Origin of the sequence: Roseateles aquatilis (assembly GCF_002205645.1) — a bacterium.
Classification (GTDB): domain Bacteria; phylum Pseudomonadota; class Gammaproteobacteria; order Burkholderiales; family Burkholderiaceae_C; genus Roseateles; species Roseateles aquatilis.
Genome location: NZ_NIOF01000005.1, coordinates 227610 through 282853, shown reverse-complemented (window position 1 = coordinate 282853; position 55244 = coordinate 227610). Strand labels below are relative to the sequence as shown.

Here is a 55244-nt window from a genome sequence, read left to right as displayed (position 1 = left end):
AGGTCCGCGCGATGGCCGGCCTGCCGCTGCGCGAGCCGCGGCTGCACTCGCCGGTCGTGATGCTGAATCTGCTGGGCGACCTGTGGTTTGACGCGGACGGCCGCGAGCGCGCGCCCGACTGGGCCGGCGTGCTGGCGATCCCCGGCGCCGAACTGCACCTGTACGGCAAGACCGAGGCGCGCCATGGCCGCAAGATGGGCCATCTGAACGTGATCGGCGCCAGTGCCGACGAGGCCCGCGACAACGCGCGCCGCGCCTGCGCGCTGCTTGGCCTGCCGGCCACCTGGTGACGGGAGCCGACGCGATGGCGGACGTCAGGGACGAGTCGGTGCTCGACGGCCAGCGGCCCGAGGCGGTGCGCCGGGTCGCCCGCGCGCTCGCCGCCGGCGGACTGGCGGGCGTGCCGACCGAAACCGTCTACGGCCTGGCCGCGCGCGCCGACCAGGACGAGGCGGTGGCGAAGATCTTCGCCGCCAAGGGCCGCCCCGCCGACCATCCGCTGATCGTCCACGTGCTGGACGAGGCGGGCGCCCGCGTCTTCGCGCAGGACCTGCCCCCGATCGCCCATCGGCTCATCGCGGCTTTCTGGCCCGGCCCCCTGACGCTGATCGTGCGCCGCGTGCCCGGCATCGCCGCGGCGGCGGCGGGCGGCCAGGACACGGTCGGGTTGCGGTGCCCGTCGCATCCGGTCTTCCGGGCGCTGATGGCCGACTGCCGCGAGCTGGGCGTCGAGGGCCTGGCGGCGCCCAGCGCCAACCGCTTCGGCCGCGTCAGCCCGACGACCGCCCGCCACGTCGCCGACGAGTTCGAGCCCGGCCTGCCGGTGTTGGACGGCGGCCCCTGCGAGGTCGGCATCGAGTCCACCATCGTCGACGTCAGCCGCGGCGGCCTGGTGTTGCTGCGCCCCGGCGTGCTGACGCCGCAGCAGCTGGAAGCCGCGGCGGGCACGGCTTTACAAGCGCCCGACGCACGCGCGCCACGCGCCTCGGGCACACTGGCCGCCCATTACGCGCCGCGGGCGGTGGTCCGTCTGATGACGACGGATCATCTGCGCACGGCGCTGACCGGTGATCGGCCGGCGGGGCTGGCGGTATATTCGCGCTCGTCGTTCGGTCTGGAAGGGCTGGACGCCGTCGCGCGCCGGACCATGCCGGCACAGGCACGCGCGGCCGCGCGGCAGCTTTTCGCTGTCCTGCGCGAGCTGGACGCGGCCGGTGCGAGCGAGATCTGGATCGAGGCGCCTCCGGAAGAGGCCGCCTGGGATGGGGTGCGGGACCGCTTGTCCCGCGCAGCGGCGGCGTTCACGTCGCGCTGAGTTTTCGAGATTTGGAGAGTTCATGAAGAGTTTGAAGCGCCGCCTGGCTGTCCTGCTGGGCGCGACCGCGATGCTGGCGGCCTGCGGCGGCGGCGGTCAGCAGATCGACCCGTTCCATCCGACCCGGATCATCACGTTCGGCGACGAGACCAGCGCGATCCGCACCGACGGCACCAAGTACACGATCAACGGCACCGACACGACCACCGGCGCCGTGACCTGCACGCTGAACCCGGTCTGGACGCAGACGCTGGCCGCCTTCTTCGGCCTGGTCTTCGCCGAGTGCAACCCGGACAAGCTCGCCACCGCCAGCGGCAAGATGTACGCGACGCTGGGCGCCAAGGTCGCCGACGTGGCCGCGCAGGTGGACCGCCAGTTCGCGCTGGACGGCTTCAACAACAAGGACCTGGTCACCGTGCTGGCCGGCGCCAACGACGTGCTGGAGCTGTACGCGCAGTTTCCGGCGCAGGACGCGGGCACGCTGGGCAACGCCGCGCAGGCGCGCGGTGAAGCGCTGGCCGTGCAGGTCAACCGCATCGGCGCGGCCGGCGGCAAGGTGATCCTGTCGACCATGCAGGACATGGGCCTGACGCCGTTCGCGCTGAAGGAGAAGGCTTCACACGCCGACACCGACCGCGCCGCGCTGATCAGCGAGCTCTCGCGCCGCTTCAACACCGGCCTGCGCCTGAAGATCACCAACGACGGTCGCATGATTGGCCTGATCCTGACGGACGAGACGATGCAGTCGGTCGCCAAGTTCGCCTCGTTCTACGGGCTGGCGAACTCCACCGACGCGGCCTGCCTGTCGACCTCGCTGCCACCGGTGTGCACCGACAAGACGTTGGTCGCCAACGCCACCGCCAACACCTACATGTGGGCCAGCGACACGCTGCTGAGCCCGTCGGAGCAGGGGCGCATCGCCTCGCTGGCGCAGACCCGGGCCGCCAACAACCCGTTCTGACCTGCCCCCGGTCGATCCCGACCGGGCACGCAAGTCCTGTCCCCATCGAGCAGGGAGAGATCGCGAGGTCTCTCCCTGTTCGCATTTGCGCTCGACTGTTGCGGCGACGCCGCGCTCGTGGTCGCTTGTGCGTCCCGCAACACTCAGACCCTGGCATGCTGGTGCTTGTCAGGGTTTTCCTTTTGAGGGCGCCACTGGCCCTGCCCTTAAAGTGATCCCTGAGAAAAACGAACGACCGTTCGATTTAGTGCGGGTCCCGCGACATGCGATCGACCTGCGCAACGACGGAGACAACCCTGGAGAAGTCTGAATGAAGAGCCAATTCACCCTGGGCGGCCTGACCCTGGTCGCCGCGGCATTGCTGTCCGCCTGCGGCGGCGGCAGCAACCCCTCCACCGACGATGCACCGCCCGCGCGCGGCACGCTGCTGCTGGGCACGAAGGCCGGCGCCGCGACCAAGGCGCAGATCGATGCCGGCACCACCGCCAAGGGCGTGATCGCGCTGGCCGGCGCGGCCAAGTGCGACGTGGACGTGCGCTACGTCTACTACATGACGCGTGACCCGCAGGGCAACCCGGCCACGGCCTCGGCCGGCGTGCTGGTGCCGTCCGGCACGGACGCCGCCTGCACGGGCAACCGCCCGGTGCTGCTCTACGCGCACGGCACGACCACCGACAAGGCCTTCAACATGGCCGACGTCGTCAACAACGCCGAGGCCTCGCTGGTGATGGCGTTCTACGCCGCGCAAGGCTTCATCGTGGTGGCCCCGAACTACATGGGCTACGACCGCTCGGGCCTGCAGTACACGCCCTACCTGAACGCCGAATCGTCCGCCATCGACATGATCGACGGCCTGCGCGCCGCCAAGGCCCACCTGAACGCGGAAAGCCCGGTCAAGGCGTCGGCCAAGCTGCTGATCGCCGGTTACTCGCAGGGCGGCCACGTGGCGATGGCCACGCAGAAGGTCATCGAGCGCGACTACGCGTCCGAGTTCACCGTCACCGCCGCCGGCCCGATGTCCGGTCCGTACAACCTGGTCAAGCTGGGCGACGTCGTCACGTCGGGCACCATCAACGCCGGCGCGACGCTGTTCGTGCCGCTGATGCTGACCAGCTACCAGAAGGCCTACGGCAATCTGTACAACTCGCCGTCCGACGTGTACCAGGCGCCGTTCGACAAGACCGCGGAAACGCTGTTCCCGTCGACCGAGTCGGTCTCCCAGCTGATCGCCGAAGGCAAGCTGCCGGCGGACCCGACCTTCACCAAGCTGTTCGGCACGGGCGGCCTGCTGACGGACTCGTTCCGTGCCGGCTACGCGACCTCCAACTACCGCAAGGCGCTGCAGGCCAACACGCTGCTGGGCTGGACGCCGAAGGCACCGGTCGCCATGTGCGGCGGCGCCAACGACCCGACGGTGTTCTTCTTCAACACCACCGACGCGCAAGCCGACTTCGCCACGCGCGGCAAGCTCTTCCCGGCGTTCAACCTGGAATCGCGCGCCACGCTGCCGGCCGGCGCTACCGGAGACGTCGTCTACGGCGGCTTCCAGCAAGCCAAGGCGGCGGCGGGCGCCGGCGCCACCGCGGCCTACCACGGCACGCTGGTGCCTCCCTTCTGCAACGCCCTGGTGCGCGGCTACTTCCAGACGGTCCTGGCGGCCAACCCGTAATCCCAGGCGATCAGCACGGAGACACGATCCATGAACAAGAACATCTCTCTCATCCTCGCCGCCTCGCTGCTGGCCGCCGGCGGCGCCGCGCGCGCCGACGAGCCCGCGGTCGGCACCCACACGTTCTATCTGGGCCTGGCCCACATCGACGTGAACAGCAAGGCCCCGCCGCTTTCGGGCAGCAAGGCCTTCCCGGACCCGGGCGCGCAGATCCGCGTCGGCAACGCCACCACCACGGGCTTCGGCTACACCTACCGTTTCGCCGAGCGCTGGAGCGGTGAGCTGGTGCTGGGCATTCCGCCGTCGCACAAGATCTACGGCGCGGGCGTGCTGGCCAACGCCGGCCAGATCGCGGTCGTGCGTCAAATGCCGCCGACGGTGTTCGTCAACTACCACCTGGGCGAATGGATTCCGAAGTTCCATCCCTTCGTCGGCGTGGGCGTGAACTACACCTACTTCGAGAAGAAGCGCAGCACGCCCACCGGCGACGCGATCAGCGGCGGCCCGACCCGCATCACGCTGACCAACTCCTGGGGCGCGGCGGCGCACGTGGGCTTCACGGTGGCGTACACGAAGAACTGGTCGCTGACCGGCACGGCCGCATACGCGGACGTCCGCAGCAAGATGCGCGCTTACACGACGACCAAGGACGGCGTGGACGAGCTGAGCACCAAGATCAACTTCCGCCCGATGGTCTACACGCTGTCGCTGGGTTATTCCTTCTGATCCTACGGGTTGAGGAGGGTTCGCCCCGGGGACGGCGGTCCGGGACCACTACACTTGTCACATGAGCGTGTTGCTGGCCCTGGATAGCTCGACCGAACACATGGCTCTGGCCCTTTTGGGCCAGGGCCATGCTGCTTTTGTGGACGCCGATGGCGGGGCGCTGGCCTCCCAGCGGATGATTCCCGAGACGATGGCGCTGCTGCGGCAGGCCGGCATCGCGCTGTCCGACGTGGCGGCGATCGGCTTCGGCCGCGGTCCCGGCGCGTTCACCGGGCTGCGCACCGCCTGCTCGGTGGCGCAGGGGCTGGCGCTCGGTGCCGGCAAGCCCGTGCTGGCGCTGGACAGCCTGATGCTGGTGGCCGAGGACGCCCGCCAGCAGCTCGTCGCCGGAGGCGCCGATCCGGCCGCGCCGCTCGACCTCTGGGTCGCCATGGATGCGCGCATGAATCAGCTCTACGTCGGCCGCTACCGTTGGGACGGCGCGCGCTGGCAGGCCTCGACCGAGCCGGCCTTGACCGATCCCGGGCCGCTGCGCGCGCTGTGGCGCGACGAGGCACCCGCGGCCGTCGCCGGGTCCGCGCTGGAGGCCTTCGAGCTCGACACCGGCGCGGCACGGCGCTTCCCGCGGACCGCGTCTCGCGCCCGCGCGCTGGGCGCACTCGCGCTGCAGGCGTTCGAGGCCGGTCTTGCCGAGGACGCCGCGAACGCGCTGCCGCTGTACGTGCGCGACAAGATCGCGCTGACGACGGCGGAGCGCCAGGAGGCGGCCGAGGCCGCGCAGGCCGCCCACGCCGTGCAGTCCGCGCCATCCCCGCACGAGGTGTCTCACCGATGAGCGCCCAGCCCAAGGACCTGGTCTGGCCGCCGTCGCTGCAGGCCTTGCAGCCGCTGCGCACTGTGGACCTGGACGAGGTGATGGCCATCGAGTCGGTGGCCTACAGCCATCCGTGGACGCGTGGCAACTTCGTCGATTCGATGGCCGCCGGCTACGCGGGCTTCGTCATGCGCGACGCGCAGGCGCGGCTGTGCGGCTACTTCCTCGCGATGCAGGTGATCGACGAGATGCACCTGCTCAACATCACCGTGGTCCCCGAGCGCCAGGGCCAGGGTCTGGCGCGTCGCATGCTCGACGCGTTGTGCCTGCTGTCGCGCGCGCGGGGCTGCCACCAGGTCTGGCTGGAGGTCCGCGAGAGCAACGTCGCGGCCCGCCGCCTGTACGACCGCTATGGCTTCGCGCAGAGCGGCCTGCGCCGCGGTTACTACCCGGCCGACGGCGGCCGCGAGGACGCGATCCTGATGACGTTGCGCCTGACGGAGCCGGCCGCATGAGCACCCTGAGCCCCTGGACCGACCGCCAACGCGCGATGCTGGATGCGATGGGCCTCAAGCTGTGGACGCCGCCGGCCTCGGCCGAGGCCGCCGCGAGCGTGCCCACGCCGTCGAGGGCCGCCGCATCCGTGGCCGCGGTTGCCGTGACGCCGTCGCCTGTCGCCGCGCCGGTCGTGGCCGCGCGCGCGATGCCGGCCGAATCGGACGTCGCCGTCGCCGAGCCCCCGGCGCCGCGCCGCGTGGCCGAGGTGCTGTCGAAGGCGTTGCCGGCCGGCGCGCCCGCGATCGTCCCGACCCCCGACGCATCGACGGCGCGGGCCGAGGCCGCCCCCGGCCTGGGACGCTCCATCACCCGCGAGGCCATCGCGGCCCTGGACTGGCCCGCGTTGCGCGACGAGGTCGCGCAGTGCCGCGCCTGCACGCTGTGCGAGTCCCGCAAGAACACCGTCTTCGGCGTCGGCAACGAGCGGGCGCACTGGATGGTCGTCGGCGAGGCGCCCGGCGAGCAGGAGGACCTGCAGGGCGAGCCGTTCGTCGGTGCCGCCGGCAAGCTGCTGGACAGCATGCTGCGTGCGATCGGCCTGAGCCGTGGCGAGGGCCCGCCGGAGCGGCAGGTCTACATCGCCAACACGCTCAAGTGCCGCCCGCCGCGCAACCGCAATCCGGAGCCGACGGAGCTGGCCCAGTGCGAGCCCTTCCTGCAGCGCCAGATCGCGTTGATCCAGCCGCGCATCATCCTGGCGATGGGCCGTTTCGCGGTGCAGCAGCTGCTGCGCAGCCAGGAGCCGGTCGGCCGCCTGCGCGGTCGCGTGCACCAATACCAGGGCGTGCCGCTGGTGGTGACGTACCACCCGGCCTACCTGCTGCGCAATCTGCCCGACAAGGCCAGGGCCTGGGAAGACCTGTGCCTGGCGATGAAGACCCTGGACGAACAACCCGGGCAGGCCGGCTGAATGGTCGCCGCGGTCCCGCCCGTGCCCGGACGTCCGCTGCCGTCCGCCGAGGATCAGGCCGCGCAGTTCCGGCTGCTCGCCGACAACGTGCCGGTGCTGATCGCCGTCTTCGACGCGGTCGACCGCACCTGCCGATTCGCCAATCGCCAGTACGCGCGCAGCTTCGGGCTGGACGAGGCGCAGGTCATCGGCCGCACCTTCGCCGAGATCATCGGTGAGGAGGCCGCGCTGGAGATCGAGCCGCACATCGAGCGCGTGCTCAACGAGCGGGTCCACGTCAGCTATGAGCGACGGCTGGAGCGACGCGACGGCACGCCGCACTGGATCGAGGTCAACCTCATCCCCCACCTCGCCCCCGGCACGGGCCAGGTGCAGTCGACCTTCGTGCTGATCAGCGACATCACCCGCTTCCGCGAGGCGGAGCGCGCGGCGCGCGAGTCGGAGGACCGGCTGGCCAAGTTCATGGATGCGTCGATGGAGGGCATCGTCTTCCACCGCGACGGCATCATCACCGATGTCAATCCGACGTTGTGCGCGCTGGTCGGCTACTCGCTGGAGGAACTGGTCGGGCGCCCGGCGCTGTCGATGGTCGCGCCGGATCAGGTGGAGACGGTGCGCGCGGTGATGGAGGCGGGCAAGGAGACTCGTTACCAGACCGCGGTGCTGCATTGCGACGGTGACCGCATCGCGGTTGAATTCATCGTCCGGACGCTGTGGCGCAACGGCGAGCGGCTGCGCATGACGATCGTGCGCGACATGCGCGCCCACCTCGACGCGCTGGCGCGCATCCAGCACCTGGCGGAGCACGATCCGCTGACGGGGCTGCTGAACCGCGCCACCTTCATGGAGCAGTTGCGCGAGCGCCTCTCGCGGCCGCAGGCGACGCGCGCGGCGCTGCTCTTCATCGACCTGGACAACTTCAAGCGGGTCAACGATTCGCTCGGCCATCTGGAGGGCGACCAGGTGCTGCGCACCGTGTCCGAGCGGCTGCGCGGCGGCTTGCGGGCCAGCGATCTGGTGGCGCGTTTCGGCGGCGACGAGTTCGTCGTGCTGCTGGAGGACGTGCATCAGCGCAAGGACGTGCAGACGGTGCTGAACGCGCTGCTGAGCGTCGTCGAGGTGCCGGTGCAGGCGGAGGGCCTGGACCTGTCGGTGACGCCGTCGATCGGCGTGGCGATGTACCCCGAGCACGGCGACACGCCCGAGGAGCTGCTGCAGCACGCCGACACGGCGATGTACCTGGCCAAGACCGCCGGCCGCGCGACCTACCGCTTCTTCGAGCGCGCGATGGCGGAGAGCGCCTATGCCGACCTGGTGCTGGAAGGGGAGCTCGCGCAGGCGCTGACGGCCGACGAGTTCGTGCTCTTCTATCAGCCCCAGGTCGACGCGAAGTCCGGCGAGCTGGTCGGCGCCGAGGCGCTGCTGCGCTGGCGCCATCCGCAGCGCGGGCTGCTGGCGCCGGACGCCTTCATCGCCGTCGCCGAGCGCCATCGGCTGATGCTGCCGCTGGGCGAGTGGGTGATGTACGAGGCCGCCCGGCAGGCGCGCGATTGGCATGAGCGCGGCGTCGCGGCGGTGCCGATCGCGGTGAACCTGTCCAGCATGCAGTTCCGGTTGACCAGCTTCGCGAAGTCGGTCGCGCATGTGCTCAAGACCGCCGGCGTGCCGGGCGAATGGCTGGAGCTGGAGCTCACCGAGCGCATGCTGACCGATGAGATCGACCGCCTGCCCGAGTTGCTGCGCACGCTGCGCGCGCAGGGGCTGGCGATCTCGATCGACGATTTCGGCACCGGCTTCACCGCGCTGAATCAACTGACGCGGCTGCCGCTGGACAAGCTCAAGATCGACCAGAGCTTCGTCGCCGTGCTGCCCGAGGACGGCGGCGCCGCGGCGATCACGCGCGCGGTGGTGCAGATGGCCAAGGGCCTGGGCATGCGCGTCGGTGCCGAGGGCGTGCGCAACGAGCGCCAATGGCGGCTGCTGGCCGACTGGGGCTGCGATGAATTGCAAGGCGAGGTGATCGCCTCGGCGATGCCCGCCGCCGAATTCGAGGCGTGGCTGCTCGACCGCGACCGCCCGCTGTTTCCAAGCATCGACTCATGACTTCCACCTCTCCCGATCCCGCCCGCCTGAACGGCGCGGCGTCCGCGCCCATGGGACCGTCCGGCGGCGAGGCCGCGGACGACGCGATGCTCGCCCGGCTGCATGCCGCGATCGCCGAGGCGGGCGGCTGGCTGCCCTTCGACCGCTACATGAGCCTGGCGCTGTACGAGCCGGGCCTGGGGTACTACGCCAACTCGAGGCGCAAGTTCGGCACCATGCCGCAGCAGGGCTCGGACTTCGTGACGGCGCCGGAACTCTCGCCGTTGTTCGGCCGCGCGCTGGCGCGTCAGGTCGCGCAGGCGCTGAGCGTCACCGGCACCGACACGGTGATCGAGTTCGGCGCCGGCAGCGGCGCGCTGGCGGAGCAACTGCTGCAGTCGCTCGACGCGCTGGGGCAACCGGTGACCCGGTACTTCATCGTCGACCTGTCGGGCACGCTGCGCGAGCGCCAGGCCGAGCGGCTGGCGCGCTTCGCGCCGCGCGTCGAATGGCTGGACCGCTGGCCCGACGAGATCCACGGCGTGCTGGTGGCCAACGAGCTGCTGGATGCGATGCCGGTGGAGCTGCTGCGCTGGGACGGCGCGCAATGGCTGCAACGCGGCGTGGGCGTCGATGCGTCCGGCGGGCTGGTCTTCGACGACCGGCCCGGTACCGCGCACCCGCCGGTGCCCGAGGACGAGATCGGCGCCTTCATCCCCGGCACCGTCACCGAGATCCATCCGCAGGCCGAGGCCTTCGTCCGCACGCTGGCGCGGCACCTGAAGCGGGGCGCGGCATTCTTCATCGACTACGGTTTCCCTGAATCCGAGTACTACCACCCGCAGCGCACCGGCGGCACGCTGATGTGCCATCACCTGCACCGCGCGGATCCCGATCCGCTGGCGCTGCCGGGGCAGAAGGACATCACTGCCCACGTGAACTTCACCGGCATCGCGTTGGCGGGCCAGGAGGCGGGGCTGATGGTGCTGGGCTACACCAGCCAGGCCAACTTCCTGATCAACTGCGGTCTGGTCGACCTGCTGTGCGAGGCCGACCTGGCGCAACGCGGCATGGCGCACCGGCTGATCGCCGAGCACGAGATGGGCGAGCTGTTCAAGGTCATCGGCTTCGCCCCGGGCGAGGGATTCGACGCGCTGGGCTTCAGCGCGGGCGATCGGTCGCACATGCTGTGAACGCGGCGGCCCAGGGCCGCCCCCGGCCGCTGCCTGCTCAGGCCGGCTGGCTGGCGGCCGACGCCGCGCGCGGGGGGCCCAGGTGGGTGCGCAGGAACGCCAGCAACGCGCCGTAATAGCGACGCTGTTCCGACGGCCAGAACATGCCGTGGCCGGACCTGGACAGCGGCAGGTACTCGACGTCCTTGCCCAGCCGGCGCATGGCCTTGAACATGGTCTCGCTCTGCTCGGGCAGCACCCGCTTGTCCAGCTCGCCATGCGCCAGCAGCAGCGGCACCTGGATGCGCTGCGCATGGCGGATGGGGGAGACCGCGTCCAGTTGCGCGCGGGCCGTGCCCGGGTCGCCGACCAGTTGGCGACGACGCAGGCGCGTGGCGGCGGTGGTGTCGTCGTCCCAGTGATTGGTCAGGAAGTCGGCCAGATCGCTGATGCCGGCGAAGCTGACGCCGCAGCGATAGAGCCGCGGCGTCTTCACCAGGCCCCACATCGCCGCATAACCGCCGTAGCTGCCGCCGACGATGGCCAGCCGCGCGGGGTCGGCCACGCCGCGATCGATCAGCTGTTGCACGCCGTCGGTGATGTCGTCCTGCATCGACAGGCCCCATTGCCGGAAGCCGGCCTCCTCATAGGCGCGGCCGAAACCCGTCGAACCGCGGAACTGCGGCTGGAAGACCGCGTAGCCCTCGTCCGCGAGCATCTGCACCTCCATGTCCCAGCCCCAGTCGTCGCGCGCCCAGGGGCCACCATGGATGAGCACCACCATGGGCGCCGGACCGTCGCCCGCGGGGCGGGTGAGGTAGGCCGGCACCTTCAGGCCGTCGCGCGCCGGATACCGGTAGGTCTCCATCGGCCGCATGCGGGCTGGCTCCAGGTCGGGGCGCGCGACGCCGACCTCGGTCAGCTGCAGGTTCTTGACGTCGAGCGTGTACCAGCGGCCCGGATCGACATCGCTGCGGCTGTGCACCAGCACATGCGCGTCGGGCTGGCCCGAAAGCCTGTTGAGCGCGCCCGGCAGCGCCGCGTCCACCGAGCGCTGCAGGCGGCTCCAGCGCTCGTCGAACCAGTACACCTGGCGTTTCAGGCCACCGGTGACCACGGCGTCCAGGTCCTGCGCGTCCAGCCCCTCCGTGGACAGGATGTCGTCGGTGGGGTGGCCGGCCATCAGCTCGCCGAAACGGCGCTGCCGCGGGTCATAGCGGAAGACTCCATAGGCATCGCGATCGCCGCGCGACCATACCGCGATCGTTTCGCTGTCGGACAGCACGCGCATGGGCAGCCAGCGGGGCACGAAGTCGCGCGTGGTCTCCAGCTTCTGCCATTTGGCCTGGGCACCCGGCGGTCGGTACCACTGGGTGAAGGTCTGCTCGCCGGTCCAGCGGGACGCGTCGCGCGTGGTAGCCGCGCGCAGCCGCCCCTGGGCATCAAGCGCGCCGCAGATCACCTCGTCGGGCAGGTCGATGTCCTCCTTGACCCGAGCGCCGGTGCGCAGGTTGACGATGTGGATCTCGTCGTTCCGCGAGACGAGCAGCCGCTCGGCGCCGTCCTCGGCATCGGCGAGCCGATCCACGTAGCGGCCCTCCAATGCGGTGAAGCGCGAGGCGGCGGGCGACAGCGCGAAACTCTGGCCGTTGCTCATGCGAAGCACCAGCAGATCGGCGCCGATCCAGCGCACGTCCTCCGGGTAGTAGCCCTGCATCAGCCAGCGGCCGGCGCGCGTGCCGGTGGGGGAGATCGGCGTGACCTTCTGCGTGGCGAGGTCCAGCACGTAGGCCACCGGAATGCCGCCCCCATGACCGATCGCCGCCAGGACCTTGCCGTCCGGCGACAGCGCGGCCTGGGTCATGGCCGGCCGCTCCAGCCACGGCTTCAGCCGGTCGTTGGCCGGGTCGCTGGCGGGGGTGCTGGCCGGGGTGCTGGCGGCGGCCGGTTCTTCGGCGCGGACCGACAACAGCGAGGAGGCGGGCAGGGCCGCGGCGGCGGCGGCCGCCTGCAGCCAGCGACGGCGGTGCCATGCGATGGCGCTCGGCCAGGTGAAGGGCTCGATGGGCATGGACGCGCACTTTAATGACGCGACAGCCGCGACGAAGGCGCGTCCGATCGTCGTTTTCCCCAGCCCCCCCCGTCAGAGGGGGCGGACCGGTCAGCGCGTGGCCTGCAGCGCGGCGCGGCGCGCCGCCTGGATCTCCGCGCCGATCGCGGGGCCCTTCTTGCCCGCCGCCAGCGCCGCCGCCGAGATCGCGGCCTGGTCCACCGCCTGCACCGCCCGCAGGTCCTCCAGCAGCGCGGCGCGTTGCGGATAGGCGCGCTCCTGCAGGCCCGCGCGACCGCGCGCGTCGCACTCGCAGGCCAGCAGCAACTGCGCGAAGCGCTCGGGCCTGCGCAGCGCGTCGCAGCGTTCCATCAGGCGCAGGCGCGCGTCGGCGCTGAAGTCCAGGCTCTGGTGGACATGCGTGTGCTCGCGCGCGACCAGCTCCGCCAACTCCCTGCAGTCCGACGGCACGCGCCAGCGCTGCGACAGCGCCGCCGCCAGGTGCGTGCCGCGCGCCTCGTGCTTGATGTGCCGCGGCCATTCCGCCTCGGGCGTCGCGCCCTTGCCCAGGTCGTGGCACAACGCGGCGTAACGCACCGGGAGCGGTGCGTCGACGCGGGCGCATTCGTCCAGGACCAGCAACAGGTGGACGCCGGTGTCGATCTCGGGGTGGTGCGCCTCGGGCTGCGGCACGCCGAAGAGCCGATCCACCTCCGGCGCGATCCTCGCCAGCGCGCCGCTGGCGCGCAGCACCTCGATCATCCGGGATGGGCGCCGCTCCATCAGGCCGCGGGCGATCTCCTGCCAGACGCGCTCGGCGACCAGCGCGTCGGCTTCGCCCGCCACCACCATGTCGCGCATCAGCGCGAGCGTTTCCGGCGCGACGCTGAAGTCGCTGAACCGCGCCGAGAAACGCGCCAGCCGCAGGATCCGCACCGGATCCTCGGCAAAGGCGGGCGACACGTGGCGCAGGAGCCGCGCTTCCAGGTCGCGCTGGCCCCCGTATGGATCGATCAGCGAACCATCGTCCGCCCGGGCCATCGCGTTGATCGTGAGGTCGCGTCGAGCCAGGTCCTGTTGCAGCGTGACATCAGGATCGGTGTGGAACTGGAACCCGTGATAGCCGGAACCGGTCTTGCGCTCGGTCCGCGCCAGCGCCACCTCTTCATGGGTCACCGGGTCGAGGAACACCGGAAAATCCTTGCCAACGGGCTGAAATCCCTTGTCCATCAAGGACTTGGGTGTCGCGCCGACCACCACCCAGTCACGGTCCTGCACAGGCAGGCCCAGCAGCGAATCGCGGACGGCGCCGCCGACGAGAAACATTTGCATACCCATGTTGCGGTGCAGCATCCCCATGCTTGGGGGTAGCTCCTTTAGGCTGTGACTCCGTATATTCACCTAGCCCACCTGCACAGAAGTGCCTGTTTCAACAGGCCAACTCACCGAGAGAGACATTGGGGTTTGAGCAGGTCCGAGGCAAAGCAGTAGGGAGTCTTGAATGAAAGCAGTTCTTCTACTCCTGTTGGGCGGAACCGGTCTCGTCGCCCAGGCCCAGGAGCAGTTTCCGGAATCGGCCCCGGACACCCACCGGGTGGTCGCGGAGACCAGTTTCGTCCAGCAGAGCCAGCCGGCCCCCGCGCTGGTGCCGGATGTCAATGAGCAGGAAGGCGCCGACTCGGTCATGCCGGCCTTCGTCAGCGAACCTCAGAACCAGGCCATGATGCTGGGCGGCTTGCTGGCCGCCGGCTTCATGGTCCGCCGCCGCCGCGATCACTGATCGCGGCCGCCGCGCCCTGGGTCCCCGCAGGCCCGCGGGCGCGGTGTTCCCGGCATCCGCTCAGCGCTTGAGCACCGGCACCGGGCCGCTCACGTCGCGATAGGGCTCCTCGAAGTCCAGGAAATCCTTCTCCGCCACCGCGTCCGTGATCCATGCATGGACGGCCGGATGGGCCTGCACGCGTTCGATGTAGTGCCGGAGGTCGTCCGGCATCGGCAGGCCGTACCGGGTCACGCGCATCACCACCGGCGCGAAGAACGCGTCCGCCGCGCCGAAATCGCCGAACAGATAAGGGCCGCCGCTCTGCGCGATCGCGTCGATCCACATGTCGGCGATGCGCGCGAGGTCCTGCGCCAGCCCTGGCTCGGTCGCCACCAGGCGCTGCCCCACCGTCGCCAGTTCGGCATCGATGTTCATCATGCACAGGCCACGCAACTGACCGAAACCGCTGTGCATCTCGGCGCACAGGCTGCGCGCGCGGGCGCGCTGGCGAAGATCGCGCGGCCAGACCTCCTTCTCCGGGAAGCGGTCGGCCAGGTACTCCACGATCGCCAGCGTGTCCCACACCGCGAAGCCGTCGTCGACCAGCACCGGCACCTTGCGCGTCGGCGTCACCGTCGCCAGCGCCCGGTAGAAGGCCGAGTCGGGATTGAAGTCGAAGCGCAGGAGGCGTTCCTCGAAGGAAATGTCCAGCGCCTTCATCAGCACCCACGGCCGCATCGACCAGGACGAGTAGTTCTTGTTGCCGATGATCAATTGCATGGGGGGCTTTCGTCGGGGGAGGTGAAGGCGTGGACGACGGGCCGGGACGCCGGGTTCAGTTGCCGTTGGCCGGGATGTCCGGCGCGGGCGTGCCGGCGGGGCCGATGACGCGGCCGAGCCGGTCGCGCAGCACGGTGCCGCCCTCGCGGCCCATCAACTGCGCGTAGATCGTGGCGTTGGACAGCACCTTGCGGACGTAGTCCCGGGTCTCCCAGATCGGGATGTTTTCGGTCCACACGGCGGCGTCGAGCTGCGGGCCTTCGCGCCAGCGGCGCGGCCGTCCGGGTCCGGCGTTGTAGGCCGCCGCGGCCATTGCCTGCGAGCCGTCGAAGCTGTCCATCACCAGCTTCAGGTAGCCGGTGCCCAGGCGCAGGTTGGTATCGCGGTCGTGCAGCATGTCGGGCTTGAAGTCGACGCCGAGCTTCCTGGCCGTCCACTTGGCCGTCGCCGGCATGACCTGCATCAGGCCGCCGGCGCCGACATGTGAGCGGGCGTCCATCATGAAGCGCGACTCCTGCCGGATCAGGCCGTAGACGTAGGCCGGGTCCAGCCCCGCCGCGGTCGCCTGCTTGAAGACATCGGCGCGGTAGGGCATCGGGAAACGCTGGGCGAGGTCGATCTCCTGGCGGGTGCGCTCGCTGGTGGAGATGCAGCGTTCCCAGAGCTCGCGCTCGCAGGCGGCCTGCGCGACGGCCAGCAGCTCGCGATCGGACAGGCCGCGCATGCTGAAGTTCCATTCGCGCTGGCCCTCGCTGCGCAGGCCCAGCGCCAGCAACTGCATCGCACGTTGCACGCCGGGCAGTGCCAGGGCCTGGGCGCGCTCCTGCGGCGTCAGGTCCGCCGGGGTCGGCGGCAGCGGCAGCCTCAGCTTCAGTTCGTCGGCGGCCAGCTTGCCGTAGAAGCTCAGCGGCGAGGCGATGGCGCGCAGCGCCTCCTGCGCCTCGCGCCGCTGCGCGTCGCCGGTCGGGCCCGAGGCCGCCAGTTGCTGCTGGGCCTTGGCGCGCCAGTAGCGCCAGACGATGTCCGACTGGTCCGAGGGCTTGAGCAGCGCGATCGCGGCCAGCAATTGCTCGGGCCGGCCGGTGCCGTTGTCGGCGCGCAGCGCGGCGCGGGCGATCCAGGTCAGCGTGTCGTCGCTCCATTCCATCGGGCCGCCGGCCTTGGCCTGCAGCTTCAGCGCGCGGTCGAAGTGGTCGCTGGCCGAGTCCTGCAGCCGCAGCGCCGCCTGCCGGCCGAACTGCGCCCAGAGCCAGGCGGCCAGATCCGGCGGCAGCTTCGCGGCCCAGGCGCGGACGTCGTCCTCCGCCTTGCCGGGGTCCTGCGCGGCCAGCCGCATCAGCGCCAGCGTGGTGAGTTCCGCCTTGCCGCGCGGCTTGGCGGCGCCCTTGCGCTTGAGGTAGCGGTCGGGCTTGTCCATCAGCTCGGCCACGGCGTCGGACTCCGCCTTGGTCAGCAGCGCGGCGGTCTGCTTGATCGCGCGCGGGCGGTTGGTCTCGACCACCTGCCGCAGCTTGCGCCAGACGTCGGCCTCCTTCAGCTTGCCGTTCTCCAGCAGCGTCGTGGCCAGCATGTTGCAGCCCTCGTCCGCGTCGCGCTGCGCGTACCACGCGGCGCGGGCGGCCTCGCGCACGTCGCGGGCGGGCGGGTCGGCGAGCAGCGCATAGCAGGCGACCTCGCGGTCGTCCTGCATCTTGAAGCCGGCATGGTCGCGGCGAAAGTTGGTCCAGTCGCGGCGGTGCCCCAGCTCCAGCAGCCAGTCGTTGCGCAGCCGGTCCTCGACATAGCTGCCGGGCCAGCGCGCGTAGAACGCGTTGAGCTCCGGCTGGGTGGCCTCGGACAGGCGGTTGTTGAGCTCCCAGTAATCGAACCAGGGCGCCAGCGGGTGCTGCTGATCCAGCGCCACCTGGCGCGTCGCGGCGAGCTTCAGGCGGTCCTTGACCCGCCAGGCCTCGCGGGCGTCCAGGACCAGATCCGGATTGGGCGGCGGTGCGTTGAGGACCACGGCGAACGTGGACGGGGCCTGCGCGTGCGCGCCGAGGGCGGGCAGGACGAGGGCGAGGGCGGTTACAGTGATCCGAGCGAACTTCATGCCGAACTGCGATGAATGCCTCCCCCAAGGATCCGGTCTCCGACACCGCCGGCAAGACCTGGCCCCATGAGCGAAACGAATTGCGCCGCGCCTTGCTGGCGCGTCGCCGCGAATGGTGGGCCACCGCCGAGGCGCGTCTCGCCGCCGACAAGCTGGGCGAGCAGTTGCTGGGACTGCTGCATCAACTCGAGCCGCTGAGCCTCGGCCTGTACTGGCCGCTGGAGGGGGAATTTAACGCAGCGGCCTGGGCCGCGGGGCACAAGCTGGGCGCGGAGATGCAACTGGCGCTGCCCTTCGCGCGCAAGGCCGGCGATCGCGGGCCGGCGGCGATGGAGTTCCGCCGCTGGGACGGCGCCGAGCCGACCCTCAAGGACGAGTGCGGCATTCCCAGCTGCGCCGGCCCGGTGCTGGTGCCGGAAGTGTTGCTGGTGCCCTGCCTCGGCTTCACGCGAGAGGGCTTCCGGCTGGGCTACGGCGGCGGCTATTTCGACCGCTGGATGGCCGCCCATCCCGGCGTCACCGCGATCGGCCTGGCGTGGCAGGGCGGCGAGGTGGACTTCGAGGTCCAGCCGCACGACCAGGCGCTGACCGTCGTGCTGACGGAGCGCGAGGTCATCGCGCCCTGACCGTCCCAGGGCGCGCGCGGCTCAGGTCGAGCGCTCGTCGATGGGCGGGTCGGGCTCGCCGATCGCGCGGCGGGTGAGGGCGGCCTGGGCCGCGATCCAGCGCGCGAACTCGACCACCTCGGGCCGCGTGCGCCCGTGGTCCGACAGCATCAGCCAGTACACCGTGGGGCAGTCGGTGCGGCCGGCGTCGCCGAAGGGCTCGACCAACTCGCCGCGCTGTAGCGCCTCGAAGATCAGCGGCAGCCGCGCCAGCGCGACCGCCTGACCGGACACCGCCGCCTGGATCTGCTGGTAGGTGAAGTTCAGGTACATCCAGCGCCGCGGCTGCAGGTCGGGCGCGCCATGTCGAGCCAACCAGCTGCGCCAGCTCAGGAACAGGCCGCTGGGGCGCTGGTCGTCCTCCTCGGCGAGGGTGTAGTGGCGCAGGTCCGACGCTTCCCGCAGCGGCGGGCCCTGGCCGTCGGCGGCCTGGTTGGCCACCCACGGATTGACCACCGGCGTCAGCACCTCGCCGAACATGCGCTGCGCCGACGGCGGCACGCGGCCCGGCGCTGCGTAGCGCAGCGCGATGTCGACCTCGCTGTCGTCCAGGTCCACGAGCTGGTCATGGGCGGAGACGCGGATGTCCATGTCCGGGTGCTCGCGCTGGAAGGCCTCCAGGCGAGGGATCAGCCACAGCGACGCGAACGAGGCGAAGGTCGTGACGTTGACGACACGCCGGCCGCGCGCCTGACGAATCTGCCGCACCGTGCCGTCCAGGCGCTCCAGCGCCGTCAGCACGGCCCCCTGCAGCAGGCGGCCGTCCGGGGTGAGCTCCACATGGCGGGTGCCGCGCAGGAACAGCGTCGCGCCGAGCTCCTCCTCCAGCGTGCGGATCTGGCGGCTGACGGCGGACTGGGTCAGGAAGAGCTCCTCGGCCGCCGCGCTGAAGCTCAGGCGCCGCGCGACCGCCTCGAAGGCGCGCAACGGGCCGATGGTGAGGGGGCGGCGGGAGGGATTCATGCGCGAATGGTATCAATCGACGCGACAAGACTCATTGGACCCGGATGCGGGGCAACCCTAGTATTACGCCATGTCCACGGGGAATGCCGCCAGTGCGAGCAGCGCCCGAAGGGCAAGGAGAAGATCATGAACGTCACGTCGAAGTCATCAATCCAGGTCAGCCATGACGACGCCGCATGGAGCCTGGCGCAGGGCGAAGCGATGAGCCTGCCCATCGGCCCGGGCCGCCGCGAACTGCGCGTGCTGGACGGCCGCGTCTGGGTCACCCAGCAAGGTGCCCTGGACATGCCGGCCCACGACTACTGGCTGACCGCCGGCGAGACGCTCGAAGTGCAGGACGGCGCCCAGCTCGTCGTCGAAGCCTGGCCCACCGCGCGCTTCCAGCTGCTGGTGCCGCCGCAGGCCTGCCCGGCTCGCCGCGAGCGCAAGCTCAGCCTGCCCGTTTTCGGCTTGCCCGGCCTGCGGCCGGCGGGCGCTTGACGGCGGGGCCGTCGGTGTCCGACTTCAGCTTCTTCTCGGTCTTGAGCGCCGCCGCCGTGCCGGCGCTCTTCTTCCTGGTGCTGGCCTTCGGCTTCGCGTTGACCGAGCGCAAGGCCGCCTCCATGGCCAGCCGCCCCCAGGGCAGCATCAAGGGCGGGGACTCGAGCGTTTCCTCCGGCGGCCGGAAGTAATTCAGGCTGGCGGTCTCCAGCCGGCCGTCCTTGCCGGCCTTCGAGTACCGGAACGGCTCGCACCCGGCCTCCACGTACCGTGACTGGCTGACCGCGTCGGCCTTCAGGTAGAGCTCGTCCCGGCTGACGATGGCGACGAACAGGTCGTCCACATACAGGCCGAACCCCCCGAACATCCGCCGCGCGAGGACCGGCCCCAGCGGCGCGAGCAGCTCCATGCAGTGGTTGGCGAAATCGCTGCCCGAGCCGGTGACGCGACGGACGGTTCCCGAGGTGGTGGTTCGAGTCATGCGGGCCACTCTAGCGCGGGCCGCGCGGGGCGGCCACAATCGCCGACTCCGGGGCCGCGTCCGGCCCTGGCGCAGAGGAGCCGGATGGATCTTCCCAACGACAAGCAGCCGACATCGACCCCGCCCACGCCGGCCCTGGCGCAGGACCGCCAGGCCCTGCGCGAGCGCCTGATCCAGGAGCGCCTGGACCTGCCGGGGCGCCTGGAGTTGGCGGACCACTTGCAGCGTGTGCTGCGCGTGTGGCTGGTGGCGCGCAAGGAATTGCGCATCGCCGCCTACTGGCCGATCAAGGGTGAATTCGATCCGCTGCCGGCGCTGTACCGGTGGAGCGAGGTCGACGCCCATCGCCGCATCGGCTTGCCGGTGGTGGATCGCGAGGAAGGCCGGCTGCGCTTCCATGTCTGGTATCCGGGCTGCCCGATGGAAGAGGACGCGACCGGCATCACCAAGCCGAAGGACACCGAGGCCTTCGATCCGCAGTTGCTGCTGCTGCCCTGCCTGGGCTATGGGCCGGGCGGCATCCGCATGGGATACGGCGGCGGCTTCATGCTGCGCACGATCGCGCAGATCACGCCGCGGCCGGTGGTGGTGGGCGTCGGTTACGGCCACGGCTTCCAGCCCACGCTGACCGCGATGCCGAACGACGTCAAGCTCGACGCGATGCTGACCGAGATGGGACTCGTCTGGGAGAATTCGCGCGCATGACGTCTTCTGATTCCACCTCCCTGCCGGCGCTCTACGCCGCCCATCTGGCCGAGCAGCAGCGCCGCACCGAACAGGCGCTCGCGCGCGGCGGCTACGACGCGCTGGTGATCGCGTCCGGCGTCGAGAAATTCGCGTTCCTCGACGACCGGCCCTATGTCTTCCAGCCCAATCCCCACTTCAAGCTGTGGGCACCGCTGGTCCAGCATCCCGACAGCTGGCTGGTGATCCGGCCCGGCCACAAGCCGCGCCTGGTCTATTGCCAGCCCGAGGACTACTGGCACGTGCCGCCGTCCGCGCCGAGCGGCTTCTGGGTCGAGCACTTCGAGTTGATCATCGTCCGCCGACCGGAAGACGCGCGCGAGCACCTGCAGGTCGCGGGTCGCCTGGCCATCGTCGGCGAGGCCGACGCGGCGCTGGACGGGATCGTCCCGAACAATCCGCTGGAGGTGCTGAATCCGCTGCACTACGCCCGCGCGGTGAAGACGCCGTACGAATTGCTGCGCTTGCGCGAGGCCTCCAGGTCGGGCGCGAGGGCGCATCTGGCGTCGCAGCGCGCGTTCCGCGAGGGGCGCTCGGAGGCCGAGATCCATCGCGCCTACCTCGCCGCCAGCGGCCATGCCGAACGCGAGCTGCCCTACGGCAACATCGTCGCGCTGAACGAGCACGCGGCGGTGCTGCATTACCAGTACCAGGACGTGGCGGCGCCGGCGCGATCGCTGTCGTTGCTGGTGGACGCGGGCGCGCACAGCTGCGGTTACGCGTCGGACATCACGCGCACCACCGGCAACGGCGACGCGACTTTCCAGGCGTTGATCGATGCGATGGAGGCGGCGCAACTGCGGCTGGTCGACCAGGTCCGCGCGGGCGTGGACTATCGCGGCATCCACCTGGCCTCGCACCGCGAGGTGGCGGGTGTGTTGCGGCGGCTCGGCATCGTGGCGATGAGCGAGGAGGCGATGGTCGCGGAGCGCGTCACGTCGACCTTCCTGCCGCACGGCATCGGCCACCTGCTGGGCCTGCAGGTGCATGACGTCGGCGGCTTCATGGCTGGCGAGGACGGCGGCACCATCGACAAGCCCGAGGGCCATCGCTATCTGCGCCTGACGCGCGTGCTGCAACCGGGCATGGTGGTGACGATCGAGCCGGGGCTGTACTTCATCCCCATGCTGCTGGATCAGCTGCGCGCGACCCCGGCCGCCGCGCAGGTCGACTGGACGCTGGTGAAGCATCTGAGCGCCTTTGGCGGCGTGCGGATCGAGGACGACGTCGCGTGTCGCGACGACGGTGCGCCGGAGAACATGACGCGGGACGCGTTCGCCGCGCTGGGTTGATCCGGGCGCGAGCGACGCCGAAAAGACGAAAGGGCCCGCGGGCCCTTTCGTGCGTACGGAACCCTGAGACTCAGAACCGATAACCGACGCCCACGCCGATCAGCAGCGGGTCGATCTTGAACTTGCCGACGGTCGCGCCCTTGGAGCGGATGTCGGTGCTCATCTGGAGCTTCTTGATGTCGACGTTGATCGACCACTGCTTGTCCAGCATCACATCGAAGCCGGCCTGCGCCGCCAGGCCGAAGCTGTTCTTCTGGATGCTGGGCTGCAGCGCCGCCTCGATCGCGGGCTCGAAGCGGACGCCGGAGAAGCTGGTGTAGTTCAGGCCGGCGCCGACGTAGGGACGGAAGCGACCTTCCGGGTTGAAGTGGTACTGCAGCGTCAGCGTCGGCGGCAGGTGCTTGACGCTGCCGATGCGTGAGCCGTTGCTGTAGATCGTGTGGCGCTGCGGCACCGTCAGGATCAGCTCGGTCGCGATGTTCGGGGTGATGAAGTAGCTGAAGTCGAGCTCGGGGATCGTCTTGCGGCTCAGCGACAGGCCCAGGCCGGTGCTGTCCTTGTTGGCCGGATCGATGTTCACCGCGCGGGCGCGGAACAGCCACGGGGTCTCCTGCGCCTGGGCCGGCATCGCGGCGACGGCCATCAGGCCCGCGAGCGACGCGGCGGCGAGGGCGGACAGGCGAACGGAGGGGTGGGGGCGAGACATGCGATTTCTCCTGGTCGATGGGATGACCGGGATTGAACGCCTGGGGTCCTCGCCGAACGTTGACGCTTCACAAGGAAGCGACCCGAACCGCCAGGGTTCATCGCTGCGCCGGGCGGCGCTTGCGCCTTATCAAGCTTTCCGGGCGAGACCGAGGCGTTCGCACAACTCCAGCGTCAGCGCGCTCTGATTAAGCGTATAGAAGTGCAGCCCCGGCACGCCGCCGGCGATCAGGCGTTCGCACAGCTGCGCGACGACGTCCAGGCCGAAGGCGCGCACCGACGCGGCGTCGTCCAGATAACCTTCCATCTTCATCGCGACCCAGCGCGGGATCTCGATGCCGTCGCGCTGCGCGAACTGCGCGATGCGCGAGAAGTTGTTGATGGGCATGATGCCCGGCACGATCGGCACCTCGACGCCCATCGCCTTCGTCGCGTCGACGAAATGGAAGTAGGCATCGGGGTTGTAGAAGAACTGCGTGATCGCGCCGCTGGCGCCGGCGCGGATCTTGTCGGCGAAGAACTGCAGGTCGCGCGCGGCGTAGCGTTGCTGCGGGTGGTACTCGGGGTAGGCGGCGACCTCGATGTCCCAGTCCTCGCCCTGCGTCTCGCGGATGAAGCGCACCAGCTCCGCGGCGTAGCGGAACTCGCCGGCCGTCGCCGTGCCGCTGGGCAGGTCGCCGCGCAGCGCGACGACGCGGCGGATGTTCTGCGCGCGGTAGGTCGCGAGGATCTCGGCGATGTTCTCGCGCGTCGAGCCGACGCAGGACAGGTGCGGCGCGGCATCGAAGCCCTGCGACGCGATGTCGGCGACGGTGGCGAGCGTCTTCTCGCGCGTCGAGCCGCCCGCGCCGTAGGTGACGCTGAAGTACTGCGGGTCGACCGCGCGCAGGTCCTGCACGACGGTCTTCAGCTTCTCGGTGCCGACCGGCGTGTTGGGCGGGAAGAATTCGATGCTGACAGGCGTCGTCATGGTTTCTGAACCCAGATGAAAAATTCGGTGTTGCCGTCGCCGCCGGTGACGGGACTCTCGAACCAGCCCCTGACGACGAGGTCGCGCTTCTCGGCGGCCGCGACGGCCTGCTCCTTGAGCACGACGTATTGCGCCTTGTCCTTGACGATGCCGTTCTTGTTCAAGGCCTTCGGGCCCAGCTCGTACTGCGGCTTGATCAGCAGCAGCGCCTGGCCTTGCGGCTTGAGCCAACCGACCACGTGCTTGAGCGTGCCCACCATCGAGATGAAGCTCAGGTCGCCCACGACCAGGTCGAAGGGCGCGGCGGGCACGTAGTCCTTCACGTGCATGCCTTCATGGGCCGTCACGCGCGGGTCCGCCTTCAAGGTCTCATGCAGCTGCCCGTGGCCGACATCGATGCCGGTCACGTGCGCCGCGCCGGCCTTGAGCAGCACGTCGGTGAAACCGCCCGCGCTCTGGCCCATGTCCAGCGCCGAGAGGCCCGCCACCGAGACACCGGCCTTGGCCAGCGCGCCTTCGAGCTTGAGCCCGCCGCGCGAGACATAACGCAGCTCGGCGTCGTCCGTCACGCGCAGCGGCGTGGTCGCCAGCAGGTCCTCGCCGCACTTGCGCACGACGGTCCAGCCCTTGGGGCCTTCCCACTCGACCGCGCGTGCGTCGATCAGCCGCTGGGCGGCCGAGCGCGTGGGCGCCAGGCCAAGGGAGAGAAGCAACTGATCAGCACGCATGGTCGGGTCTCGGGTCAGTCGATCAATAGCGGTACGTGTCGGGCTTGTACGGCCCTTGCTTGGACACGCCGATGTACGCGGCCTGCTCGTCCGTCAGCTCGCTCAACTGCGCGTTCAGCGTCTTGAGCTGCAGGCGGGCGACGTGCTCGTCCAGGTGCTTGGGCAGCACGTAGACCTGGCCGACCGCATACGCGTCCTTGTGCGCGAACAGCTCAATCTGCGCGATCGTCTGGTTGGCGAAGCTGGAGCTCATCACGTAGCTCGGATGGCCCGTGCCGCAGCCCAGGTTCACGAGGCGGCCCTTGGCCAGCAGGATGATGCGCTTGCCGTCCGGGAAGATCACGTGGTCGACCTGCGGCTTGATCTCCTCCCACTCGTACTGCTCGATCGAGGCGATGTCGATCTCGTTGTCGAAGTGGCCGATGTTGCAGACGATGGCGTTGTGCTTCATCACGGCCATGTGCTCATGGCGGATCACGCCCTTGTTGCCGGTCGTGGTCACGAAGATGTCGGCCTTGTCGGCGGCGTACTCCATCGTCACGACGCGATACCCTTCCATCGCGGCCTGCAGCGCGCAGATCGGATCGATCTCGGTCACCCAGACCTGCGCCGACAGCGCGCGCATCGCCTGGGCCGAGCCCTTGCCCACGTCGCCGTAGCCGGCGATCACCGCGATCTTGCCGGCGATCATGACGTCGGTGGCGCGCTTGATGCCGTCCACCAGCGACTCGCGGCAGCCGTACAGGTTGTCGAACTTGCTCTTGGTGACCGAGTCGTTGACGTTGATGGCGCGGAACAGCAGCGAGCCCTTGGCCGACATCTCCTTCAGGCGGTGCACGCCGGTGGTCGTCTCCTCGGTCACGCCGATGATCTCGGCGCTCTTGCGGGTGTACCAGGTGCCGTCCTCGGCGATCTTCTTCCGGATCGCGGCGAACAGGACGCGCTCTTCCTCGCTGCCCGGATTGGCCAGGACCGACAGGTCCTTCTCGGCCTTCTGGCCCAGGTGCATCAGCAGCGTCGCGTCGCCGCCGTCATCCAGGATCATGTTGGGGCCTTCGCCCGGGGTGCCCTTGGCGCCGAAGTCGAAGATGCGGTGCGTGTAATCCCAGTAGTCCTCCAGCGTCTCGCCCTTGTAGGCGAACACCGGCGTGCCGGCGGCCACCAGCGCGGCGGCGGCATGGTCCTGCGTCGAGAAGATGTTGCACGAGGCCCAGCGCACTTCGGCGCCCAGCGCCTGCAGCGTCTCCACCAGCACGCCGGTCTGGATGGTCATGTGCAGCGAGCCGGTGATGCGCGCGCCCTTGAGCGGCTGGGCGGCGGCGTACTCCGCGCGGATGGCCATCAGGGCGGGCATCTCGCTCTCGGCGATCTTGAGTTCCTTGCGACCCCAATCGGCCAGCGACAGGTCTTTGATCAGGTACTGGTCTTGCGCCAGGGGCTTCAGTTGGGCGGTCATGCGGGCTCCTACGAGGAAGGGCCGTCGACGCCGCGGGCGGGGGGATCGCTGAAGAGGAGGGCGGCGGTGCCGCTTCGCTCGTTCGAGCCTCACCCGGCCTGCGAAGGTCGACGGGTGAGCGCGGTTGCCATGGCCGCGGGCATGTCGTCGCGCGGCGGTTCCGAGCCTGGCCTCGATGGGTGGGGAGGTCGCAACGCTCCTCGGAACAGGGCGCGATTGTAGACGCACAATCGCTGCCCATGCGAACGATGAAGCCGCTGGCCGATTGTCCCGCCGAGGTCTGGCGCGCCGTGCGCGGCGTGCTGACCGACATCGACGACACGCTGACCGGCGAGGCCGGCATCGCGCCCGCCGCGCTGTCGGCGCTGGGGCATCTGCGCGAGGCGGGCGTGCCGGTGATCGCGATCACCGGCCGGCCGGCGGGCTGGAGCGAGCCGTTCGCGATGGCGTGGCCGGTGCGAGGCATCGTCGCGGAGAACGGTGGCGTGCTGCTGCATCGCGACGGCGCGCGCTTGTGCAGCGAGTTCAGCCAGGACGACGCCACCCGCGCCGCCAACTTCGCACGCCTGCAGGCGTGCGCCCGCGAGATCGTCGCGACCGTTCCCGATGCCCGGCTCGCGCGCGACAGCGCCGGTCGCCTGACCGACATCGCCATCGACCATGCCGAGTTCGCGACGCTCGATGACGACGCCATCGCCGCCGTCTGCGACCTGATGCGCGCGCATGGACTGGTGGCGACGGTCAGCTCCATCCATGTCAACGGCTGGATCGGCGAGCACAGCAAATGGAGCGCGGCGCACTGGGCGGTGCCTCGCCTGACGGGCCTGGACTTCGATGCGCGCGAGTGGGTCTATGTCGGCGATTCGACGAACGATCAATTGATGTTCGAACGCGTGCCGCTGTCGGTGGGCGTGGCCAACATCGCGCGGTTCCTGCCGATGCTGGCGCACCCGCCGGCGTATGTGACGGAGGCGGCGCGCGGCGACGGTTTCGCGGAGGTGGCCAGGGCGCTGCTCGCGTCGCGTGGCGGCGTGCCAGCAGGTGCCGTGCGTCCAGGCGCTTGAATGACAGGGTGTTCGGGCGACTCAGGCGGCTCGGCGCTCCGAGGTCGCCGCGACGGCTCGCGCTTCGCCGGCGTCATGGAATCGTGGTGGCGCGGCGGGGTCCTCCTCGATCGGCCGACGTGGACGCGGTTGGCGGCCCTCGACCGGATCGCGGGCATGGCGACCGACCAGCGCCGAGATCCCGGGCCAGTCCTGACCACGCGGCAGCACTCGCGCCAACGCCGCATGGCTGACGCGGCCGCCGATGGCGACCAGGCGCATCGCCACCTCTGCCCGCCGCCGTCGCAGCCGCGGCAGCAGCCAGCGGTTGGTCGGCCGCTCCGGCACGACGCTGCGGTGCGGCATGCAGCGGTGCTCGGCCGTCAGCAGATGGCGCAGCAGCACCTCGAGCGCGGGGGGCTCCAGGTGGCGCCAGTCGACGCTCAACCGCGACAGCGCGAAGCGCAGGTTGGCCGCCGCATCGGAATGCGCGAGGTGGAACCGGTTGTGGCTGGTCATGAACATCGAGACCCCCTGCCTGACGAGGCAATCGCGTGCGGCGCCAGGATGGCTCCGACGGACCGCACGGGCAAGCGCGGCCCCTGCCTGTTTGTCGGCCTTCCGCGTGGGGGACTGAAGTCCGGGCGCGCCCGGAGACGTCCCAAAAAGTAAGGGCCGCGCGAGGCGGCCCTTCGGTCGGGGGGCCAGGGCGTCATTGCTCCTGGGGGTGGCGGGCGTTCCACGCGCGCAGGTCCTGGCGATATTGGTCCATCGCCAGGTCGTGCAGGTCGAAGATGCACGGATCGCAACCATTGCCGCAGCAGGCATCGATGTCCGGCTGCTCCGGCGGGCGGGGCATCGGATCGTCGGCGGCGCTGTCGGCGCCGGGCGGCTCGGCGGTGGTCATGAGGCCGGATTCTCCCGCACGCCAGGCGCGGGAGATCGTTCTCAGCGGCGGACCGGAGGACGGCTCGGCGCGGGACCGCCGGAGCGGCTCAGGTGGCGGAATGTGATCCGGCCCTTGGTCAGGTCGTACGGGGACATCTCCAGCGACACGCTGTCGCCGGCGAGGATGCGGATGTGATGCTTGCGCATCTTGCCGCCCGTGTAGGCAATGATCTGGTGACCGTTCTCGAGCGTCACGCGGAAGCGGGAGTCGGGCAGGATTTCATTGACCACGCCCTGCATTTCAATCAGTTCTTCCTTGGCCATCCGGGATTGTCCTTTCTTGAATATGAGGGTAACGCCAGTCGCGACCGTGTCGTGGACCGACGCCGATCGAATCGATCGGGATGATGCTCAATGGCAACGCGCCCAGGCCGTGCCTTCGTCGGCCGCGTAGCGCAAGGCGTCGCGGCGGTTGGGAAAGCTCGGCACGAATCGCATGACTCGATCGATGCTGGCCATGCCGCGTCCCGATCGGATCGAGACCGAGGCGGAGTAACCGCCGTCGACATGGGGTTTGGTCATTGGTGAGACAAGGTAACGCCCCACCTCAATGCTTTTGATTGGCATAGTTTCATGAGGTGTGCGCCTTGACAGGATTTCGCAAAGTGCAAGACCGTCTTGGCGCGGTTTCGGAATGTGCGCTTTGCAGGGACCAGTTTTAAGCCGCGCCCTGCTGCGGCTGTACTGCGGTTCGGCAAGTCCTGGGGATCCGCGAGGGACCCCCACGGATTTTTACAGGCTGCGGATGTTCGCGGCTTGCAGACCCTTCGGGCCTTCCTTGACTTCGAATTCCACCTTGGCGCCTTCGGCCAGCGTGCGGAAGCCGCCGTTGTTACGGATTTCGCTGTGGTGGGCGAACAGGTCCTTGCTGCCGTCGGCCGGGGTAATGAAGCCGAAGCCCTTGCCGTCGTCGAACCACTTCACGGTACCGGTTTGAATGCTCATGATCGTTTCCTTTGTTGCTGGAATCTTTGGGATTGAATAACTGTCGCGAACAGCGCGAACAGTCCCTCCGCCTTCCAAAACAAGGCGGAGTAGAGACGCTCAAGCGCACGAACCGGGAGTTGATGCTGTAGCGAGCCGCCCGCTAGAGAGGTCAGTTGGGGAGTTGACCGGCGGGGCTGCAGATGAAGACCTGAAGAGGGTGGTCTTGCGCGAATCAAGCGGCAGAGTGTACTACAAGCTTTCCGTTCTTGCACCTTGTGTCGATTTCAGGCGACGAAGGCGCCGCCGGCGAGGGAGCAGGTTGGTGCGTTGTGAGCCCATACTGTTCGTCCAACCGCGGCAGACTCGTGGCCCTTCGGGAAAAACGGGCGAGCGGATTTCGGGGACAAGACAGGGGAGCCCCATGGACGTACGACTGACCATCGAACGCCTGCCCAAGCTTCGCGTCATGCGGGTGGACCGCGTGATCCTGGACGGACCGAGGCGCAATGCCGCGGTCGTGTTGTTCGAGCGAGGCGAAACGCTGACCGACATCGTGCTGACCGTCTACGTCGCCGACGTCGGGGACCCACAGGCTCAGATCGCCGTGCGTCGGCATCTGGATCCGGAGCGAAGTCAGCCCGGCTGGCGCGTGTAGCGGACGGGCGCTGTCGCGCCTGCCACCGGCTGCCGAGTTCCCGTGACCCGCCGACCCCCTGGGTCGGATGGGTGCTCGCGTCCGACCGTCCCTTGAAAGAGCGTCACGCGGGACCCGTCGTCGCATCACGCCGGCAAGCCTTCGCAGGCGGATACCATCGCGCCCGATATCACGGCGGCCTGGGAGGGCGCGATGGATCGAGGGGGACGCCCGGCATGACCGAGGCGCAGTGGGCGCGACCGCGGCGGTCGCGGATCTGGATCGGCCTGGCTGCGGCATTCCTGGTGCAGGGTCTGGGGGTGGGGCTGCTGTGGTGGGACCATGGCGGGTGGCGGCTGGGCCGGCGCGAGGAGGCAACCCGGCTGACCAAGGTGCGCTTGATCGCCGACACCCAGCGACCGCGGGCGCGGAGCGATGACCGCGACCGGCCGCGCATGACCCGCCCGGCGGCGACGATCTCGACGCACTTGCCGGCGCCGATCGTGATCGCGGCGCCCGAGCTGTCGCAAACCTTGCCACCCGACGCGCCGCCGGCCGACGCCACCGGGGCCGCGTTCTCGCCGGGCTCCGGGCGCACGACCTTGAATCTGGCACTGCCGCGCCAGCGCGCCGCCTCGGATCCCGTGCTGCGCATGGCCGACGAGGTCCGCCACGACACGCGCTCCCACAGCGTGCGTCGTTCGGTCGAATGGGCCGTCGCGGATGGTGCGGGCACGCTGCCGGTCGAGGTCAGCGTCTCCACCAGCGAGTCCGGATCGAAGCTGGTCCGGCAAGGCAGCAAATGCGTGCGGGTCTACGAGAACCGCGTGGCCGCGCTGCATCCGACCGACGATCGGCTCAAGGGCGCGCCGGCGATGTCGGGCAAGTGCTTCTCGAAGTGAGACGCGCGGCTCAGCCGGCGCGCTGCATTTGCTCGATGTCCGCGCGCGGCGGCGTGCCGAAGAGCCGCCGGTACTCGCGGCTGAACTGGGACGCGCTCTCGTAGCCGACCTGGTGCGCCGCCGCCGCGGCATCGATGCCGTCGGCCAGCATCAGCCGGCGCGCGTGCTGCAGCCGCAGTTGCTTCTGGTACTGCATCGGCGACATGCTCGTCAGCTGCTTGAAGCGCTGGTGCAGCGTGGACGCGCTCATGTGCGCCACCTCGGCCAGTTCGTCGATGCTGATGGGCTCGTGGAAGCGGCGGTTCAATTCGTCGATCGCGCGTGAGAGCCGCCGCGTCGCGCTGTCCTGCACCGCCAGCGTGCGCAGCCGCGGGCCCAGCGGGCCGGTCAGCACGCGGTAGAAGATCTCCCGCTGCAGCAAGGGGCCCAGCACGCGCTGATCTTCCGGGCTGTCCAGCAGTTGCATCAGCCGCAGCGTCGCGCCCAGCAGGGGCTCCGAGACCGGCGCCACGTTCAGCCCCGATTGCGCCCGCGGCGCGACGTCCGTGCTCGCCGGACCCACCTCCAGCATCAGCTCCGCCAGCGTCTGCGTGTCGCAGCTCACCCGCACGCACAGGTAGGGCTTCTCCGGCGTCGCATCGATGACCTGCCCCTTCGGCAGCATCGTCATCGACACCAGCAGGAAGTGCAGCGGGTCGTAATACAAGGTCTCGTTGCCCAGCTCCACCTTCTTGCGGCCCTGCAGTACGACGACCACGCCAGGCTCGTACAGCGCCGGCGCGGTGCGCGGCGCGATGGAGCACGCCTTGATCAGCTGCAGGCACGGAATCGCCGTCGCGTGCGAACCCTCGCTGCCGACGTGGCGCAACGTCAGATCGACCATCTGCGCGCGCAAGGCCTGCAGTTCGTCGACGTGAGCGTGGGCGGTGTGGAGCGGGGTGGGGGCAACCATGCGACGAATTGTGCAAGCTCGTCGCACGCGTGCCCAGCGCGCGCGCCGGGCTGGGGCACGGGTCCGGAGGATTGGGCAAGGACCGGCGAGGTTTGCGCTGGTCCGCCAGGGGGCCGCCTTCCTAAGCTGACGTCATCGCGGCGGCACCTGTCCCGCCGCGGTCTGACCTTCAAGGAGTGCCGTCATGACCATCATGTCCAAGGAACCGCTCAACAACCTGCCTCAATTGCCCCGCCGGCGCCTCGGCGCACATGGGCCCGAGGTGTCGGCGCTCGGGCTCGGGTGCATGGGAATGTCCGACTACTACGGGCCCGCGGACGACGCGGCGTCCATGGCGACGCTGCATCGCGCGTTGGACCTGGGGATGAACTTCCTCGATACCTCCGATGTCTACGGCGGCGGCGCCAACGAGCGCCTGCTGTCCGGGCTGCTCGCCAATCGACGGCGCGAGGTCGTGCTGGCGACCAAGTTCGGCATCGTGCGCAACGCCGAGGGCCTCTCCTCCGGCGTCAACGGCGCGCCCGCGAACGTCCGCGCCTCCTGCGACGCGTCGCTGCGGCGGCTGGGGGTGAATCACATCGACCTGTACTACCTCCATCGCGTCGATCGCAAGGTCCCCATCGAGGACACCGTCGGGGCGATGGCGGAGTTGGTCCGGTCCGGACGCGTTCGACATCTCGGGTTGTCGGAGGCGTCGGCGGAGACGATCCGCCGCGCCCACGCCGTGCATCCGATCGCAGCCGTGCAGACCGAGTACTCGCTGTGGACACGCGATGTCGAAACCGACATCCTCCCGACCTGCCGCGAACTCGGCATCGCGCTCGTGCCCTACAGCCCCCTCGGGCGCGGCTTCCTCACCGGAGCCATCCGCAATGCCGACCAACTGGCCGCCAACGACTGGAGGCGACAGAACCCGCGGTTTCAGGAGGGGCACATGGCGCAGAACCTGGCCCTCGCAGACGCGATCGTCGCGTTGGCCCGCGACCACGGCTTGACGCCGGCTCAACTCGCGCTGGCGTGGCTCCTCGATCGGGGACCAGATGTCGTGCCCATCCCTGGAACCCGCAGCATCAACCGCCTCGAAGAGAACGCCATGGCCGCTCGCATCCGCCTCAGCGACGTGCTGCGCGAGGAACTGCGGGATCTGCTCGACGATCACCCAGTGGCGGGGGCACGGTATCCAGAGGTGTCGATGGGGCTGTTGAACGCTTGAGTTCCTGAGTGCCCCATTCCAATAGCCCGCCGGGATTTCGCCCCGGCGGGCGACTCCCTTTTCTGGTCGCGCCCAGAAAAGGAAGCAAAAGAAGCGCTGACTCCCGGCGAGCTTGCTCGCTGACACGCGGTCCGTCGCTCGTCACTGCGCTCCGAGACTCGTCCGGCATTGCTACTGGAACCACCATCGCTCGCTGTCGTCCCTCCCCCCTCGCTGCGAAGGCTTGCCCGCTTGCGCGGGACGCGCCGACCGAGACAACCAGCGCCTCTTCGCTCCTGTTTACTCCCCCCTCGCCGCTGCTCAGCGCTCCTCATTTCTCGTTGGGAAGGGCGGTATGACTGGGGCGGGCTTCTATGGGTCGAGGCCGAGGAAGAGCGAGGTCTCGTGGTAGGCCTCGTCCAATGCGGTGCGGAATGCGGGGTCGCGGGGGCGCTTGTCGATGAAGCCCAGGTCAGGGACCAGTCGGCCATCGCTGACCTTCAGGTTGGCCCAACCAATCATGCGGTCGCCCCACAGCATCGGCAGCGCGTAATGGCCCATCGTGCGCTTGGCAGGGGGCGTGTAAGCCTCGAATCGGTAGGCCCAACCCCACAGGCGCTCAAAGCGGCGACGGTCCCAGACCAGCGGATCAAATGGGGCCAGGAAACGCAGCCTCAGCGGGTCCACCCTGTGAGCGCGCGACGCAGGATTCTCGTCCTGCGGCCAATACCAGGTCTCGCCATCGACCTTCGTATGTCCGTATCGCTGCTTCGCGTCCTTCAGCGCGTTGCGCGCCTCGGCCTTCAAGTGCGGCGTGCCGTAACCCAGCAACGTCGTCAGGTAGCCCAGGCTCGGCGACGGCAACGGCGCATAGAGCGCGACGATCATGTCCAGCAACGCGGCCGCGCGTGCGTGGCGCGCCTCGGCGCCTTCGTTTTGCGGCGCGTGCGCGACCGCTTCGTAGACCCGCGTGCCCGCGTCGCGGCGCGCCACGCGCAACAGGCCCCGGTAATGCATGCCGTCGAGCAGGTGCGTGCTGGCATTCAACTCCCCACCCCAGTACCCGGCCACGCGGCCATGACTGAAGGCCCGCTGCACATCCTGCGGATGCGTCCGGCCTCGCGCCTTGATGAAGGCCAGCACCTCCGCGGCGCGCCCGTTCATCTCGTCGTCCCACGCATGCCTGGCGGTGCGGGGGTGCAGCAGCGCCAGGTGCTCGCGTGGCAGGAAACCATAGTTGACGAGGCAGTCCTCCTCGACCGCCAGTCGCGCATAACGCGCCTCCAGGTCGCCCGCCCGGTATCCCTTCACCCGATGCATCAGGATCAGGTCCTGCGCTCGCGCCGGCGCACGGATCGGGTCGGCCTGGACGAAACCCAGCCGCTGGATCGCGCGCAGCAACGTCGTCGGCTTGAAGAAGGTGCGGGCGATGGCGTGGCGACGCAACGCATCGTGATCGATCACGGGCATACGGAACGGTGGCAGGCAATGAGAGTCGCAACCTTAACCGCCCCAGCGCGCCGGTTCTGGCAGCAGGCCGCGTTCCGATCCACCAACATCGAAGCACCTGACACCACGGGCCAGTCGCCAATCGCCAATCGCCAATCGCCAATCGCCAATCGCTGATCGCTGATCGCTGATCGCTGATCCTTCGGACGCTACAGCGGCGCGAAGCCCGAGGGCGCCTGCTCCACCGTGTCCATCTGCATCTCGAAGCTGAAGAAGCGGTTTCGCCCGCGCGACTTGGCGGTGTAGAGGGCGTCGTCGGAGCGGCGTAGCAGGCCTTCGACGGTGGTGTCGGCGTCGGGCACGCAGGTGGTGATGCCGCCGGAGAGTGTCACGTAGGACTCGACCGAGTCGGGGTGGAGCATGTTGCAGTTGCGCAGGGTGCGCATGACGGCGCGCGCGAAGGTCATGGCGCCGCTGCGCGGGGTGCCGGGCAGGATGAGGGCGAATTCCTCGCCGCCGTAGCGGGCGGCGCAGTCGCGCGGACGCCGGCAGGTTTCGCGCAGCAGGTGGGCGACGCGCTGCAGGCAGGCGTCGCCGGCCAGGTGGCCGAAGCTGTCGTTGTAGCGCTTGAAGTGGTCGATGTCGCACAGCACCAGCGTGAGCGTCTGCTGGTCGCGGCGGGCGCAGGCGATCTCCTGCTCGAGCCGTGCGTCGAAGGCGCGGCGGTTCATCAGCCGCGTCAGCGAGTCCTCGCCGGAGAGCTTCTCCAGCCGCTCGTTGCTGTGCCGCAGTTCGTCGGAGACCGCCTGCAGCCGCGATTGCATGCGCCGCAGGCGCTGCATGGCGCGCAGCTTGGCCTGCAGCACGGTGCTGGAGACGGGCTTGACGAGGTAGTCGTCACCGCCGGATTCGATGCCCTGCCAGAGGTCCTGGTCACAGTCGCGGCTGGACAGGAAGATGATGGGCGTCCAGCCGCCGGACTCGTGGGCGCGCATCTGGCTGGCGACCCAGTAGCCGTCGTGGTCGGGCATCTCGACGTCCAGCAGCACCACGTCGGGATGCTGCCCGTCGAACTGGGCCAGCGCGCTGTCGCCGCAGTCGGCCTCCAGGGTGTGATGACCGATCGCCGCGAGCTGGCTGCACAGGTGCTGGCGCGTGCTCGACTGGTCGTCGACAACCAGGATGCGAAGAGGCGGCAGCGAGGCGGACAGGTCCATGGCCGGGCATCGTCGAGCAGCGGCAGCAAGGCGCTGCCGAGCCGATTATGCGGGCCGGGTCCGCCGCCCGGCAGTTCGGGTATGCCTCAAGTCGGGGACCCCGGAGCGGGGGACGCGACGGGCGCGAACCGGCGCTGTTCCTGCGTGTCCATCTGCATTTCGTAGCTGAAAAACCGGTTCCGGCCGGTCGACTTGGCGTTGTAGAGCGCGTCGTCGGCACGGATGATCAAGCCCTCGGCGCTGGTGCTGTCGTCCGGCAGGCAGGTGGTGATGCCGCCCGACAGGGTGATCGTGCTGTCGGTGGGCGAGTCCGGATGCGGGATCGCGGCCAGTTGCACCGTCCGCATCAGCGCGCGCGCATAGGTCATCGCGCCGGAGCGCGGGGTGTTGGGCAGGACCAGCGCGAATTCCTCGCCGCCATAGCGGCCGGCGCAATCGCTCGGGCGGCGGCAGGTTTCCTTCAGCAATTGGCCGAGGCGGCGCAGGCAGGCGTCCCCGGCCACATGGCCGGCGGCGTCGTTGTAGCGCTTGAAGTGGTCGACGTCGCACAGCATCAGCGTCAGCGGCTTGCCGTCGCGCCGCGCCAGGTCGAGCTCCTGCTGCAGCCGGGCATCCAGCGCGCGACGGTTCATCAGCCCGGTGAGGGCGTCGATGCTGGACAGCTCCTCCAGCTGCGCGTTGGCGGCGCGCAGTTCCTCGGACATCTGCACCAGGCGCCCCCGCATCTGCGCCAGGCGCTGCATCGCGCGCAGCTTGGCGTGCAGGATCATCGCGGAGACGGGCTTGACCAGGTAGTCGTCGCCGCCGGATTCGATGCCCTTCCACACGTCCTCGTCCTGCTTGAACTGGGACAGGAAGATGATCGGCGTCCAGCCGCCCGGTTCGGCGGCGCGCATCTCGCGGCAGGTCCAGTAGCCGTCATGCCCCGGCATCTCGACGTCCAGCAGCACCAGGTCGGGCCGGTAGCGCCGGAACAGCTCCAGCGCCCATTCGGCGCTGTCGGCTTCCAGCACGCGGTGTCCGGCGCGGTCGAGCTCGGCGGTCAGCGCCACGCGGGTGGCGCTCTGATCGTCGACGATGAGGATGGTCAGCGGGTTCGGCGTGGTCGGCATGGCTTGCATCCGACCATTGTGCCGGGCGAAGCCGCATACGAAAACGACAACAGCGCGCGACGACGGAAAGCGACAGGGCCGCGCGAGGCGGCCCTGGTCGGGGGATCAAGTCGGCGCGGCGGCGGTCGATGACCGGTCCCGCGGCAGGGTCTTCCCCCGCGGCGTCAGACGCCGGCCGCCTTGCGCAGCGCGGTCGCGCGGTCGGTGCGCTCCCACGTGAATTCCGGCTCCTCGCGGCCGAAGTGGCCGTAGGCGGCGGTCTTGCCGTAGATCGGGCGCAGGAGGTCCAGCATCTGGATGATGCCCTTGGGACGCAGGTCGAAATGGTCGTTGACCAGCGCGGCGATCTGGTCGTCGGGGATGACGCCGGTGCCCTCGGTGTAGACCGTCACGTTCATCGGACGCGCCACGCCGATGGCGTAGGCCACCTGGATCTGGCACTGGCGCGCCAGGCCGGCCGCGACGATGTTCTTGGCCACGTAGCGGGCGGCGTAGGCGGCCGAGCGGTCGACCTTCGTCGGGTCCTTGCCCGAGAATGCGCCGCCGCCGTGCGGGCAGGCGCCGCCGTAGGTGTCGACGATGATCTTGCGGCCGGTCAGGCCGCAGTCGCCCTGCGGGCCGCCGATGACGAAGCGGCCGGTCGGGTTGACCAGGTACTTCGTGTCCTGCAGCCATTCCTTGGGCAGGACGGGCTTGATGATTTCCTCGATGACGGCCTCGTAGAACTCGGGCTTCATCTTGTCGCCCAGCGACATCTCGGGCGCGTGCTGCGTGGACAGCACCACGGTGTCGACGCTGTGCGGCTTGCCGTCGACATAACGCATCGTGACCTGGCTCTTCGCGTCGGGACGCAGGAAGGGCAGGCGGCCGTCCTTGCGCAGCTGGGCCTGGCGCTCGACCAGGCGGTGCGCGTAATAGATCGGCGCGGGCATCAACTCGGGCGTCTCGTCGCAGGCGTAGCCGAACATCAGGCCCTGGTCGCCGGCTCCGGTGTTCAGGTGGTCGTCGGAGGCCTGGTCGACGCCTTGCGCGATGTCGTTGCTTTGCTTGTCGTAGGCGACGAGCACGGCACAGCCCTTGTAGTCGATGCCGTACTCGGTGTTGTCGTAGCCGATGCGCTTGATCGTGTCGCGGGCGACCTGGATGTAGTCGACATGCGCGTTCGTGGTGATCTCGCCGGCCAGCACGACCAGGCCGGTGTTGCACAGCGTCTCGGCAGCCACGCGCGAGCGGGGATCCTGGGTCAGGATCGCGTCAAGGATGGCATCGGAGATCTGATCCGCGACTTTGTCGGGGTGACCCTCGGAGACGGATTCCGAGGTGAAGAGGAAATCGCTCGCCAATTTAAACTCCTGTAATTCAGTCCACGGGCGTTGCCGAGCTGGGAGTCAGGCGGCGAACGCTTTAGCGGGATTTATGAGTCGCCCCGCAAGTTGTCCAGATTAACTCGGCGACAGGGGCGCATTATAGGAACGATGGCCACCCCGGGTGGCGGACAAGGTCGATGGGAAAACTCGCGACGCATGCGTTGATCGGAATGTTGTGGCTTCTGCACTGGTTGCCGCTGCGTTGGTTGGCCGCATTGGGATGGGGGCTGGGCGCGCTGCTGTACCGCGTTGCGGGGTCACGCCGCCGCGTGGCGCAGCGCAACGTGGCGCTGTGTTTCCCCGAGAAGTCGGCCGCCGAGCGCGAGGCCCTGGTGCGCGAGCACTTCGGCTGGCTCGGCCGCAGTCTGCTGGAGCGCGGCCTGCTGTGGTTCGCGCCGGCCTCGCGGCTGCTGCGGCTGATGCGCATCGAGGGCAACATCAAGCTCTCCGAGCAGGTCGACCGCCCGGTGATGTGGCTGATGCCGCACTTCGTGGGCCTGGACTGGATCGGCCCGGCGCTGATGCTGAATCAGGCCCGCCCCGGCGCCAGCATCTATCAGCGCCAGAGCAACCGGATCTTCGACGAGCGGCTGCGGCTGGCGCGCTCGCGCTTCGGCACGACCAAGCTGGTGGACCGCCACGACGGCGTGCGCAGCGTGCTGCGGCACATCCGTGACGGGTATTCGTTCCTGAACCTGCCGGACATGGACTTCGGCCCCAAGGACTCGGCCTTCGTGCCGTTCTTCGGCGTGCCCGCCAACACGCTGCTGGCGCCGGCCAAGATTGCGCAGACCATGAAGATGGTGGTGCAGCCGGTGATCGTCACGATGCTGCCCAAGGGCGAAGGCATCGTGGTCCACGCGCATGAGCCGCTGCAGGGTTATCCCAGCGGCGACGTGGAAGCCGACGCCCTGCATTTCCATCGCTGGCTGGAGGACCGCATCCGTGAGCACCCGGCCCAGTATTTCTGGGTCCACAAGCGATTCAAGACCCGCCCGCCCGGTGAGCCGTCGCTGTATTCCCGATAATCCGCCCCCATGAAACTCCGCTTCACCAAGATGCATGGCGCCGGCAACGACTTCGTCGTGCTGGACGCGACGCGGACGCCGATGTCGCTGACGCCGGAGCAACTGCGCCGCGTGGCCGATCGCCGCTTCGGCGTCGGCTGCGACCAGGTGCTGGTGATCGAGGGATCGACGACGCCCGGCGTGGACTTCGGCTACCGGATCTTCAATGCCGACGGGTCCGAGGTGGAGCAATGCGGCAACGGGTCGCGCTGCTTCGTCCGCTACGTGGTGGACAAGGGCCTGACCGACAAGCACACCGTGCGCGTCCAGACCGTCAACAAGATCCTGGAGCTGCGCCTGCGCGAGGACGGCCGCGTGACCGTCGACATGGGCGCGCCGGTCTTCGACCTGCCGCAGGTGCCGTTCGATCCGAAGGGCGTGACGCCGCGTCGGGAGAACGGCTTCGCGCTTTGGCCGCTGGCGCTGGGCGACGGCATCACCGCCGAGGTCGCGGTGCTGTCGATGGGCAATCCGCACGCGGTGCAGCGCGTGGACGACGTGGACCACGCGCCGGTGGGCCTGGTCGGCCCGCTGGTGGAGCATCACGAGCGTTTCCCGCGTCGCGTCAATGCCGGGTTCATGCAGGTCCTGAGCCGCTCGGAAGTGAAGCTGCGCGTGTTCGAGCGCGGCAGCGGCGAGACGCTGGCTTGCGGCACCGGCGCCTGCGCGGCGGTGGTGGCCGGTATCCGGCTGGGCTGGCTGGACGACAGCGTCGAGGTCCACACCCGTGGCGGCGATCTGCGCATCGAATGGGCGGGCCTGGTCCCTGGCGGACCCGGCCTGGAGGCGTCGGTCCACATGACCGGTCCGGCGCAGACGGTCTTTGAAGGAGAAATCGAACTGTGAGCGGCATCGAAGGCATTACCGAACAAGACATCGCCGATTACCTGGCGAATGACCCGGCGTTCTTCGAACGTCACGCCGAGCTGCTGGCCAACGTCCGGATCTCGCATCCGCATGGTCAGCGCGCGGTCTCGCTGCAGGAGCGCCAGGCGGATCTGCTGCGCGACAAGATCCGCGGGCTGGAGCAGAAGATCATCGAGATGATCCGCAACGGCCAGGAGAACGTCGCGATCGCCGACCGCCTGCACCGCTGGACGCTGGCGCTGATGTTGACCCGCGACGACCGCGAGTTGCCGGAGGTGCTGCTGCGCGAGCTGCGTCACCAGTTCCTGATCCCGCAGGCCGGCCTGCGCCTGTGGAACGTCGACCCGGGCCACGCGCTGGCGCCGTTCGCGGCCGAGGTGAGCGCGGACGTGAAGACCTTCGTCGGCAGCCTGAACCAGCCGTACTGCGGCGTCAATTCGGGCTTCGAGGCGGCGCGCTGGCTGGAGGACGACGTGGCCTCGCTGGCGCTGGTGCCGCTGACGGCGGGCTCGCCGGGCGAGCCTTTCGGGCTGCTGGTGCTGGGCTCGCCGGACCCGACGCGCTACACCGCCGAGATGGGCACCGAGTTCCTGTCGCGTGTCGGCGAGGTCGCGAGCGCCGCGCTGTCGCGCCTGCTGGACGCCGATCCGCATGCCGACGCCAAGCCTCACTGACGAGCAGCAGCGTTATCTGGACTTCCTGCGTGTGCAGCGCCGTCTGGCGGAGCGCACGCTGCACCTCTACGCCGATGCGCTGCAGCGCCTGACCGGACTGGCCGCCGTCGAGGGGCTGGACCTGCTGCGCCTGTCCGCGCACCAGGCGCGTCGCTTCCTGGCCAAGCTGCATGTGCAGAAGCTCGGGCCGCGCAGCCTGGCGCTGATCCTGTCCGCCTGGCGCGGCTGGTACCGATGGCTGGGCGAGAACGGCAAGGTCGACGCCAATCCGATCGCCGATCTGCACGCGCCCAAGCAGGGCCGGCCCCTGCCGAAGGCGCTGGACGTCGACGACGCGGTGCGGCTGGCCGATCACCATCAGGACCAGGCCGATCCCGTCGCCGAGGCGCTGGAGCGTTGCCTCGTCGAGCTGCTCTACGGCAGCGGCCTGCGGGTCTCGGAGCTGGTGGGGCTGGACGTGCGACATCACGCGCAGTCGGCCGGCTGGGTCGTGCCCGACGCAGCCGAGGCGCAGGTGCTGGGCAAGGGCTCCAAGCGCCGGGCGGTGCCGCTGGGCGGACCGTCGCTGGAGGCCGTCTCGCGGTGGCTGGCGGTGCGGTCGCAATGGGCCGCGGCGGACGAGCCGGCGCTGCTGGTCGGCCCGCGCGGCCGGCGGCTGAGTGCCGACCAGGTCCGCAAGCGGCTCAAGCACCGCGCGCTGGCGGCGGGCCTGCCCACGCACGTCCACCCGCACATGTTGCGGCACTCGTTCGCGTCGCATCTGCTGCAGAGCAGTGGCGACCTGCGCGGCGTCCAGGAGTTGCTGGGCCACGCCAACATCAGCACCACGCAGATCTATACCCGGCTGGACTTCCAGCACCTGGCCAAGGTCTATGACGCGGCGCACCCCCGCGCCAAGAAGAAATAACCGACTGTCCTCGATGCCTCGTTTCTCCACGACCTCTCCGTTCCCCTCCCGTCCCTTGCTGCTCTGTTCGGCCCTGCTGGCGGCCGGCGCGCAGGCGCAGACGTCCTCGACCAGCGATCCGGACAAGGTGATCACCGCCACCGACAGCCGGCCCGCCGCGTTCGAGCTCAACTGGACGCCGCTCAAGATGCCCACCGGGCAGGGCACGGCCTTGCTGGGCGCGCATTACATGGTCGCGATCAACGAGGACTGGGGTCTGGGCCCGGCCGCCTACGGCGCGGCGAAGGGCGAGTTCGGCGGCCTGTTCACGGTCGGCTTCAACCTGCAGCGGCGCTTCCGCGTGGCGCAGGACTGGCACGTGGCGGCCAGCCTGTACGCGGGCGCCGGCGGCGGCGTGAGCTCGGACAAGATCCGCGCCGGCGGGGGCCTGATGCTGCGCCCCGAGCTGTCGCTGCGCGGTGAATTCGGCAACTGGTACGCCGGGGTCGGCGTGGCGCACGTCGCCTTTCCCAACGGCAACGGCAACATCAAGGACACCAGCGTCGCGCTGACGATCGGCCGGATGGACCGTTTCCTGAGCTTCGCGCCGAGCGACTCGGGCTCGTCGGGCCGCGCGGGCGACCGCACCGGCATGGGTTTCGACGAGATCGCGCTGAGCGCGGGCCTCGAGAAGCCGCGCGGCAACAGCCGCACTCGCGGTGGCGTCCCGCTGACGAGCCGCAAGGGCAAGGCCGGCGGCGACCTGCGGCAGTACTTCGGCAACGGCTCGTCGTGGTGGGGGCTGGAGGCGTCTGGCGCTGCTTCGGGCGGACATGACGGCTACATGGAGATCCTGGCCAACGCCGGCCAGGACTGGGGCATCGGCAGCGAGCGCTTCCGCATCGGCGGGCAGATCTCGGCCGGCCTGGGCGGCGGCGGCGACATGGACACGGGCGGCGGCTGGCTGGTGCGCGCGGGCCCGACGATGCGCTGGATCACGCCATGGGGGCCGACGCTGCGGCTGGACGCCGGCTACATGCGGGCGCCCTGGGGCCATTACGAATCCTTCCAGGTGCGGGGGTCGCTGGCGTTGCCGCTGGAGAAGGCCTCGCGCATGCTGAACAGCCCGCCGCTGGAGTCCGGCACGATCCGCGCGCAGAGCTGGTATCTGAGCATGCCGCGCTTCAAGGAGTTCGTCTTCAAGGACGGCACGCGCGAGGCCGTGACCGGCCTGGGGCTGGGCATGACGCGGGACTTCGGCGGCCCGTGGTACGGCACGGCGCAGGCGGGCAGCGCGGCGCTGGGCAAGGCGGGCGCGTTCTCCTACGGCATGTTCGGCCTCGGCGCGCAGTCGCCGAAGTTCAGCGGCGTGCGGGTGGGCGCGGAAGCACTGGTCGGCGCGGCGGGCGGCGGCGGTGTGTCCGTCGGCGGCGGCGCGGTGTCGCAGGGCGAGGTCTGGGCCCAGTGGGAAGGCACCGGCAAGCAGGACCGGCTGCGCATCAAGGTCGGCGTCGGCCAGTGGAAGGCGCTCGGCGGCGACAAGCACAGCACGCCGGTGGTGAGCTTGAACATCGGGTGGGCGTTCGGGACGTTGGGGCCGGCGGTGAGGCGGTGAGGCGGTGAGGCGGTGAGGCGGTGAGGCGGTGAGGCCGCGGGCCTGCCCCTGATCGGGACGAATTATTGAGTTTTATCGGCGAGACCGATAAATTATCGCTTTCGCGATAATTGGTCGATAAAACGATGATCTCCTTCCCCCGCACCGAGTTGGCCCTGCAGATGGTGCCGGCGCTGATGGGCAGGACGCTGTTCGGCGATGCCCACAACGGACTGTTCCTTTCCGGACCTCGACGTACAGGCAAATCGACCTTCCTGCAGAGCGACCTCAAGCCCGCGCTGGAGGCGCAGGGCGTGGTGGTGGTCTACACGGATCTGTGGGAAGACACCGGCCGCGATCCGGCGACCGTCATCGCGGATGCCATCGGCAAGGCCCTGGAGCCGCAGCTCGGCCTGGTCGCGCGCGCGGCGAAGAAGGCGGGCCTGGACAAGCTCAGCCTCGCGGGTTGGCTGCAGGTGGACACGAGCAAGATCGGCCGGCTGGACGGCCTGACGCTGGTCGACGCGTTGCGCGCGCTTCATGAAACCTCGGGCAAGCCCGTCGCGCTGATCATCGACGAGGCGCAGCAAGCGCTGACCAGTGAGCGGGGCGAGGTGGCGATGACGTCGCTGAAGTCGGCTCGCGATCAACTGAACAGCCGTGACGCGGTCAACTTGATGCTGGTGATGTCCGGCTCCGACCGCGACAAGCTCACGCGGCTGGTCAACTCGAATGCGGCGCCGTTCTTCGGATCGCAGGTGCAACGGATGCCGCCGCTGGGCTCCGACTTCATCGCACATGTCGCATCCCTGGTCGAAGCGCAGCGACCGTTGCTGGCACCGGTGGACCAAGCGGCGCTCCAACAGGCATTCGACGCCATCGGACATCGCCCGCAGCTCTTCATGACGACGCTGGGTGCGGTGCTGAGCCCCTTCTCGGGGATTCAAGAACACTTCGAGGACGCCCTGCTGAGCGCCGCTTCCGAGCATTCGCGCAGGGACGAGGAAGAGATGGAGTCCGCCTTCCTGGGCCTCAAGCCCATCGAGCAGGTCGTGCTGTGGCGGATGCTGGACATGGGCGGACGCTTCCGCGCGTTCGACGCTGATGCGCTGCGCTTCTACGGCGAGCTGCTGGCGCAACCCGTCAACGTCGGCATGACTCAGCGGGCTCTCGAGTCGCTGCGTGGGCGCACGCCGGTGCTGGTCTGGAAGTCCGCCCGCGGCGAGTACGCCGTGCAGGACGCCGCGATGCACCGGTGGTTCGATCAACGCCGCAAGAACGGCACGTGGCCGCCGGTGCCGCGACAGGTGCAGGGGCCCGGCGAAGACTGAGCGGTCGCCATCAAGGACAATCCCGCCCCATGAAAGTGATTCGTCTCCGCGCGGGCAAGGACCGCTCGCTGTTGCGCCGGCACCCTTGGGTGTTCCAGGGTTCGATCGAGAAGGGCAAGGCCGACGCGGGCGAAACCGTGCGTGTCGAGTCCGCCGAGGGCCAGTTCTTGTGCTGGGCTTCCTACAGCCCGGAATCGATGATCCGCGTGCGCGCCTGGAGCTTCGACGAGCATGAACGCATCGACGCGGCCTTCTTCCAGCGCAGGATCGCCGCGGCCATCGCGCTGCGCGCGCGCATGCCGATCGCCTCGGATGCGGTCCGACTGATCCACGGCGAGGCCGACGGCCTGCCCGGCCTGATCGTCGACCGCTACGGCGACACGCTCAGCGCGCAGTTCCTGTCCACCGGCACCGAGCGCTTCAAGAACGTCATCGCCGACCTGCTGCTCGAAGCCACCTGCCTGACGCGCCTCTACGAACGCTCCGACGCCAACGTGCGCACGCTGGAGGGCCTGCAGCCCGTCACTGGCTGGCTGCGCGGCGAGGGCGACACCGAGGTCGTCATCGCCGAGAACGACTGGAAGCTCAGCCTCGACGTCGCCGAAGGCCACAAGACCGGCTACTACCTGGATCAGCGGGACAACCGGAAGAAATTCGCCGATGTCGTGCGGCACTACGGCTGCCAGTCGGTGCTGAACTGCTACAGCTACACGGGCGGCTTCTCGGTGGCGGCGCTGGCGGGCGGCGCGACGGAGGTCGTCAGCGTGGACTCCTCGGGGCCGTCGCTGGCCCGGGCGACGGCGCACGTGGCGCTCAACGGCTTCGATCCGGCCCGGCACACGGCGCTCGATGCCGACGTCAACCACACGCTGCGCGACCTGCTCAAGCAGGGCCGCAGCTTCGACGCGATCGTGCTGGATCCGCCCAAGTTCGCGCCCACCGCCGCGCATGCGGAGCGCGCAGCGCGGGCCTACAAGGACATCAACCGCCTGGGCCTGATGCTGCTGAAGCCGGGCGGCCTGCTGTTCACGTTCTCGTGCTCGGGCGGCGTGGGGCCGGAGCTGTTCCACAAGATCGTCGCCGGCGCCGGCATGGACGCGGGCGTGGACGGTCTCATCCTGGATCGTGTCGGCGCGACGCCGGACCATCCGCAGACCCTCTACTTCCCCGAGGGCGAATACCTCAAGGGCCTGCTGATCCTCAAGCGCTGAAGACCTCCGCGACGAGGGGCGCGATGAAGGCCGCGACGTTCAAGTCCGCGCCGCCGGGAGGGCCAGGCGCGGCTCGAACTTCGCGCGCTTCACGCTGAAGAAGGCCTTCACGTTGCGGACGTTGGCGTGCTGCGTGAACAGCCGCTGCACCAGCGCGTGATACGCCGGCATGTCCGGCACCTGCAGCACCAGGACGAAGTCCGGCCCCGGCGCGACGCGCCAGCACTGCTGCACCTCGGGCGCCGCGACGGCCATGGCCTCGAACGCGTCCAGATGCTCCGCGCCCTGGCGATCGAGCGTGATCTCCACCAGCGCCGACAGGCCCGCGCCGAGCTTCTCCGGCGACAGGATCGCGACCTGCTTCTCGATCACGCCGGCCTCCACCAGCCGCCGCACGCGACGCAGGCAGGTCGCGGGCGAGACATGCGCGCGTTCCGCAAGCGCCTGGTTGGACAGCGAGGCGTCCTGCTGCAGCAGGTCCAGCACCCGCAAGTCGATGGCGTCCAGGGTGATAGAAGATTCCATAAACATGGTGTGAATGAAAGATTCAACGGATTAAACACCATGTTGAGAGAATCGTTCACATGGCTGTGTAATTTGAAAGCATTGATCTGACCGAGGTCCCTAGCATTCCGTCATTCGCAATTTTTCCGAACCCTTGGGGAGATCAACATGTGTGGCATCGTCGGCGCCGTCAGCCAGAAGGACATCGTTCCCATCCTGATCGAGGGCCTGAAGCGGCTCGAGTACCGCGGGTATGACTCCTGCGGCGTGGCGGTCCACCAGGACGGGCAATTGCGCCGGGCGCGCAGCACCTCACGGGTCTCCGAACTGCAGGCGCTGGCCGCGCAGGACGGCGTGGCGGCCGGCACCGGCATCGCGCACACGCGCTGGGCGACGCACGGCGCGCCGGCGGTGCACAACGCCCACCCGCACTTCTCGCATGGCCCCGGCGCCGACGCGCACCTGCAGCCGGGCCGCGTGGCGCTGGTCCACAACGGCATCATCGAGAACCATGACGAGCTGCGCGCCGAGTTGAAGTCGCGCGGCTACGTCTTCCACAGCCAGACCGACACCGAGGTCATCGCGCACCTGGTCGACCTGCATTACCACGGCGACCTGCTCGAGGCGGTGCAGCAAGCGATCACGCAACTGCGCGGCGCCTACGCGATCGCGGTGTTCCATCGCGACGAGCCGAACCGCGTGATCGGCGCCCGCGAGGGGTCGCCGCTGGTGCTGGGCGTGGGCCGCGACGAGTACGCCGGCGCGCATTTCCTGGCGTCGGACGCGATGGCGCTGGCGGGCGTGACCGATCAGATCGTCTACCTGGAAGAGGGCGACGTCGTCGACCTTCAGCTGGGCCGTTTCTGGATCAGCAGCCGCGACGCGGCGACCGGGCGCTTCCTCAATGTCGAGCGCGAAGTGAAGACCGTGCACGCGCACAGCGGCGCGGCGGAACTGGGCCCCTACCGGCATTACATGCAGAAGGAGATCTTCGAGCAGCCGGTGGCGATCGCCAACACGCTGGACGCGGTGACGGGCATCAGTCCGGAGCTGTTCGGCGACGGCGCGTACCGCGTGTTCAAGGAGATCGACTCGGTGCTGATCCTGGCGTGCGGCACCAGCTATTACGCGGGGTCGACGGCCAAGTACTGGCTGGAGAGCATCGCCAAGATCCCCACCAGCGTGGAGATCGCCAGCGAGTACCGCTATCGCGACAGCGTGCCCAATCCGCGCACGCTGGTCGTGACGATCAGCCAGAGCGGCGAGACGGCGGACACGCTGGCCGCGCTGAAACACGCGCGGTCATTGGGGATGCTGCATACGCTGACGGTGTGCAACGTCTCGACGAGCGCGATGGTGCGGGAGTGCGCGCTGTCGTACATCACGCGGGCCGGCGCGGAGATCGGCGTCGCGTCGACGAAGGCGTTCACGACGCAGCTGGTGGGGCTGTTCCTGCTGACGCTGGCGTTGGCGCAGACGCGCGGATTCTTGAGCGAGGAGCAGGAGGCCGAGCACCTCAAGGCGTTGCGGCATCTGCCGGTGGCGGTGCAGGCGGTGCTGGCGCTGGAGCCGCAGGTGATCGCGTGGAGCGAGGACTTCGCGCGGAAAGAGAACGCGCTGTTCCTGGGGCGTGGGTTGCATTACCCGATCGCATTGGAAGGCGCGTTGAAGCTGAAAGAGATCAGCTACATCCATGCGGAGGCGTATCCCGCCGGGGAGCTGAAGCACGGGCCGTTGGCGCTGGTGACGGCGCAAATGCCGGTGGTGACGGTGGCGCCGAATGACACGCTGCTGGAGAAGCTCAAGAGCAACATGCAGGAGGTGAGGGCGCGGGGTGGGGAGCTGTTTGTCTTCGCCGACGGGGATACGAAGATCGAGAGCGAGCCGGGGCTGCATGTCATTCGGATGCCGGAACACTATGGCGCGCTGAGCCCGATCCTCCATACGGTGCCGTTGCAGTTGCTGGCGTATCACACGGCCTGCGCGCGAGGCACAGACGTGGATAAGCCGCGGAATCTGGCGAAGAGTGTGACGGTGGAGTGATCCGCCATGGCCGCGAGGGTGACAACGGAAACTGGCTGAACGAGATCCCCGCACCCCGTTCAGCCATGCACCGCCAGCGGCCGTGCCATCCGCATCGTCCCCGTTGATTCATCGAAAGCAGCGCTCCCGAAATGAAACGCAACGGATTCGCCGCCGCCATCGCGGCAGTCGTCGTCGGGTTGGCCGCCTACTGGTACTGGTCCCCGGTCCTGGCCATTCATCAGATGCGTTCCGCCGCGAAGTCCGGTGATGCCGCCGCCTTCAACGACCACGTCGACTACCCCCGACTGCGCGAGAGCCTGAAGGAGCAACTCGCTGCCGCGGTGGAAAGCAAGGTGGCGGAGCGCTCTTCGCCAAACAACGACCTCGCCAGGGCGGGCGCCGCATTGGGCTCCCTATTCGCGATGGCAATGACGGACCGCATGGTTGATGCATTCGTGCGTCCCGAGTCGGTCATGCGTCTGATGCAGGAGGGCCAGTTGATGCCCAGGCGCAAAGGCGATCGTCAGGCGTCTCCGCAAGAGCCGGACGCCACCCCCGCGCCCGACGACAGCGCCAGCGCGCAGCGGCGCGAGCCCATCTGGACGATCGAACGCCAGGGCGTCGACAAGCTCACCCTGTACGCTCGCCGCGCCGACCAGCCCGAAGAACGCCGCACCGGATTGGTCTTCGAGCGCCGCGGCTTTGCCAATTGGCAGCTCACCGAGATTCGATTGCCGGCGCTCTGAGCGATCCCGCTGCCGCCGAAGAGAGCCCCACGCTGTCGGATCGCCACCCCGCTCCTACGGCGATCGTTTCAAGTCGGACCGCGCCGCTTCCGTCGACGGCAACCGCGCGAGCTGAGCCAGCGCCAGCCGGTGATAGATCGGCACGCTGATCCAGCGCGACACCAGGCTCGCCAGCAGTGCCGCGGCCATGAGGCTCAACACCATCGAATGCCCGTCGACCATCTCCATCACGATGATGAAGGCGGTGACCGGCGCCTGCGTCACCGCCGCCAGGAACGCCGTCATCCCAATGGCGATCAGGGCCGCGGCCCCTTCCGTGGTGGACGTGAGCTGCGCGATGTCGCTGCCGATGCCCGCGCCGATCGCCAGGGACGGCGCGAAGATGCCGCCGGGGACCCCGGACCACACCGCCAGCCAGGTGGCCACGATGCGCAGGGTCACGTAGAGCACGGGCAGGTCCAGGTGGCCCTCCACCAGGCCGCGCGTGTAGTCGTACCCGCTCCCGTCCGTGGCGCCGTGGCTCACCAGTCCGAGCACCGCGATGGCCACGCCGCACGCGAAGGCGAAGCGCACCGGGAAGCGGGCCCGCCAGCGGCTGAACCGGTCGTTGCCGCCAAGCAGGCTGCGCTGGAGCAACCGGGAGAACACGCCGCCAGCCAGGCCGCATCCAATGGCGGTCAACAGGCCCGGCAGCAAGTGGGCCCAGGTCAGATGATCGACGCGCAGGCGGCCGAAGTAACTGGCGTTGCCGAACACCGAGACCGCCATCAGCCCCGACAGCACGATGGACGCGATGATGAGGCCGCTGCTGCGCTGCTCGATCTTGCGGGTCAGCTCCTCGATGGCGAACATGACGCCCGCGAGCGGCGCGTTGAATGCCGCGGCAATGCCCGCCGCACCGCCGGCCACGAGGAGTCCGTCATGGTTCAGCGGCGAGCGTCGCGGCAACCAGCGCTGCGCGTGCTGCATCACGCCCGCCGCGATCTGGACCGATGGACCTTCCCGGCCGATCGCCAGTCCTCCCAGCAGCCCGCCGGAGACCAGCAGCAGCTTGGAAACGCTCAGGCGCAAGGAGACGAAAAGCCCCTGCTTGTCCGCCGGTACTCGCGACGACAACGCGGCCATCACCTGAGGAATGCCGGAGCCGCCGGCGCCGGGCGCGTAGCGGCGGGTGATCCAGACCAGGGCCGCCGTGCAGCAAGGCGTCCACACCAACGGCGCCCACGGAGACCAGGCACGCATCGCGGCGAAGGCCGCGATCGCCTGATCGCTGACCCAGGTGAACAGCACCACCGCCAGACCCGCCGCGACGGCGAAAGCCAGCACCACCGCGCGCGACAGCCACTGCCGCCAGTCGGTCAGGTCTTCCCGAACGGCGGAGATGAAGTCCGGCTCTCGATGCTCATCCGCAGGACGGTGCGCCTCCGGAGTCACGGCCGCCCCTTCGGAGGCGGCGGCTGGGGGGATCGAAGGGCGCGGGGGTTGGTCGTCAGCCATGCCGGAAGTATCTCGCGCGGCCCGCGGAGGTCGCGTCCCACGTCCGCTCACGACACCGCCGCGGAAAGCGCGGTGCTCGTCACGTGGCCGGCCGGAGGCGACCCGGGGTCGTCCCGCGGGATGGAACGATGGGTCTTGGCCCGGCGCATTGATGCGTCGAGACCCGCTCCCTAGAGTGACGACTGGCAAGAAACAACCGCCAATCCCCACCCTCAAACCGGAGCTCCCCCATGATTCGCACCCCTGTCCGCCGTCAACAGATCGCCTCGGCCGTGATCGCCTTCGCCGCCGCGTTCGGCGGTGTCATGCAGGCCGCGCACGCCGCCGGCCCGGCCGCGCCGAAGGCGTCCCCGTCGGCCGTCGCCGCCCACGAGCGCATCACCCGCGACAACGCGGTGCTGGTCATCGTCGATCACCAAGTGGGGCTGTACACCGGCGTGCGGGACATCGACACGCTGCAGCTCAAGCACAACATCGTCGGGCTGACCAAGGCGGCCGTGGCCCTGAAGGTGCCGGTGATCGTCACCACCACCACCGAGAACATGTGGGGGCCGATGATCCCCGAGCTCACGGACGCATTGCCCGGCGTGAAGCGCATCGAGCGCACCACCGTGAACGCCTGGGACGATCCGCGCGTCGTCGCCGCCATCCAGGCGACCGGCCGCAAGCACCTGATCATCACGGGCGTCTCCACCGACGTCTGCCTGGCTTTCCCGGCGATGTCCGCCGTCGCCGAGGGGTATCACGCCTACGCGGTCATCGACGCATCGGGCGGCTTCTCGAAGACGCAGGTCGACATGGGCGTCCAGCGGATGGTGCAGGCCGGCGTCGCGCCGGTGGGCTACTCCAACATCGCCGTCGAGCTGCTCGGCGACAACGCCAGTCCGGACGCGGGCGCCGTGTACGCCGCGCTCGGTATTCCCTTCGCGGGCCTGGTCTTCGATCTCAACCAGTACTTCTCGAAGAAGTGAGGTCGGCGAGGGCCCTGTGCTGCGCGCGTGGCGCGCGGGGAGGCTCGTGCCGGACCAGCTCGCCGAGCGCCAGGTCGGAAAGGAGCGATGCCTTCAGATGGTCCACGAAGGCCCGCGCCGTCGGCGTCAGGCCCCGGCGGGACGGGATGAGCAGCGCCAGCCGCCCGAAACGGGGCCGCAGCGCCGGGATCACCTGCACCAGGGCGCCCGCGCGCAGTTCCTCGCGACAGGCATACAGGGGCAACTCGCAGACGCCCAGGCCGGCCAGCGCCGCGCCCTTGAGGATGGGCAGGCTGTCCGTCTGCAGCCGCACCCGCGTGGATTGGCGCAGCTCGCGGTCCGAGTCGTCATAGAGGCACCATCCCGGGTCCACCGCGTCCAGTCCCTGGCACATCAGCGCGTCGGCATCGGCCAGGTCCTCGACGGTCTGGATGCTTCGCCGGGCGAGGTAGGCAGGGCTGGCCAGCAAGGCCCATCGGATCGTACAGAGGCTGGTTTGAACGATGTCCGAGGAGGGGGGCGTGGCCTTCATGCCGCGGATGGCGACGTCGATGCGTTCATCGATCAGGTCGACTGCCCGATTCGTCGCCTGCAGGACGACGTCGGCCTGCGCATGGCGGGCGAGGAAGGACGGCATCACGCGCGTCGACAGCAGGTCCGCCACGGCAACGGTTGCGCTCACCCGCAACGTGCCGGCAACGGTGCCCGCGCGATGCTGCATCGCCACCTGCGCCGAGCGTGCCTGCTCCATCATCGCGAGGCAGTAGCCGTGGAACTCCCGGCCCGATTCGGTCAGTTCGATTCGGCGCGACGTGCGCTGCAGCAGCCGCGTCCCCAGCGATGCTTCGAGGTCGGCGACATGGCGGGACACGCGCGACTTGGGCACGCCGAGCGCATCGGCCGCGGCCGTGAAGCCGCGGCGCTCCACCACGGCGACGAAGAAGTGGATGTTGTTGAGATCGAATTGAAGCGGGTCCATCGAAGCCTCCGAGGCGGGGTCCTGCGTGAGGGCGCCCCCGCGCGCATTCTTCGACTTCCCGTCGTGCGACGCGAGTTAGGGCTTGTTAGGCCGGGCGCATCGAGGCGGCCGCGAGCCCGGAGGCCGAGCACCGGCCGCGCCGACGATGTCCCTGTCGACGCGGTCGGCCGTTGGCGGAATCAGGCTGCGAAGCCGCCGTCGATCAGCAGATCGGCCCCGGTGACGAAGCCGGCTTCCGGTCCGGCCAGGTAGGCCACCATGGCCGCGATCTCGTCGGCCTTGGCATGGCGTCGCACCGCCATCAGGTCATGCAGACCGGCGCCGAATTCGGTGTGCTCCGGATTCATGTCGGTGTCGACCGGCCCTGGTGCCACGTTGTTGACGGTGATGCCGCGTGGGCCGAGGTCCCGCGCCATGCCCTTCACCAGGCCGATCAACGCCGACTTGCTCATCGCATAGGCCGCGCCGCCGGCGAAGGGCATGCGCTGGGCGTTGGTGCTGCCGATGTTGATGATCCGGCCGCCTTCCCGCATGTGCCTGGCGGCCGCCTGCGACGCGACGAACACCGAGCGCACGTTGACGGCGACCGTGCGATCGAAGTCTTCCAGCGAGAACTGGTCCAGCGGCGCCACGTGTAGCACGCCGGCGCTGTTGACCAGGATGTCGAGGCGGCCGAAGCGTTCGGCGACGCTGTCGATGGCCCGTGTCAAGGCGACGGCGTCGGTGGCGTCCGCCTGGATGGCGATGGCCTGGCCGCCGGCGGCCTTGATCTCTTCCGCCAGGGCCTCGGCGGCGATGGCCGAGGCGCCATAGCCGACGGCGACGGTCGCGCCGTCGCGCGCCAGGCGACGTGCCGTGGCGGCGCCGATGCCGCGGGATCCGCCGTGGATGAAGGCGACCTTGCCGTTCAGGGAATTGCTGCTCATGACGTTGTCCTTTTCAAGGAGGGGGGTTGATGAGCGAAGTTTGGTCGCCTCGACTTGAGTCCGGTAGTCTCGAATCGGTGTTGTCAGCTTCAACCGTTCGGATAAGCTGCAGCGATGTCGACAGAACTGCGCAGCCACCTCGACGCCTTCATCGCCGCCGCGGACGAGGGCAGCTTCTCCGCCGCGGCACGCCGCCTGGGGCTCACGCCGGCGGCCGTCAGCAAGAGCGTGGCGCAGTTTGAAGCGCGGCTCGGCGTGCGGCTGTTCCAGCGCAGCACCCGCAGCCTGGCGCTGACCACCGATGGCGAGCGCCTGCATGGGCAGGTGCGATTGCCATGGAGCGAGATCGGCGACGCGCTGACCGATCTGCGGCAAGGCGCCGGCAAGCCGGCCGGCACGTTGAAGGTCGCGCTGGCCTACACCGTGGGCCGCGAGTACTTCGTGCCGATGATGGAAGCGTTCGTGCGCAGGTATCCGGACGTGGTGCCCGATCTGCATTTCGACAATCGGCAGGTCGACCTGATCGCCGAGGGCTTCGACGTCGCCATCGGTGGCGGCATCGAGCTGACCGACGCGCTGATCTCGCGTGAGCTGGCGCGCCTGCGCATCGTGCTGGTGGCCTCGCCGGCCTACCTGAAGGCGCACCCGGCGCCCAAGCATCCGCTGGAGCTGGCGCGGCATCGAGGGTTGCTGCGCCGGTCGCTGGTCTCCGGTCGGTTGGTGCCGTGGGCCTTGAAGAACAAGGCAGGCCAGGAGGTCGTGGCCAGCGTGCGGCCGGTCATGGTGCTGGACGACCCGGAAGCCATCGCCCGGGCCGCGGCCAGCGGCATGGGCATCGCCATGCTGCCGCGGCCGCATGCCCTGCCGCTGCTGGAGCGCGGAGAGCTGGTCCGTGTGCTGCCCGAGTGGTCGGCCGATTCACGACCGCTGTCGATCTACTACACCAGCCGCAAGCTGGTGCCGGCCAAGGTGCGGGTGTTCGTCGACTTCGTCATCGAGGAGTTCCGCGCGCGCGGGCACGCGGCGCGGTTCTCGCAGGGATGAGCCATCGGGGCGATGGCCTGAGGCGCACGGCGCGCCTTCGCTGGCCACGATGAATGATTCGAGAGCGAGGTTCTGCCCTACGGCTGAGGCCCCTCGAATCGGCTGGTCTCGTCGCGATTGCGCTCATACCGCCGCGACAGCGGGAACGCCGGGAGCCACGCCTCGCGGCGAATGGTCCAGAGCTCATAGGTCGGCATGAATTGGTCGGGCGCGTCGAGCGCTCCGAGATTCACCTCGACTTCGTCGCCGGTCGGCGAGAACACCGATGACCCGCAGCGCGGGCAGAAGCAACGGCCGGCGTAGTCGCGCGGCTCGCCTGTGATCGTCACCGACTCCCGCGGAAAGATCGCCGACGCGTGGAACAGCGCGCCATGGTGCTTGCGGCAATCGAGGCAGTGGCAGACGCCGACTCGATAGGGCCGGCCGGTGGCGACGAATCGGATGTCGCCGCAGAGGCAGCCGCCGGTGATGGGGGTCATGAAGCAAGCTCCCGCGTAATCAGCGCACAAGGCCTGCCGACGCGATGGGACCGGCCGGCAGGACGCCAATGATCTCAGCGCGGCGGCATGAATGCCTGGATGTCGTTGGCGGCCAGTGCCGCCGCGATCCGGGTTCCGAGGGCCTTGATGCGCGGGACAGACGGCGAGTCGGCGGGCAGGTCGATCAGCACCAGTTGAGCCGGGTCGCTGTCACAGAGCGCCGAATACACGCAGGCCGCCAGCGAGCGCAGATCGGAGGGGCCGGCGCCGGCGGACGTCGCAAGGACGGAGCCCAGCTCCACGGCGCGTCGGAATTCTTGCGCTGTGAGCCCGCCGCGCACTTGTCCTTCGAAGTAGGGCGTCGCATCTTCGCTTGATCCGAGCATCTCCCAAGCCCGCCACAACAGGCCCTGGGCGAGGAATTGCGGAAGCGGATCGGCGAATGAAGTCTTGGCGACGCTCCAGAAGATGAGACGCTCGTGGACGCCCTCATAGCTGATTCCAAAGGGATCGTCCGATAGCGGGACGCCGGTCGAGCGGTCATCCAGGAACGGCCTGCAACGAGCCTCGATCGCCTGTCTCGCGGCGGTGCGCATCGCCTGGATGTCGGCGGACACGGTGTTGCCCACGGGCATGCCCCGGCCCCTCGGCGCCGTCTGCAGCCCCTGAAGGAAGGGCTGGACGGCAATGCCGTTGGCATAGGCATCAAGGCAGACGTTACGGATCTCCAAGGCGACCGCGAAGCTTCCCGGCGCCTTGTCATTGCGGAGCTTGATCGCCAAGGCATAGGGGTTCGAGCTCGACATCGCCTCGGTCATCGCCGTCGCCGTCGTCTGAACGCGGACCGCCGCCCGGGGTGTCGTCAGGTGCGATTCGGAGGCCCCCGGACTCGCGGTCTCGGGGCTTGTCGACGACGCGGGCGGAAGCACGCGCTCGGACGGCTCCGACGAGCGCCATGCGTGCTCCCCCGTCGACACCAGCGCGAGGACCACGGCGATCGTCGCCGCGGCAGGGAGATACCTTCTCAATTTCGGCTGCACGAGTCGGCGGAAGGGGCAGTCGGCAGGAGGCCGCGCACGCCCATGTTTCGAGGCGCCCCTTGTACGTGGGCGCCACGTCGGCGTCCCGTAGGTCATTCACCTACACCCGCTTCAGCCATCACCCGGTTCCACATGAACTGATAGAAATGCAAAATTCGTTTCACGTTGTCACGGCGTTTCCGGATGCCGCCAACGTCCTGCTTTTCCTCCCTGAGCAGGGACTGTTCATTCAGTCGTTTCGGGCCCGACTGCCCAGGCGGTCGGGCCTTTTTTCTTGCTGGACAACGC

At 69.3% G+C, this 55244-nt stretch carries 56 protein-coding genes and 1 riboswitch (1 of these 57 only partly in view); of the genes, 30 read left to right on the top strand and 26 right to left on the bottom strand.

Annotated features, from left to right (window positions below; genetic code table 11):
* From CDN99_RS13905 to CDN99_RS13860, 10 genes are all read left to right on the top strand, one after another.
* Positions 1-290 carry the end of a 5-(carboxyamino)imidazole ribonucleotide synthase gene (locus tag CDN99_RS13905; protein ID WP_088385458.1) on the top strand. 871 nt of this gene lie to the left of the window's left edge, so only the last 290 of its 1161 coding nucleotides appear in the window; the start codon falls outside the window, past its left edge; it ends in the stop codon at positions 288-290.
* 14 nt (positions 291-304) lie between these two features.
* Positions 305-1315: an L-threonylcarbamoyladenylate synthase gene (locus CDN99_RS13900; RefSeq protein WP_088385457.1), complete on the top strand. Its 1011-nt coding sequence runs from the start codon at positions 305-307 to the stop codon at positions 1313-1315.
* Between the two features lie 22 nt (positions 1316-1337).
* Positions 1338-2276, top strand: a complete 939-nt coding sequence (locus CDN99_RS13895) for an SGNH/GDSL hydrolase family protein (RefSeq protein ID WP_088385456.1) — start codon at positions 1338-1340, stop codon at positions 2274-2276.
* A 310-nt stretch (positions 2277-2586) separates the two neighbouring features.
* Entirely contained in the window at positions 2587-3945 is a 1359-nt protein-coding gene (locus CDN99_RS13890; protein WP_088385455.1) for an alpha/beta hydrolase family protein, read from the top strand.
* Positions 3946-3975: 30 nt separating this feature from the next.
* Positions 3976-4671, top strand: coding sequence for an OmpW/AlkL family protein (locus CDN99_RS13885; protein WP_088385454.1), 696 nt, complete (start codon positions 3976-3978; stop codon positions 4669-4671).
* A gap of 61 nt (positions 4672-4732) precedes the next feature.
* Positions 4733-5506: a tRNA (adenosine(37)-N6)-threonylcarbamoyltransferase complex dimerization subunit type 1 TsaB gene (gene tsaB, locus CDN99_RS13880; protein ID WP_088385453.1), complete on the top strand. Its 774-nt coding sequence runs from the start codon at positions 4733-4735 to the stop codon at positions 5504-5506.
* The gene (rimI, locus tag CDN99_RS13875; RefSeq protein ID WP_088385452.1) at positions 5503-6000 is read left to right on the top strand and encodes a ribosomal protein S18-alanine N-acetyltransferase; all 498 of its coding nucleotides are present in this window, start codon (positions 5503-5505) and stop codon (positions 5998-6000) included. The genes tsaB and rimI overlap by 4 nt, the downstream gene beginning before the upstream one ends.
* Positions 5997-6953 carry a uracil-DNA glycosylase gene (locus CDN99_RS13870; protein ID WP_088385451.1) on the top strand — a complete coding sequence of 319 codons (957 nt, stop codon included), beginning with the start codon at positions 5997-5999 and terminating at the stop codon, positions 6951-6953. The genes rimI and CDN99_RS13870 overlap by 4 nt, the downstream gene beginning before the upstream one ends.
* The gene (locus tag CDN99_RS13865; protein ID WP_088385450.1) at positions 6954-9056 is read left to right on the top strand and encodes a putative bifunctional diguanylate cyclase/phosphodiesterase; all 2103 of its coding nucleotides are present in this window, start codon (positions 6954-6956) and stop codon (positions 9054-9056) included. It begins immediately after the preceding gene.
* A gap of 50 nt (positions 9057-9106) precedes the next feature.
* Positions 9107-10228, top strand: coding sequence for a class I SAM-dependent methyltransferase (locus tag CDN99_RS13860; protein WP_238139526.1), 1122 nt, complete (start codon positions 9107-9109; stop codon positions 10226-10228).
* 37 nt (positions 10229-10265) lie between these two features.
* Here the strand turns inward: CDN99_RS13860 and CDN99_RS13855 are convergent, their stop codons facing one another.
* Together CDN99_RS13855 and CDN99_RS13850 are read right to left on the bottom strand one after the other, a co-directional pair.
* Positions 10266-12278: a S9 family peptidase gene (locus tag CDN99_RS13855; RefSeq protein WP_088385449.1), complete on the bottom strand. Its 2013-nt coding sequence runs from the start codon at positions 12276-12278 to the stop codon at positions 10266-10268.
* 90 nt (positions 12279-12368) lie between these two features.
* Positions 12369-13589, bottom strand: coding sequence for a multifunctional CCA addition/repair protein (locus CDN99_RS13850; protein ID WP_088385556.1), 1221 nt, complete (start codon positions 13587-13589; stop codon positions 12369-12371).
* A 169-nt stretch (positions 13590-13758) separates the two neighbouring features.
* On the opposite strand from CDN99_RS13850, the gene CDN99_RS13845 reads away from it, so the two are divergent.
* Positions 13759-14037 carry a hypothetical protein gene (locus CDN99_RS13845; protein WP_141100784.1) on the top strand — a complete coding sequence of 93 codons (279 nt, stop codon included), beginning with the start codon at positions 13759-13761 and terminating at the stop codon, positions 14035-14037.
* Positions 14038-14097: 60 nt separating this feature from the next.
* Here CDN99_RS13845 and CDN99_RS13840 read toward each other — a convergent pair whose 3' ends face one another.
* On the bottom strand, positions 14098-14799 hold the full coding sequence (locus tag CDN99_RS13840) for a glutathione S-transferase family protein (RefSeq protein WP_088385447.1): 702 nt from the start codon (positions 14797-14799) through the stop codon (positions 14098-14100).
* A 55-nt stretch (positions 14800-14854) separates the two neighbouring features.
* Positions 14855-16888 (bottom strand): lytic transglycosylase domain-containing protein, encoded by a 2034-nt coding sequence (locus tag CDN99_RS13835; protein WP_088385446.1) that lies wholly within the window; start codon positions 16886-16888, stop codon positions 14855-14857.
* 11 nt (positions 16889-16899) lie between these two features.
* On the opposite strand from CDN99_RS13835, the gene CDN99_RS13830 reads away from it, so the two are divergent.
* Positions 16900-17514, top strand: coding sequence for a 5-formyltetrahydrofolate cyclo-ligase (locus CDN99_RS13830; protein WP_088385445.1), 615 nt, complete (start codon positions 16900-16902; stop codon positions 17512-17514).
* A gap of 21 nt (positions 17515-17535) precedes the next feature.
* On the opposite strand, the gene CDN99_RS13825 is transcribed toward CDN99_RS13830, so the two are convergent.
* Positions 17536-18516 carry a LysR family transcriptional regulator gene (locus CDN99_RS13825; RefSeq protein WP_088385444.1) on the bottom strand — a complete coding sequence of 327 codons (981 nt, stop codon included), beginning with the start codon at positions 18514-18516 and terminating at the stop codon, positions 17536-17538.
* Between the two features lie 126 nt (positions 18517-18642).
* Here CDN99_RS13825 and CDN99_RS13820 point away from each other — a divergent pair, with 126 nt between their 5' ends.
* Positions 18643-18996: a DUF2917 domain-containing protein gene (locus CDN99_RS13820; protein WP_158218844.1), complete on the top strand. Its 354-nt coding sequence runs from the start codon at positions 18643-18645 to the stop codon at positions 18994-18996.
* On the opposite strand, the gene CDN99_RS13815 is transcribed toward CDN99_RS13820, so the two are convergent.
* Complete coding sequence (locus CDN99_RS13815; RefSeq protein WP_169727046.1) at positions 18947-19477, bottom strand: TfoX/Sxy family protein; 531 nt, start codon at positions 19475-19477, stop codon at positions 18947-18949. The two genes, CDN99_RS13820 and CDN99_RS13815, sit on opposite strands and share 50 nt — an antisense overlap.
* 84 nt (positions 19478-19561) lie before the next feature.
* On the opposite strand from CDN99_RS13815, the gene CDN99_RS13810 reads away from it, so the two are divergent.
* Positions 19562-20182, top strand: a complete 621-nt coding sequence (locus CDN99_RS13810; RefSeq protein ID WP_088385441.1) for a 5-formyltetrahydrofolate cyclo-ligase — start codon at positions 19562-19564, stop codon at positions 20180-20182.
* Positions 20179-21513, top strand: a complete 1335-nt coding sequence (gene pepQ, locus CDN99_RS13805) for a Xaa-Pro dipeptidase (protein WP_088385440.1) — start codon at positions 20179-20181, stop codon at positions 21511-21513. The genes CDN99_RS13810 and pepQ overlap by 4 nt, the downstream gene beginning before the upstream one ends.
* Before the next feature lie 70 nt (positions 21514-21583).
* Here pepQ and CDN99_RS13800 read toward each other — a convergent pair whose 3' ends face one another.
* From CDN99_RS13800 to ahcY, 4 genes are all read right to left on the bottom strand, one after another.
* Positions 21584-22219, bottom strand: a complete 636-nt coding sequence (locus tag CDN99_RS13800; protein WP_088385439.1) for an OmpW/AlkL family protein — start codon at positions 22217-22219, stop codon at positions 21584-21586.
* 129 nt (positions 22220-22348) lie between these two features.
* Positions 22349-23188, bottom strand: coding sequence for a methylenetetrahydrofolate reductase [NAD(P)H] (gene metF / locus CDN99_RS13795; protein WP_088385438.1), 840 nt, complete (start codon positions 23186-23188; stop codon positions 22349-22351).
* Positions 23185-23916 (bottom strand): TlyA family RNA methyltransferase, encoded by a 732-nt coding sequence (locus tag CDN99_RS13790; RefSeq protein ID WP_088385437.1) that lies wholly within the window; start codon positions 23914-23916, stop codon positions 23185-23187. Before CDN99_RS13790 ends, metF begins: the two co-directional genes overlap by 4 nt.
* 22 nt (positions 23917-23938) lie before the next feature.
* Positions 23939-25372 carry an adenosylhomocysteinase gene (ahcY, locus tag CDN99_RS13785; RefSeq protein ID WP_088385436.1) on the bottom strand — a complete coding sequence of 478 codons (1434 nt, stop codon included), beginning with the start codon at positions 25370-25372 and terminating at the stop codon, positions 23939-23941.
* A gap of 109 nt (positions 25373-25481) precedes the next feature.
* Positions 25482-25580: riboswitch (S-adenosyl-L-homocysteine riboswitch) on the bottom strand.
* A gap of 31 nt (positions 25581-25611) precedes the next feature.
* Here ahcY and CDN99_RS13780 point away from each other — a divergent pair.
* Complete coding sequence (locus CDN99_RS13780; RefSeq protein ID WP_310732478.1) at positions 25612-26436, top strand: HAD family hydrolase; 825 nt, start codon at positions 25612-25614, stop codon at positions 26434-26436.
* Between the two features lie 21 nt (positions 26437-26457).
* Here CDN99_RS13780 and CDN99_RS13775 read toward each other — a convergent pair whose 3' ends face one another.
* The 5 genes from CDN99_RS13775 to CDN99_RS13755 form a co-directional block, all read right to left on the bottom strand.
* A complete protein-coding gene (locus CDN99_RS13775; RefSeq protein WP_141100783.1) occupies positions 26458-26934 on the bottom strand; it encodes a hypothetical protein in 477 nt (158 codons plus the stop codon).
* Positions 26935-27127: 193 nt separating this feature from the next.
* Positions 27128-27322, bottom strand: coding sequence for an oxidoreductase-like domain-containing protein (locus CDN99_RS13770; RefSeq protein ID WP_088385433.1), 195 nt, complete (start codon positions 27320-27322; stop codon positions 27128-27130).
* Between the two features lie 41 nt (positions 27323-27363).
* Positions 27364-27627 carry a translation initiation factor IF-1 gene (infA, locus tag CDN99_RS13765; RefSeq protein ID WP_088385432.1) on the bottom strand — a complete coding sequence of 88 codons (264 nt, stop codon included), beginning with the start codon at positions 27625-27627 and terminating at the stop codon, positions 27364-27366.
* An 87-nt stretch (positions 27628-27714) separates the two neighbouring features.
* On the bottom strand, positions 27715-27885 hold the full coding sequence (locus CDN99_RS13760) for a hypothetical protein (RefSeq protein ID WP_310732477.1): 171 nt from the start codon (positions 27883-27885) through the stop codon (positions 27715-27717).
* 210 nt (positions 27886-28095) lie between these two features.
* The gene (locus tag CDN99_RS13755; RefSeq protein WP_088385555.1) at positions 28096-28302 is read right to left on the bottom strand and encodes a cold-shock protein; all 207 of its coding nucleotides are present in this window, start codon (positions 28300-28302) and stop codon (positions 28096-28098) included.
* A gap of 409 nt (positions 28303-28711) precedes the next feature.
* Between CDN99_RS13755 and CDN99_RS13750 the strand changes: the two genes are divergently transcribed.
* Both CDN99_RS13750 and CDN99_RS13745 read left to right on the top strand, forming a co-directional pair.
* A complete protein-coding gene (locus CDN99_RS13750; protein ID WP_088385430.1) occupies positions 28712-28945 on the top strand; it encodes a hypothetical protein in 234 nt (77 codons plus the stop codon).
* Positions 28946-29160: 215 nt separating this feature from the next.
* Positions 29161-29826, top strand: coding sequence for a hypothetical protein (locus tag CDN99_RS13745; protein ID WP_088385429.1), 666 nt, complete (start codon positions 29161-29163; stop codon positions 29824-29826).
* A 10-nt stretch (positions 29827-29836) separates the two neighbouring features.
* Here the strand turns inward: CDN99_RS13745 and CDN99_RS13740 are convergent, their stop codons facing one another.
* Positions 29837-30778 carry an AraC family transcriptional regulator gene (locus CDN99_RS13740; protein WP_088385428.1) on the bottom strand — a complete coding sequence of 314 codons (942 nt, stop codon included), beginning with the start codon at positions 30776-30778 and terminating at the stop codon, positions 29837-29839.
* Between the two features lie 184 nt (positions 30779-30962).
* On the opposite strand from CDN99_RS13740, the gene CDN99_RS13735 reads away from it, so the two are divergent.
* On the top strand, positions 30963-31991 hold the full coding sequence (locus CDN99_RS13735; protein WP_238139517.1) for an aldo/keto reductase: 1029 nt from the start codon (positions 30963-30965) through the stop codon (positions 31989-31991).
* Between the two features lie 351 nt (positions 31992-32342).
* On the opposite strand, the gene CDN99_RS13730 is transcribed toward CDN99_RS13735, so the two are convergent.
* The 4 genes from CDN99_RS13730 to metK form a co-directional block, all read right to left on the bottom strand.
* Positions 32343-33440 carry a DNA glycosylase AlkZ-like family protein gene (locus CDN99_RS13730; RefSeq protein ID WP_088385427.1) on the bottom strand — a complete coding sequence of 366 codons (1098 nt, stop codon included), beginning with the start codon at positions 33438-33440 and terminating at the stop codon, positions 32343-32345.
* A 188-nt stretch (positions 33441-33628) separates the two neighbouring features.
* Positions 33629-34636 carry a GGDEF domain-containing response regulator gene (locus tag CDN99_RS13725; protein ID WP_088385426.1) on the bottom strand — a complete coding sequence of 336 codons (1008 nt, stop codon included), beginning with the start codon at positions 34634-34636 and terminating at the stop codon, positions 33629-33631.
* Between the two features lie 86 nt (positions 34637-34722).
* Complete coding sequence (locus tag CDN99_RS13720) at positions 34723-35757, bottom strand: GGDEF domain-containing response regulator (RefSeq protein WP_088385425.1); 1035 nt, start codon at positions 35755-35757, stop codon at positions 34723-34725.
* A gap of 155 nt (positions 35758-35912) precedes the next feature.
* Positions 35913-37091, bottom strand: a complete 1179-nt coding sequence (gene metK / locus CDN99_RS13715; RefSeq protein ID WP_088385424.1) for a methionine adenosyltransferase — start codon at positions 37089-37091, stop codon at positions 35913-35915.
* Positions 37092-37252: 161 nt separating this feature from the next.
* Between metK and CDN99_RS13710 the strand changes: the two genes are divergently transcribed.
* The 7 genes from CDN99_RS13710 to CDN99_RS13680 all read left to right on the top strand — a co-directional run bounded on the left by CDN99_RS13710 (position 37253) and on the right by CDN99_RS13680 (position 44745).
* Complete coding sequence (locus CDN99_RS13710; RefSeq protein ID WP_088385423.1) at positions 37253-38143, top strand: LpxL/LpxP family acyltransferase; 891 nt, start codon at positions 37253-37255, stop codon at positions 38141-38143.
* 9 nt (positions 38144-38152) lie between these two features.
* Positions 38153-39028, top strand: a complete 876-nt coding sequence (gene dapF, locus CDN99_RS13705; RefSeq protein ID WP_088385422.1) for a diaminopimelate epimerase — start codon at positions 38153-38155, stop codon at positions 39026-39028.
* On the top strand, positions 39025-39723 hold the full coding sequence (locus tag CDN99_RS13700; RefSeq protein ID WP_088385421.1) for a DUF484 family protein: 699 nt from the start codon (positions 39025-39027) through the stop codon (positions 39721-39723). The genes dapF and CDN99_RS13700 overlap by 4 nt, the downstream gene beginning before the upstream one ends.
* Positions 39701-40630, top strand: coding sequence for a tyrosine recombinase XerC (locus CDN99_RS13695; RefSeq protein ID WP_088385420.1), 930 nt, complete (start codon positions 39701-39703; stop codon positions 40628-40630). The genes CDN99_RS13700 and CDN99_RS13695 overlap by 23 nt, the downstream gene beginning before the upstream one ends.
* Before the next feature lie 13 nt (positions 40631-40643).
* Positions 40644-42224 carry a hypothetical protein gene (locus CDN99_RS13690; RefSeq protein ID WP_141100781.1) on the top strand — a complete coding sequence of 527 codons (1581 nt, stop codon included), beginning with the start codon at positions 40644-40646 and terminating at the stop codon, positions 42222-42224.
* Positions 42225-42349: 125 nt separating this feature from the next.
* Positions 42350-43534: an AAA family ATPase gene (locus CDN99_RS13685; protein WP_088385418.1), complete on the top strand. Its 1185-nt coding sequence runs from the start codon at positions 42350-42352 to the stop codon at positions 43532-43534.
* Between the two features lie 29 nt (positions 43535-43563).
* Positions 43564-44745, top strand: a complete 1182-nt coding sequence (locus CDN99_RS13680; protein WP_088385417.1) for a class I SAM-dependent rRNA methyltransferase — start codon at positions 43564-43566, stop codon at positions 44743-44745.
* A gap of 39 nt (positions 44746-44784) precedes the next feature.
* On the opposite strand, the gene CDN99_RS13675 is transcribed toward CDN99_RS13680, so the two are convergent.
* Positions 44785-45270 carry an Lrp/AsnC family transcriptional regulator gene (locus CDN99_RS13675; protein WP_088385416.1) on the bottom strand — a complete coding sequence of 162 codons (486 nt, stop codon included), beginning with the start codon at positions 45268-45270 and terminating at the stop codon, positions 44785-44787.
* A gap of 147 nt (positions 45271-45417) precedes the next feature.
* On the opposite strand from CDN99_RS13675, the gene glmS reads away from it, so the two are divergent.
* Together glmS and CDN99_RS13665 are read left to right on the top strand one after the other, a co-directional pair.
* Positions 45418-47292: a glutamine--fructose-6-phosphate transaminase (isomerizing) gene (glmS, locus tag CDN99_RS13670; RefSeq protein ID WP_088385415.1), complete on the top strand. Its 1875-nt coding sequence runs from the start codon at positions 45418-45420 to the stop codon at positions 47290-47292.
* Positions 47293-47423: 131 nt separating this feature from the next.
* Entirely contained in the window at positions 47424-48020 is a 597-nt protein-coding gene (locus tag CDN99_RS13665) for a DUF2939 domain-containing protein (protein ID WP_088385414.1), read from the top strand.
* A 54-nt stretch (positions 48021-48074) separates the two neighbouring features.
* Here the strand turns inward: CDN99_RS13665 and CDN99_RS13660 are convergent, their stop codons facing one another.
* Positions 48075-49454, bottom strand: coding sequence for a chloride channel protein (locus tag CDN99_RS13660; protein ID WP_238139515.1), 1380 nt, complete (start codon positions 49452-49454; stop codon positions 48075-48077).
* A gap of 293 nt (positions 49455-49747) precedes the next feature.
* Here CDN99_RS13660 and CDN99_RS13655 point away from each other — a divergent pair, with 293 nt between their 5' ends.
* A complete protein-coding gene (locus CDN99_RS13655; RefSeq protein ID WP_238139514.1) occupies positions 49748-50488 on the top strand; it encodes an isochorismatase family protein in 741 nt (246 codons plus the stop codon).
* Here CDN99_RS13655 and CDN99_RS13650 read toward each other — a convergent pair.
* Both CDN99_RS13650 and CDN99_RS13645 read right to left on the bottom strand, forming a co-directional pair.
* On the bottom strand, positions 50463-51467 hold the full coding sequence (locus tag CDN99_RS13650) for a LysR family transcriptional regulator (RefSeq protein WP_088385412.1): 1005 nt from the start codon (positions 51465-51467) through the stop codon (positions 50463-50465). The genes CDN99_RS13655 and CDN99_RS13650 overlap by 26 nt on opposite strands.
* A gap of 179 nt (positions 51468-51646) precedes the next feature.
* Complete coding sequence (locus CDN99_RS13645) at positions 51647-52393, bottom strand: SDR family oxidoreductase (RefSeq protein ID WP_088385411.1); 747 nt, start codon at positions 52391-52393, stop codon at positions 51647-51649.
* A gap of 114 nt (positions 52394-52507) precedes the next feature.
* Between CDN99_RS13645 and CDN99_RS13640 the strand changes: the two genes are divergently transcribed.
* Positions 52508-53437, top strand: a complete 930-nt coding sequence (locus CDN99_RS13640) for a LysR family transcriptional regulator (protein WP_088385410.1) — start codon at positions 52508-52510, stop codon at positions 53435-53437.
* A 77-nt stretch (positions 53438-53514) separates the two neighbouring features.
* Here the strand turns inward: CDN99_RS13640 and CDN99_RS13635 are convergent, their stop codons facing one another.
* Positions 53515-53916, bottom strand: coding sequence for a GFA family protein (locus CDN99_RS13635; RefSeq protein WP_088385409.1), 402 nt, complete (start codon positions 53914-53916; stop codon positions 53515-53517).
* A 74-nt stretch (positions 53917-53990) separates the two neighbouring features.
* A complete protein-coding gene (locus CDN99_RS13630; RefSeq protein WP_141100780.1) occupies positions 53991-54908 on the bottom strand; it encodes a hypothetical protein in 918 nt (305 codons plus the stop codon).
* Between the last annotated feature and the right edge of the window lie 336 nt (positions 54909-55244).

Bases quoted from the DNA above. Each gene is read 5' to 3' on its own strand.
- CDN99_RS13680 (WP_088385417.1), top strand. From the start codon at position 43,564: ATGAAAGTGATTCGTCTCCGCGCGGGCAAGGACCGCTCGCTGTTGCGC.
- CDN99_RS13655 (WP_238139514.1), top strand. From the start codon at position 49,748: ATGATTCGCACCCCTGTCCGCCGTCAACAGATCGCCTCGGCCGTGATC.
- CDN99_RS13710 (WP_088385423.1), top strand. From the start codon at position 37,253: ATGGGAAAACTCGCGACGCATGCGTTGATCGGAATGTTGTGGCTTCTG.
- CDN99_RS13695 (WP_088385420.1), top strand. From the start codon at position 39,701: ATGCCGACGCCAAGCCTCACTGACGAGCAGCAGCGTTATCTGGACTTC.
- dapF (WP_088385422.1), top strand. From the start codon at position 38,153: ATGAAACTCCGCTTCACCAAGATGCATGGCGCCGGCAACGACTTCGTC.
- CDN99_RS13650 (WP_088385412.1), bottom strand. From the start codon at position 51,467: ATGGACCCGCTTCAATTCGATCTCAACAACATCCACTTCTTCGTCGCC.
- CDN99_RS13830 (WP_088385445.1), top strand. From the start codon at position 16,900: ATGAATGCCTCCCCCAAGGATCCGGTCTCCGACACCGCCGGCAAGACC.
- CDN99_RS13850 (WP_088385556.1), bottom strand. From the start codon at position 13,589: ATGCAAATGTTTCTCGTCGGCGGCGCCGTCCGCGATTCGCTGCTGGGC.
- pepQ (WP_088385440.1), top strand. From the start codon at position 20,179: ATGACGTCTTCTGATTCCACCTCCCTGCCGGCGCTCTACGCCGCCCAT.
- CDN99_RS13690 (WP_141100781.1), top strand. From the start codon at position 40,644: ATGCCTCGTTTCTCCACGACCTCTCCGTTCCCCTCCCGTCCCTTGCTG.
- CDN99_RS13730 (WP_088385427.1), bottom strand. From the start codon at position 33,440: ATGCCCGTGATCGATCACGATGCGTTGCGTCGCCACGCCATCGCCCGC.
- CDN99_RS13815 (WP_169727046.1), bottom strand. From the start codon at position 19,477: ATGACTCGAACCACCACCTCGGGAACCGTCCGTCGCGTCACCGGCTCG.
- glmS (WP_088385415.1), top strand. From the start codon at position 45,418: ATGTGTGGCATCGTCGGCGCCGTCAGCCAGAAGGACATCGTTCCCATC.
- CDN99_RS13790 (WP_088385437.1), bottom strand. From the start codon at position 23,916: ATGCGTGCTGATCAGTTGCTTCTCTCCCTTGGCCTGGCGCCCACGCGC.
- CDN99_RS13895 (WP_088385456.1), top strand. From the start codon at position 1,338: ATGAAGAGTTTGAAGCGCCGCCTGGCTGTCCTGCTGGGCGCGACCGCG.
- CDN99_RS13825 (WP_088385444.1), bottom strand. From the start codon at position 18,516: ATGAATCCCTCCCGCCGCCCCCTCACCATCGGCCCGTTGCGCGCCTTC.
- CDN99_RS13740 (WP_088385428.1), bottom strand. From the start codon at position 30,778: ATGGTTGCCCCCACCCCGCTCCACACCGCCCACGCTCACGTCGACGAA.
- CDN99_RS13840 (WP_088385447.1), bottom strand. From the start codon at position 14,799: ATGCAATTGATCATCGGCAACAAGAACTACTCGTCCTGGTCGATGCGG.
- CDN99_RS13735 (WP_238139517.1), top strand. From the start codon at position 30,963: ATGACCATCATGTCCAAGGAACCGCTCAACAACCTGCCTCAATTGCCC.
- CDN99_RS13890 (WP_088385455.1), top strand. From the start codon at position 2,587: ATGAAGAGCCAATTCACCCTGGGCGGCCTGACCCTGGTCGCCGCGGCA.
- CDN99_RS13820 (WP_158218844.1), top strand. From the start codon at position 18,643: ATGAACGTCACGTCGAAGTCATCAATCCAGGTCAGCCATGACGACGCC.
- ahcY (WP_088385436.1), bottom strand. From the start codon at position 25,372: ATGACCGCCCAACTGAAGCCCCTGGCGCAAGACCAGTACCTGATCAAA.
- CDN99_RS13845 (WP_141100784.1), top strand. From the start codon at position 13,759: ATGAAAGCAGTTCTTCTACTCCTGTTGGGCGGAACCGGTCTCGTCGCC.
- CDN99_RS13800 (WP_088385439.1), bottom strand. From the start codon at position 22,219: ATGTCTCGCCCCCACCCCTCCGTTCGCCTGTCCGCCCTCGCCGCCGCG.
- infA (WP_088385432.1), bottom strand. From the start codon at position 27,627: ATGGCCAAGGAAGAACTGATTGAAATGCAGGGCGTGGTCAATGAAATC.
- CDN99_RS13770 (WP_088385433.1), bottom strand. From the start codon at position 27,322: ATGACCACCGCCGAGCCGCCCGGCGCCGACAGCGCCGCCGACGATCCG.
- CDN99_RS13775 (WP_141100783.1), bottom strand. From the start codon at position 26,934: ATGACCAGCCACAACCGGTTCCACCTCGCGCATTCCGATGCGGCGGCC.
- CDN99_RS13725 (WP_088385426.1), bottom strand. From the start codon at position 34,636: ATGGACCTGTCCGCCTCGCTGCCGCCTCTTCGCATCCTGGTTGTCGAC.
- CDN99_RS13855 (WP_088385449.1), bottom strand. From the start codon at position 12,278: ATGCCCATCGAGCCCTTCACCTGGCCGAGCGCCATCGCATGGCACCGC.
- CDN99_RS13780 (WP_310732478.1), top strand. From the start codon at position 25,612: ATGCGAACGATGAAGCCGCTGGCCGATTGTCCCGCCGAGGTCTGGCGC.
- CDN99_RS13810 (WP_088385441.1), top strand. From the start codon at position 19,562: ATGGATCTTCCCAACGACAAGCAGCCGACATCGACCCCGCCCACGCCG.
- CDN99_RS13640 (WP_088385410.1), top strand. From the start codon at position 52,508: ATGTCGACAGAACTGCGCAGCCACCTCGACGCCTTCATCGCCGCCGCG.
- CDN99_RS13685 (WP_088385418.1), top strand. From the start codon at position 42,350: ATGATCTCCTTCCCCCGCACCGAGTTGGCCCTGCAGATGGTGCCGGCG.
- CDN99_RS13720 (WP_088385425.1), bottom strand. From the start codon at position 35,757: ATGCAAGCCATGCCGACCACGCCGAACCCGCTGACCATCCTCATCGTC.
- CDN99_RS13870 (WP_088385451.1), top strand. From the start codon at position 5,997: ATGAGCACCCTGAGCCCCTGGACCGACCGCCAACGCGCGATGCTGGAT.
- CDN99_RS13900 (WP_088385457.1), top strand. From the start codon at position 305: ATGGCGGACGTCAGGGACGAGTCGGTGCTCGACGGCCAGCGGCCCGAG.
- CDN99_RS13675 (WP_088385416.1), bottom strand. From the start codon at position 45,270: ATGGAATCTTCTATCACCCTGGACGCCATCGACTTGCGGGTGCTGGAC.
- tsaB (WP_088385453.1), top strand. From the start codon at position 4,733: ATGAGCGTGTTGCTGGCCCTGGATAGCTCGACCGAACACATGGCTCTG.
- CDN99_RS13860 (WP_238139526.1), top strand. From the start codon at position 9,107: ATGGGACCGTCCGGCGGCGAGGCCGCGGACGACGCGATGCTCGCCCGG.
- CDN99_RS13635 (WP_088385409.1), bottom strand. From the start codon at position 53,916: ATGACCCCCATCACCGGCGGCTGCCTCTGCGGCGACATCCGATTCGTC.
- CDN99_RS13645 (WP_088385411.1), bottom strand. From the start codon at position 52,393: ATGAGCAGCAATTCCCTGAACGGCAAGGTCGCCTTCATCCACGGCGGA.
- CDN99_RS13885 (WP_088385454.1), top strand. From the start codon at position 3,976: ATGAACAAGAACATCTCTCTCATCCTCGCCGCCTCGCTGCTGGCCGCC.
- CDN99_RS13745 (WP_088385429.1), top strand. From the start codon at position 29,161: ATGACCGAGGCGCAGTGGGCGCGACCGCGGCGGTCGCGGATCTGGATC.
- rimI (WP_088385452.1), top strand. From the start codon at position 5,503: ATGAGCGCCCAGCCCAAGGACCTGGTCTGGCCGCCGTCGCTGCAGGCC.
- CDN99_RS13665 (WP_088385414.1), top strand. From the start codon at position 47,424: ATGAAACGCAACGGATTCGCCGCCGCCATCGCGGCAGTCGTCGTCGGG.
- metF (WP_088385438.1), bottom strand. From the start codon at position 23,188: ATGACGACGCCTGTCAGCATCGAATTCTTCCCGCCCAACACGCCGGTC.
- CDN99_RS13835 (WP_088385446.1), bottom strand. From the start codon at position 16,888: ATGAAGTTCGCTCGGATCACTGTAACCGCCCTCGCCCTCGTCCTGCCC.
- CDN99_RS13750 (WP_088385430.1), top strand. From the start codon at position 28,712: ATGGACGTACGACTGACCATCGAACGCCTGCCCAAGCTTCGCGTCATG.
- CDN99_RS13760 (WP_310732477.1), bottom strand. From the start codon at position 27,885: ATGACCAAACCCCATGTCGACGGCGGTTACTCCGCCTCGGTCTCGATC.
- CDN99_RS13865 (WP_088385450.1), top strand. From the start codon at position 6,954: ATGGTCGCCGCGGTCCCGCCCGTGCCCGGACGTCCGCTGCCGTCCGCC.